Source organism: Acinetobacter sp. AOR12_HL, from assembly GCF_027855275.1.
Lineage (GTDB): Bacteria > Pseudomonadota > Gammaproteobacteria > Pseudomonadales > Moraxellaceae > Acinetobacter > Acinetobacter baumannii.
Genome location: NZ_JAKTIJ010000022.1, coordinates 173015 through 229717, shown reverse-complemented (window position 1 = coordinate 229717; position 56703 = coordinate 173015). Strand labels below are relative to the sequence as shown.

Below are 56703 nucleotides of genomic sequence, written 5' to 3'. Positions count from 1 at the left end.
GGGTAAAGAATTCCGTCAGGCAATTTTAGCGGTGGGTGGGAAAGATACTGCTCTTGAAGCATTTGTGAATTTCCGCGGTCGTGAGCCAAAAATTGATGCATTGTTACGTCATCAAGGTTGGACGAACGATAACAAAACCGCTTAAACTATGGGCCTAAATTGATCGTGTGGTTAGGGTGATAAAGATGAAGAAACGTTTCATTGCTGGGGCTAAATGTCCAAAATGTGAAGCCATAGATCGGATTGTCATGCTAACCACCGCTGAAGACGAATGGATTGAATGTATCGAATGCGGTTATAGCGAAAATCGTCCGACTCATATTGATGAGCCTGAAACGCCCGCTATACCTGATGAAATTGGGGTAATACAGTTCAAGCCTCGTCGTTCTGACTAAAGGTCTTAGACATGCCACTACAAAGAAAACAAAACTCAAAACTATTGTGGATTTTAATTGGGGGCTTAAGCATTCTCGTCGTGCTTTTTTTCGCAGCACAATGGTTTTTCAAAAAAACTGAAACATCAGCGCCAATGGTTGATCCACAACCAGCCTCGGTACCAGCTCCTGAAAAAACTGCAAAACCCTCTGAAAGCTCGGAACCCGTAGTTAAAACACAAACCGCTAACTCACAGCAACTTGTGAATGAAGATGTGCTCAAGCAACCAATCCCTGCTCAAGAATCTTTAGCTAAAGAAGAAGTGTCTAAACTCAATGACATTCATCGTCAATTGCAAGATCAGGAAGCGACTCTAAAAGCTCAACATGCTGATGCAGATCAACTTATTAAGCTAAAAGAAGAGCAAGTGAAGCTTCTTGAGGCCCAAGTTAAACAACAATAGTATTTGTTTAACTCTAGATATGATGCAAAAAGCTAGTTCACTCTGAGCTAGCTTTTTATTTACTAAAAATTTATATGTTCAAAATAACTACCACATAAAAAAACACCCTCTTAAAGAGAGTGTTTTTGCTCGGCTTATATATTTAAATTACTTATACCAACCAAATAATTTCAGTATTAGTGGTGCATAAGTTACCAATACCAATGATGAGAACAAGACAATAATTGGTAATAACCAGCGTTCATATCGGTAGTAGAAACTTGTGTACTTCTCTTTCGCTTCTGCATCGGCAGCATTCACCTCATCATCACCAACGGATAACCGCGTTAATAGATGGTTCAAGGCAACTGGCGGCGTTACATAACCAAATTCGAATGCGACCAATACAATCATCCAGAAGTGAATTGGATGAATACCATTTTCGTAAGCTACAGGAGCAATAGTTGCTGCCACTAAAATTACGGCACCAAATGGATCTGTACACATACCAATAATTGCAAGTAACAGTGCAATACATGCCAGTGATATATAGATACTGCCTAAATGAGTTGGTAATAATTCGACCACTTCAGAGCGTTCAATTAAACCACCTACACTTGCAGACAATGCCATCAAAATAATTAAGGCACCGATATGTCCCACTGTTTCTGATGTCGCAAAACGTAATGCACCACCAAAACCAAGACGGAACTGTGAACTATGCGGATCATGAGTCTGTAAGAATGGTGATTTCTTTTCATGCTCACGAACAATCGCCTCATGAATATTTAAAGCTGGCGCCTCTTTAGGCATAACCATTTTATCGTACAGAATCATCGCAATAAGCACGAGTGGCAGAATCACTGGTGCAGTAAATTCATTCATTCCTGTATCTAATGCATATTTATAAAATGCAAGGACAACTACAGTAATTAAGATATATGGAATAACTGGTACGAAAGCTCGTGCCATACCTGGTAGTGCCACTTTTGGCGAGTTCACACGGAACTTTTCTTCAGCCAATAAAAGAGATACACCCAAGAAAATAAATGCTGTTAGCCAGAAGACATAAATACCATGTCCGAATAATTCATCAGATGTAACATGACGACTATCCAACATCGCAATTAGAACGACCAAGAGACATGGACGTACAACCACCCCTAGGGAACCGGACATTGCAGATACAGCTAATGCATATTGACGGCGAGCGCCTGCGTTCCAAACTTCCTTATAAATAATCGCACCAGCCGCGATAACGAAAATCCCCGAAGCACCGGTATAAGCAGTCGGTACAGCAGCAGCAATCAGAATTAACCAAGTTAAGGTTTCTGGTGCCAAGTTCCATGGACGAAGTACATTTAAGAACAAGTCCATAACACGGGTTTGCGTGAGTAACATACCCGCCCAAATAAATAAGGCAAGATTTAAGAAGATACCCGAGAACTCAACCAATAAACCAAGGTAAATCCCTTGCCCCATTGGATAATCCATAAAGAACGTGAATACAATACCTGTAATTAGTGCCATATAGGCATATAAAGGTACAGAAAGTAAGGCTAAACCTATATTACCGCCTTCACGTTTTGGTGGAGGTGAAACAAATAGTTGATACAGACTAATTAAGGTCAGAACAACAAACAGAATCATCCATATCCAGTAAATCGTTACTGTTTCATAAGTAGGTGTTACCCCGGAATTAATGACTGAACGATACTGGCTAATGACCGAGAAGCTTAGTAGCGCATTACCAATCAACATAAATAGAGAATACACTTTGTAATCTATTTTTGTTGCTGGATTACGCAAGCCAATATGGTGATATTTCAATGATGCAGTAATCGCTGAAATCAGTACCATAAAGACCAGTAAAATGGCACGGTTCTCTGTACCGAATTTAAAAATACCAAAGAAACCTGTTTCGATCGCACGATAAGTACGTACGCCCGGGTTTGCTTCGATATATTTAATAGTTTTGTCGTAAGCCTGATATTTTTCTTCACATTGCTGCTGTGCTGCTAGTAAGGACGCACGGACATCACTTTCCGATGCAGCACCAAAGAAGCTCGCAAAATCATCAGATGCATTTGCTTTCATCTGCTCTTTTACTTGAGCATCAATATTCGGATGTCGATCACAAGTCGGCTTTTCAGGCTCAGCACGCAAGAATGAATATTGCATGCCTGTAGCAGGGTCACCATAAAGACGTTCCCCGATACGTAATAATTGACCGTGGATCATTTCCCCGGTACCAATTATGAGCGTCATCAATAGTAAAATGAGGATAATGAATGTTGAGATCCATTCATTCCAGATATAACCCAGCAGACCTAATCCAGATCTTTTTTCTTGATATTCTTGCATAAATATTCCAATTTTGTTATCTCAAATCCCTCATAACAAAGGCTTTGAGTCATGCAATTTCCTTGGTCAGGGGTATCGTCCATCCCCCTTCTACCAATCCCTTTATTCAACGATCAAATTTGCATCAAACTTTATCAATAAAGAATGACTAAAATCACTTTTTTAACAGTTTGTATTGTCAATCTTTCTATTTGAATCTTTGTATGAGCCAATAGCATCCTCCAAAGATTGCACCACCAATCGCCCCATATAGATGAGCTTCAGTTAAAACTGGACTACCAATGAGCTGGGCTGTTCCTGTTTGCCCAAATGTATTTTCCCAAATTAACTTTGCAACAATTAAACCTAAGACCAGAAATGCAAAATTCCTCTCTTTACGGTATTGCAAGTAAACCAAAGCAACTGCGGTATATAACCCATGGAGTACACCAGAAAGGCCGGCATATGCATCGATATTGGGCAAATAAAAATAGAACACCAAGCTAATAAAAGGTGGTAAAAGAAAAAGAAGACTTAAAATGTGCCACACTTTGGTATGGGGAAATATGAAAGGCAAACACGCAAATGCCATCATATTTAAAAGAAAGTGAATCCATCCGACATGTACCCAGTGCGCTGTCCATAAACGCCAGAACTCGCCGAGTAAGCTTTCACGCCAATAGATAAAATAATCCGGAAACACCTGTAAACATGCAGAAACAGAAATGCACCCTGCGACCAAAAGCACTTTTTTATTGAGTACATGATCTTTCATAGCACACTCCTTTTAAACCAGCCTCCTTACGATTACTAGAGTTAGTAACCGTAAAGAGTGAGTTCCTTCAGATCTATTTACTGTGCAGGTGCAGTTTTTGTGTCAGCTGGGGCTTCCGATGCAGCTCCACCATCAAACAACTCATCCAATTCAGCTGAGCCTTCGTTTTTCTCATCCCAGAAATGAGACATACCGTCATCACCGGTACGAACACCAGTATGCTCAGTCCAGTAACGGTCAGAAATACCGCGCACAATTAAACCAGCCATACTATCGATTAATTTAAAGTTCGGATTGACAGGTTTGTCATCTGCTTGAGATGCGGCATAAGTTTTTAATGCATCACGGATTTTGGCATCGTCACCACTCGCTTGAGCAGCTACGGCATATAATGCATGAGATAAACGAACACCTTTTTGTTCACCAATTTGCACGGACTGTTTTAAAGTTTCATATGGATCAGGCTTCCCTTCATTAGCGCCTGGTAATAAAGTCCAGATCACTGCGCGCGTTGCATTTGGTGCGCCCCAGAATTTTTGGTTATCAAGGCAGACCATACCGCGCTCTACAATAGCAGCAATATCTTTCGGAACATTGACAGAACCGCCAGAGTTAATGTCGTTGGTCACAGCTTGAAGACCACTAATCATCCCAAGTAAATATACAGTTTGGTCAATATCACTACGCATTGTCGGACAAGAGTCACCTAAATGATATTTATATTTAGATTCCCAACGATCAGCAAAGAGCTTATAGCCTGCGTATTGTCGCTCAGCAGCAATTGCAGCCCAACGCTTCTGTGCAATACGTGCATCTTGAGCTTCTGTTACCTGCCCTGCTTTTGAAGCACGCAAATAACGTAACTCCTGTTCTAATGCTTGGTTTTCCGCGCATACACCTGAAGCAGCATACATTAAAACAGCAACACGAGTAGGATCTGCACCCATACCTTTAGTCGACATGATTGCAGGAGTTAAGGCACTACCAGTATTACAAACCATTTCAGCATCTTGCATTGCCAAAATAGGTGGAACGACGTGCTTTTCCGTAAAACCTAAAGCAACATTTGCTCCGCTTTTCACGACGTATGAACAACCTGATAAAACTGAAGCTGCAAGAAAACTTACCGCCAAACCTTGGCATATTTTTTGGACTTTAGACATCTTCCTGTCCTCGATGTAATTTGTTTTTTCCTTTTCAGATGTACATTAGCAGATGCATATCTTGAATAAAAGAGTAATTACTCTAATTGTAGCGCTTATACTTTGACACACTTCACAGCAGATAAAATTGACAGTTTTTCAGGGAAACAAAAATTTTAGGCAAAAAAAAGTAGCATTGCGACGGTTCAGCACATGCTACTTATTAACTGGGATAAGCTTTTAACGGCTTATATTATTGTTGTTCTAGATAATCCTTAAGTAAAGTTCCTGCTCTTCCTACTACTACAGCCATAATTACTGCAATCAACAGAAACATCCACATTGAAATCTCCATGAGAGACCTCCTTACTACATTCGCACCCAGTTAAAAACTGGACACTTGATGAAATTAATCGATTAACCAATTAGACTATTGACTGATCGATGACCTTTGCATCCTCTGTCTCTTAACTTTGCTAAGATTAACTCGGTTAAGATGTTCCCTGAGTAAAGTTCCTGCTCTTCCTATCACCACCGCCATAATTATGGCAATGACCAAGAACGACCATGTTGGCATCTCCATTTGAGACCTCCGACACACTTTACGTTGGTGTTTGTACTTTAACCGATAGAATAGTAACCATATTGAGAAATTGTCCGACAATTAACTTTCTTGCTGTTTTTTCTGTATTTTAACTAGACAATTTCAATTTCCCAAAAAGAAATAAAGTATAAGATATTGATTAATAATATTTTTAAATAAATATACAAATGTAGAATTGTCTAACAATTAATAGAGTTTTTCTAAAGTTTTAAGCTTTTTCCACTCTGCTAATGACATTTGATCAAACCAAATGATAGAAGTTAGTGTTTTATGACCTTCAAAGTAGATCACTATGAAAATCTGATAATCAATTATTTTTAAAATTTTGACGCGAGAAATGGTGTTCTGTGAGTGATAAGCAAGCGACCATAGTTTTTTATCTAAATAGGCAATTTTTGCAAGCTGCGGACGCTTTAAAAAGAAAATAAAGCTTATAAATAGTAAGCTGATTACAACTAACCACCATAGTAACGGCATTAATTGATAAAATAGAATTGCTAAGCTTAAGCCAATAAAAAACTGAAATATAATCGAAAAACGACTATATTTCAGCTTAAAATTCAAATGGTTGATCAAAATAAATTAACCATGAACATAGTGTTTTAATTTATAGATAAAGTCACGTAATTCGGTACGTGGTGGTTCTGATACTTCCATAAACCAATCGAGTAAATCAGGGTCTTCCTGTTCTACCAACTCAGCAAACAACGCTTTTTCTGCCGGGTCTGCCTTTAAATAATAATTTTTCACATAAGGGTCAAAATAGACATCAATTTCCTTTAAACCACGACGTGCGCGATAGATTACTTTACGTTCTTCCAAGGTCATTTCTTCAGACATTTATTTCCCCATCTGCGTTGATAGTGCGCTTAGTTTACCTGATCACATGAGAAAGTTCGCTAAAAATATCAAATTGACCAAACTTATCACTTCACCGCCATAAATGAGCATTCATCACATTGTTAGGTCTAGTCGCTTCCCTTATGTTTAGCTCATAACATCAAGCCCAAACCAAGGAAGAAATACAATGCAATCTGGTGCTATTCGTCCCATTCCAAATATGTTACCTCGCCATTTATTTAATGAAGAACATGAAGCTTTTCGGGAAACGGTACGTAAATTCTATGAGAAAGAAGTTGTACCTAATATTGAAAAATATGAAAAACAACAACATGTTGACCGAGATCTTTGGAATAAAGCTGGTGCATTAGGTTTACTCTGTACCACCATGCCAGAACAATATGGTGGTTCAGGTGTCGATCGCCTATACAGCATGATTCTTATTGAAGAACAAGCCTATGCGATGGACTCAAGTACAGGTTTCTCACTGCATTCCGACATTGTAGCCAACTATATTAATAACTTCGGTAATGAAGAGCAAAAACAGAAATGGCTCCCTAAAATGGCTACTGGTGAGACGGTTACCGCAATTGCCATGACCGAGCCGGGAACAGGTTCAGACTTGCAAGCGGTTCGTACAACAGCCGTTCTTGATGGCGATGAATATGTCATTAATGGTTCAAAAATATTTATTACCAATGGCTATTTATGTGATATGGCGATTGTCGTTTGTAAAACAGGGAATAGTGATAAAGGATCTGCCAATTTATCACTCATTATTGTCGAAGCTGACCGTACTGGTTTTACTAAAGGCAAACCACTTAACAAAATTGGTATGAAAGGCCAAGATACCTGTGAACTCTTCTTTGATAACGTTCGTGTTCCTAAAGAAAATCTTTTAGGTATGGAAGGTATGGGCTTTATCATACTCATGAAAGAATTAGCGTGGGAGCGTATGCTAGTTGCTATTATCTGCCAAGCCGGGGCAGAAGCAGCATTTGCACATACTGTTCAATATACAAAAGATCGTAAAGCATTCGGCAAACCAATTGGAGCATTCCAAAATACTCGTTTTAAACTTGCTGAACTTAGAACAGAGATAGATTTCTGCCGTACCTATTTAGATCGTTGTATGGAATTACAACTCGATGAAAAATTGAGTGTTGAAGCTGCAGCGGCTGCAAAATATAAAATTTCAGATATGTTTTCAAAAGTTGTAGATGAATGTCTTCAATTACATGGCGGTTACGGCTATATGCTGGAATATCCAATTGCCCGCGCTTATATCGATCACCGAGCAAACCGTATTTATGCAGGCACCAATGAAATTATGAAAGAATTAATCTCTAGAACTCTTTAATCTTTACTATAAAAAAGGAGGCTTATAGCCTCCTTTTTATTTTCAAATATCAAGACACTAATTTTGGTTTACGTGTGGTAACTTCTGAATGCTTATGAAAACGTAGAACACCATCATCAAATTTTGCATTTTTTAATGATTTACGGTCTTCAAGATAATTATTGGTTACCTGCCATGGTGCTTGTTTACCTTGTTTAGGAATCACGTCGGCAGCACGACTAATATAACCAGATGATAAGCTACCCATGACTGTGTCCTCTTCCATCACACTCTTATCACCAGATGGAATGACTTCATCATAATTATTCTTATCCATGTAGTTTAATAAACGGCAGATATAATCTGCTGCAATATCAACTTTTAATGTCCATGAAGCATTTACATAGCCAATAATCATCGCCATGTTTGGTACATCGCTGAGCATCACGCCGTTATAAAGCATGTGTTCAGATGATTTAACTGGTTCCCCATCAATAGTTGCCTGCACACCGCCCATGATTTGAACCTGCAAACCTGTTGCAGATACGATAATATCGGCATCAAGATGCTTGCCTGATTTTAATTGAATACCAGTCTCAGTAAATTTTTCAATTTGATCAGTCTCAACACTCGCCTTACCTTCACGAAGAATTTTGAATAAATCACCATCAGGAACTACGCAAAGACGCTGATCCCACGGATTATATGAAGGTGTAAAATGTTTCATATCAACTTTACCCTTAAGTTGCATTTCAATTGCTTTTAAGAGTAAACGACGAACTGTTTTAGGATGCTTTTGAGACAATGCATAAATTGCTCGTTGCATACCAATATTACGAGCACGCGTAAATTTATAGGCTGCTTCTTCAGACATAAATCTACGAGTTTTTTCATAGATGAAATCAATAGACGGAACAGAAGCAATATAAGTTGGTGAACGTTGCAACATCGTTACATGACCTGCTCCACCTTTTGACATTGCAGGCACCAGTGTAATTGCTGTAGCTCCACTACCAATAATTACTACTTTTTTACCCTTATAATCCAAATTTTCCGGCCAATGTTGTGGATGAATGAGTTGACCTTTGAAAGCTTCTTGATTTGGGAAAGTCGGCGCGTAACCTTGGTCATAATTATAATAACCAGTACAACCTACAACGAAGTTAGCAACCCAAGTCTGCTGTTTTTTCTTATTGTCCTCGACAATAACATGCCACTTTTTCAAGGCAGAATTATAATTCGCAGAAAGGACACGATGGCCAAAATGAATTTTTTCTTTTAACTTAAACTCATCAATCACTTCCCCTAGATACCCTTTAATAGAGGCACCATCAGCGAGAACATTGGCTTTGCGCCATGGTTTAAAGTTAAAACCAAAAGTAGACATATCTGAATCAGAACGGATACCAGGATAGCGGAAAAGATCCCAAGTTCCACCAAACGATTCACGACGCTCCAAAATTTCAAACTGACGTTGTGGAGAGTTTTTAGATAAATGGGCAGCAACACCTATTCCTGATATGCCTGCACCAATGATTAATACATCAACTTGCTTTTCCATTTTATTTTTATACCCATTGTTGAGAATATAACTTTATTAAATCACAATTTTGACAATACACAATGTCAAGTTTGACCGTTTATCCGTTTTTTTATGTCACTTGGGGACAAATTTTTAATTTTATGTTTTTTGGAAAATAAAAAAGACCGGCATAAAGCCGGTCTTTTTTGAATAATATCAATTATTCAGCTGAAGTGTTCACTTCACGATCTACAAGCTCAACGTAAGCCATCGGTGCTGCATCACCAGCACGGAAGCCCGCTTTAAGAACACGTAGATAACCGCCGTTACGTTCTTTGTAACGAGGGCCGAGTACGGTAAATAATTTACCAACAGTTGCAGCATTACGAGTACGAGCAAATGCTAAACGACGATTTGCTACAGTATCGTTTTTTGCTAGAGTGATTAAAGGCTCAGCAACACGACGTAATTCTTTAGCTTTAGGCAAAGTTGTTTTGATCAACTCATGTTCAAATAAAGAATTAGCCAAGTTTTGGAACATCGCTTTACGATGGCTGCTTGTACGGCCTAATTTCACACCACTATTACGATGACGCATGGTGATAGTCCTACTTAATTAACGGCTACGATAGGCAAAACGGTCGTCCATACGAAGACTAGCTGGTGGCCAGTTCTCAAGACGCATACCGAGTTGTAAACCTTTCGATGCCAAAACATCTTTGATCTCTGTTAACGATTTTTTACCAAGGTTAGGAGTTTTTAACAACTCAACTTCAGTACGTTGAACAAGATCACCAATGTAGTAAATATTTTCTGCTTTCAAACAGTTAGCAGAACGAACAGTAAGCTCTAGATCATCTACTGGGCGAAGCAAGATTGGGTCAACTTCTTCACGAGGTTCTTGAGCAACAGGAGTTTGGTCTTTCTGAAGATCAACAAAAATTGCAATTTGTTGTTGCAAGATTGTTGCCGCTTTGCGGATTGCTTCTTCAGGATCAACCGTACCGTTGGTCTCAAGATCGATTACCAGTTTATCTAAATCGGTACGTTGTTCTACACGCGCATTTTCTACGGTGTAAGAAACACGCTTAATTGGGCTATAAGAAGCATCTAACTGTAAACGACCTACAGGACGTGTTTCGCCTTCAGGGAAACGAGAGTCAGATGTTTCATAACCACGACCTTGAGAAACTTTCAAGCGCATTTTTAATGAGCCTGTAGCACTCAAAGTACCAATTAAATGTTCTGGGTTAACCACTTCAACATTATGAGGTAAACGAAGGTCGGCAGCAGTAATGTCACCAGGACCTTGTTTTTCTAATGTTAAATAAGCTTCATTTTGATCGAACAGCTTAATAGACAATCCTTTTAGGTTCAGCAAGAGCTCGACGATGTCCTGCTGCAAGCCTTCTAAAGTACTGTACTCGTGCTCGACACCTTCTATCTCTACTTCAACCACAGCAGCGCCTGGCAAAGAAGACAATAGAATGCGACGTAAAGCATTACCTAGAGTATGGCCAAAACCACGCTCTAAAGGTTCCAGAATCACTTTTGCCGAGGTCCCGCTTACCGCTTCGACCTTGATCGCTTGCGGAGTTAGAAACTCGTTTGCAGTACGCGTCATTATTGCTACCTCAAGGATTATTTAGAATACAATTCTACAATCAAGCTTTCGTTGATTTCAGCAGGTAAATCAGAACGATCTGGTGCAGCTTTAAACGTACCTTCAAGCTTAGAGTGATCAACTTCGATCCAAGCTGGAATACCACGTTGAGCAGCCAATTCAATCGCGTTTTTAATACGCAATTGTTGCTTAGCACCTTCGTGAACCGCAATTACATCACCAGCTTTAACTTGAATAGATGCGATGTTTACACGACGACCATTCAAAGTAATGCTACGGTGACTTACTAACTGACGAGCTTCTGCACGTGTAGAACCAAAACCCATGCGATAAACAACGTTATCAAGACGGCTTTCAAGCAATTTCAACAAGTTCTCACCAGTTGCGCCTTTAACACGAGCTGCTTCTTTATAGTAGTTACTAAATTGACGCTCTAACACACCGTAAATACGACGGACTTTTTGTTTTTCACGTAATTGTAGTGAATACTCAGATTGCTTACCACCGCGAGCCTGACCATGTTGACCAGGTGCTTTGTTAGCTTTTTTAGTTTTGACGTCAAATGGTTTAACGCCAGATTTAAGTTGCAGGTCTGTCCCTTCGCGGCGAGAGAGTTTGCATTTTGGACCAATATAACGAGCCATGAATGTTTCTCCTTACACGCGACGTTTTTTAGGTGGACGGCAACCGTTGTGAGGAATTGGAGTCACATCGGTAATGCTGTTAATCTTATAACCCACTGCGCCTAATGCACGAACCGCAGACTCACGACCTGGACCAGGACCTTTTACAAGGACGTCAAGGTTTTTCAAACCGTAATCTAAAGCTGCTTTACCAGCAACTTCAGCAGCTACCTGAGCAGCAAACGGAGTTGATTTACGTGAACCACGGAAGCCTTGTCCACCTGAGGTGGCCCAAGCCAATGCATTACCTTGACGATCGGTAATCGTAACAATGGTGTTATTAAAAGACGCGTGAATGTGTGCAACACCTTCAGAGACGGTACGAGTGACCTTCTTGCGTGTGCGAGTATCTTTAGCCATCTTTTAGCTTCCAGAAATCTTACTTTTTAATCGGTTTGCGCGGACCTTTACGGGTACGTGCGTTAGTTTTGGTGCGTTGACCACGGACAGGCAAGCTGCGACGATGACGAAGGCCACGATAGCAACCTAAATCCATTAAACGTTTAATGTTCATGGAAATTTCGCGACGTAAGTCACCTTCGGTAGGAACCTTAGCAACTTCTGCACGAATCGCATCAAGCTGTGCATCGTCCAACTCACGGATCTTAGTAGTCTCAGTAATACCAACTGCAGCTAAGATGTTCTTAGCAGTGTGGCGACCGATACCAAAGATGTAAGTGAGGGAGATAACAGCATGCTTGTTATCCGGAATGTTTACACCGGCAATACGAGCCATTCACTTTTCTCCAAAAAGGCAGTAGAGATAATCAACCGCCCCACAAAAATCTTGAGGGGCGGATATTAACCCAATTCGCCTACTGAAATCAACAGGTCTTGATTAGATTAACCTTGACGCTGCTTATGACGAGGTTCTGCGCTACAAATCACGCGAATAACCCCATTACGACGGATAACTTTACAGCTACCACAAATTTTCTTTACAGAAGCTTGTACTTTCATGATGAAACCTCTAAGTGCGCTTATCCCTTAGGATGAGCAGTCGTTTTTCTCATTAATGTTTGATTGTCATATTGATGAGAAGTTAAATGCGCTTGTAGCTGAGCCATAAAGTCCATAACAACAACGACTACAATGAGTAATGAGGTACCACCCAAATAGAATGGAATACCAAAAGAACTTTGTAGAATCATTGGCATCAAACAAATGACTGTAATATAAATCGCACCAATAAACGTCAAACGATTAAGAATATGATCTAAGTAACGAGCAGTTTGCTCACCTGGGCGAATACCAGGCACATAAGCTCCGCTGCGTTTTAGATTTTCTGATACTTCCTTAGGGCTAAATACTAAAGCCGTATAAAAGTAACAGAAAAAGATAATTAACGCACCAAAGAGCACCAAATACAAAGGCTGTCCAGGCGACAATACTAAAGCTAAATCTTGTAAACTACGTTTAATTAAACCAGCATTCGGATCTGCACTTCCTACCCATTGACCCAAACTAGCTGGGAACAAGAGTAAAGAGCTCGCAAAAATCGCAGGAATCACACCAGCCATATTAATTTTCAACGGTAGATGTGTTTGCTGAGCTGTAAATATACGACGCCCTTGCTGCTTCTGTGCATAGTTTACTGGAATACGACGCTGTGCTTTTTCAATAAACACAATCGCTGCCAATACACCAAGAGACAAAAGACCAAAGATAACAAGACCAATTAAACTTGTTTGACCATTATCGACAGATGATACTGATTGCATAATTAATTTAGGCAAACCAGCAACAATACCTGCAAAAATAATCATTGAGATACCATTACCGATACCTCTTTCAGTGATCTGTTCACCTAGCCACATTAAGAACATAGTTCCTGCGACAAGTGATGTAACTGCAGGTATATAAAAAGCAAGACCACTAGATAGAGTAATACCCTGTCCAATAAGACCTGCACACATACCCACTGCCTGAACCACTGCAAGTAATAATGTACCCTGACGCGTATATTGATTAATTTTACGTTTACCTTGCTCCCCTTCCTTTTTCAAGGCTTCGAGAGAAGGAATCACTGTAGACATTAACTGCACAATAATTGATGCAGAAATATAAGGCATGATTCCCAAAGCAAGAATCGACATTCGCTCTAAAGCACCGCCAGAAAACATATTGAATAGCCCAAGAATAGTTCCTTGGTTTGCATGAAATAAATTTTCTAACGCAGCATTATTAATGCCTGGTACTGGAATATGCGCTCCTAGTCGAAAGACCAGCAATGCACCGATTAGAAAACTCATCCGGCGAATAATTTCACGATATTTCACGTGAAATGGCTGACCTTTCATCATGTTGACATGACCTGAAGAACTAGGAGACATAGACACTCGAGATTACTCCTCGACTTTGCCGCCAGCTGCTTCAATTGCAGCTTTAGCGCCTTTAGTCAATGCAACACCTTGAACAGTGAATGCACGAGTGATTTCACCAGAAAGCACGATACGAGCGCGAATTTGATCGCGACGAACAACATTCGCAGCTTTTAAAGTTTCAAGGCTAACGATGTCGCCTTCCACTTTACTTAACTCAGACAAACGTACTTCAGCAGTTTTTAAAGCGATTTGGCTAGTGAAACCGAATTTAGGTAAACGACGATAAATCGCTGTTTGACCGCCTTCGAAACCTGGACGAACGCCACCACTTTTACGTGATTTTTGACCTTTGATACCACGACCACCAGTCTTACCAACGCCAGAACCGATACCACGGCCTAAACGACGGTGTTCACGTTTTGCACCTTCTGCAGGTGCAAGCTCATTTAAACGCAGAGTCATGGCTTATTCCTCTACACTAACCATATAGTAGACTTTGTTGATCATACCACGGTTAGAAGGCGTATCTTGCACTTCTACAGTATGACCAATACGACGCAGACCTAAACCTTGTAAGCAAAGCTTGTGATTTTTCAAGCGATGTGAAGAAGATTTAGTCTGGGTAACTTTAATCGTTTTCATGATTGATTACCCTTGAATTTCTTCTACTGATTTACCACGTTTCGCAGCGACTTTCTCAGGAGAAGTCATATCACGCAAACCTTTAAAAGTTGCGTTTACTACGTTAGCAGCGTTAGTAGAACCATAACATTTAGCAAGTACGTTATGTACACCTGCAGCTTCAAGAACGGCACGCATTGCACCACCAGCGATTACGCCAGTACCTTCTGAAGCAGGTTGCATGTATACACGGCTTGCACCATGACGAGCATTCACAGGGTGTTGTAAAGTAGTACCAGCAAGGTCTACAGTGATCATGTTACGACGTGCAGCTTCAAGTGCTTTAGAAATAGCAGCTGGAACTTCACGAGCTTTACCACGACCAAAACCTACGCGACCATTACCATCGCCCACAACAGTTAATGCTGTGAAAGAGAAGATACGACCACCCTTAACAACCTTGGCTACACGATCAACGGCAACCAGCTTTTCAACGAGACCTTCGTTTTGTTCAACTTTTGCCATGATTAGAACTCCAAGCCGCCTTCACGAGCAGCATCAGCCAAGGCTTTGATACGACCATGATATTTAAAACCAGAACGGTCAAATGCAACTTTAGTAACGCCAGCTGCTTTAGCACGTTCTGCGATTAAAGCACCAACTTTCGTCGCAGCTTCAATATTACCAGTAGTACCACTACGTAAAGATGCATCTAAAGTTGAAGCTTGCGCTAAAACTTTGCCACCATCTGCTGAAATAACTTGAGCATAGATGTGACGCGGAGTGCGGTTTACACACAAACGAGTCGCACCCAATGCACGGATGTGCAAGCGTGTGCTTTTCGCACGACGCAAACGGGATTGTTTCTTTTCGTTCATAAGAACCTCGCGCCTTATTTCTTCTTAGCTTCTTTACGAAGAATGACTTCATCCGAATAACGAACACCTTTACCTTTATATGGTTCAGGAGAACGGTATGCACGGATTTCTGCCGCTACTTGACCTAACAACTGCTTGTTTGCTGATTTCAAAATGATTTCAGTAGCAGTTGGAGTTTCCGCTGTTACACCTTCTGGTAAAGCGTAGTCAATTGGGTGTGAGTAACCAAGGTTAAGGTTTACAACTGTACCTTTAACCGCAGCTTTATAACCAACACCAACTAGCTGCAACTTACGTTCGAAGCCTTCGCTAACACCTTTAACAAGGTTGTTCAATACAGCGCGAGCAGTACCAGCTTGCATCCAAGCATCTTTCGATTCTTTAGCTGGAGCAAGTTGAAGTTTACCTTCTTCCTGTTTTAGCTCGACCAGCGCATGCAGGTTGAAAGACAATGTACCTTTGCTGCCTTTCACTTCGACCTGCCGGCCGTTCTGAGTAACTGTTACACCATTTGGTACAGTTACTGGGGCTTTAGCCACACGAGACATGAGGAATCACCTATTAAGAAACAAAAGCAATAACTTCACCACCGATGCCCGCAGCACGTGCAGCGCGATCAGTCATGATGCCTTTGCTTGTAGAAACAATTGCAATACCTAAACCTTGCTTAACGCTTGGAAGTTTATCTTTGCCACGGTATTGGCGAAGGCCTGGACGGCTTACGCGCTTAACCATTTCGATAACTGGTTTGCCTTCGAAATATTTTAAAGTAATAGTCAAAGTAGATTTTGTCTCTTCTTGAGCAACTTCTACGTTTGAAATATAACCTTCTTGTTGAAGTACATTTGCAATAGCAACTTTCAACTTAGAAGACGGCATAGAAACAGTTTGTTTCTTAGCCATTTGTGCGTTACGAACACGTGTTAGCATGTCGGCAACGGTATCTTGCATACTCATTTAGTCGCTCCTTACCAGCTTGCCTTAACAACGCCTGGTACATCACCTTGCATTACTGTGTCACGTAATTTGTTACGGCTTAAACCGAACTTACGGAAGTAACCATGAGGACGACCAGTTAAACCACAACGGTTACGAAGACGTACCGGAGATGCATTACGTGGCAATGCTTGTAACTTTAACATCGCTTCGAAACGTTCTTCGTCGCTCGCATTTACATTTGCAATAGTAGCTTTTAATTCAGCACGTTTTGCAGCGTATTTAGCAACAGTTTTTTCGCGTTTCAATTCGCGATTAATCATACCTTTCTTAGCCATATCGACCTCTTATTTGAACGGGAAGCCGAATGCACGCATAAGCGCACGGCCTTCGTCATCGGTGCGAGCAGTCGTAGTAATAGTAATATCCATACCACGAATACGATCAATCTTGTCGAAATCGATTTCAGGGAAAACGATTTGCTCTTTCAAACCCATTGAGTAGTTACCACGACCGTCGAAAGATTTCGCTGAGAAACCACGGAAGTCACGGATACGAGGGATTGCGATAGAGATCAAACGGTCCAAGAATTCGTACATTTGGTCGCCACGTAAAGTAACTTTACAACCAATTGGCCAACCATCACGGATTTTGAAACCAGCGATAGATTTACGTGCAAGAGTAACTACTGGTTTTTGACCAGCAATTAATTGCATGTCAGCTACAGCGCCGTCTAATAATTTCTTATCAGTAGCTGCTGCGCCTACACCCATGTTAAGAGTGATTTTTGTGATGCGAGGAATTTCCATCACATTCTTAATGCTAAGTTCTTCTTGTAACTTCGCTTTAAGTTCGTCGTTGTAACGTGCTTTAAGTCTGGCCATTGCCTTTTCAACCTATTACTTCGCTACCGCCACTGATTCACCAGTTGATTTGTAAACGCGAGTTTTCACGCCATCAATCACTTGGTAACCAACACGGTCAGCCTTCTGGGTTGTAGCATTTAAAATTGCCACGTTTGAGATATGAAGCGAAGCTTCTTGAGTAACGATACCGCCTTCAGCGCCAGTTACACGATTCGGCTTTTGATGCTTCTTCACTAAGTTAAGGCCTTCAACCTTAACGCGGTCTTCAGAAACAGACAAAACAGTACCCTGTTTGCCTTTTTCTTTACCTGCGATCACGATAACCTGATCGCCTTTTTTAATCTTAGCCATGATTGCCTCTTATAGAACTTCAGGAGCCAATGAAATGATTTTCATGAACTGTTCAGTACGAAGTTCACGAGTCACTGGTCCGAAGATACGAGTCGCAATCGGAGCTTTGTTGTTGTTCAAAATAACTGCAGCGTTATCATCAAAACGGATCACAGAACCATCTGGACGACGAATGCCGAACTTAGTACGAACTACAACTGCATTCATCACGTCACCTTTTTTAACACGTGCGCGTGGAATAGCTTCTTTTACAGTAACTTTAATAATGTCGCCAACAGAAGCATAACGACGATGTGAACCACCAAGTACTTTAATACATTGTACGCGGCGAGCACCACTGTTGTCTGCTACGTCGAGCATAGTTTCGGTTTGAATCATTGCCCTACTCCAAAACCGAGCATCACCGGTCACAATTTCGAAAGGCTCAAAGAGTACTCGAAATTGACCGATGATGCAACAAGAACGTCGAATTACTCAGCAGCTGCTTCAACTACTTCCACTAAAGTCCAAGCTTTAGTTTTAGAAATTGGGCGGCTTTCTTTAATGGTTACAACATCGCCAATTTTAGCAACGTTGTTCTCATCATGAGCGTGTAACTTAGTTGAACGGCGAATTGATTTGCCATACAACGGGTGTTGAACGCGGCGTTCGATAAGGACAACAATAGATTTGTCCATTTTGTCGCTTACTACTTTGCCGGTTAACGTGCGGACTGTTTTTTCACTCATTGTCCGTTCCCCTGTTTTTCGGTAAGGAGTGTCTTAATACGAGCAATTGTCTTACGAGCAACTTGCACTTCGTGCGATTTACCCAACTGACCAGTTGCTTTCGCCATACGAAGACGGAATTGGTTAAGCTGTTGCTCATCAAGCAAAGCTTTCAACTCTTCTACCGATTTTTCACGTAGATCTTTAGTTTTCATTACATTACCGTCCGAGTCACGATAGTGGTTTTAAACGGAAGTTTAGCAGCAGCTAAAGCAAAAGCTTCACGTGCCAAGTCTTCGTTCACACCTTCAATTTCGTACAGGATCTTACCTGGTTTGATCTCACAAACCCAATATTCCACGTTACCTTTACCGTTACCCATACGAACTTCTAATGGTTTTTCGGTAATTGGTTTGTCCGGGAATACGCGAATGAAGATTTTACCACCACGTTTAATACGACGGCTAATGGTACGACGTGCAGCTTCAATCTGACGTGCAGTCATACGACCACGCTCAGTTGCTTTAATTGCAATCGAACCAAATGATACTGTACTACCACGATGTGCTAGACCAGTGTTACGGCCTTTGTGCACTTTACGGAATTTGGTACGTTTAGGTTGCAACATGGATTATTCTCCCTTGTCAGCAGCACGGTCACCGCGACGACCACGACGCTCTTGACCTTCACCACGACCACGACCGCGTTTAGCTGGACGTTCTTCAGCAGGAGCAGGGTTCATGACTTGTTTCATGCCACCTAAAATCTCACCACGGAAAATCCAAACTTTAACACCAATCGTACCGTAAGTAGTTTCAGCACGCATAGTTGCATAGTCGATGTCCGCACGAAGAGTGTGCAAAGGTACACGACCTTCACGATACCATTCTGTACGAGCGATCTCTGCACCACCTAAACGGCCAGAAACTTCAACTTTGATACCTTTAGCACCAGCACGCATAGTGTTTTGAACCGCACGCTTCATAGCACGACGGAACATTACACGTTTTTCTAATTGAGAAGCGATTGCTTCAGCAACTAAACGCGCGTCCAAGTCTGGGCGATCAATTTCGTTGATGCTTACTTGCGCTGGAACACCCATGATGTTGGTAAGTTCGCGCTGTAATTTTTCAATGTCTTCGCCTTTTTTACCGATTACGATACCAGGACGAGCTGTGCTAATTGTTACTTTAGCAGCACCTGATGGACGTTCGATAAGAATATTGCTAACCATCGCATTCTTAAGTTTTTTAGTTAAAAACTCACGAACTTGAAGATCTTTAAGCAAGTATTCAGCGTATTGTTTCGGATTCGCATACCAGTTAGCGTTATGACGTTTCACAACACCTAGGCGGATACCGATTGGATGAACCTTCTGACCCATATCAAACCCCTACCTTAACGGTGATGTGACAAGTACGCTTAGTAATACGATCTGCACGGCCTTTAGCACGTGGCATAATACGTTTAAGGCTCATGCCTTCGTCAACGTAAATCGTAGAAACTTTAAGGTCGTCAACATCTAAACTGTTATTGTGTTCAGCGTTTGCAATTGCAGATTCCAATGCTTTTTTAACTAAAACTGCAGCTTTTTTGTTGCTGAAGTTCAAGATGTTTAAAGCATGTGCAACAGACTTGCCACGGATTAAGTCCGCAACCAAACGTGCTTTTTGTGCCGAGATAGCGGCACCGCGTAATTTAGCAGTTACTTCCATCATGACACCTATTAACGTTTAGACTTCTTGTCAACACCGTGACCACGATAGGTACGAGTTGGCGCGAATTCACCGAGTTTATGACCAACCATATGCTCAGTAACAATTACTGGAACGTGGTTACGGCCATTGTGAACAGAAATTGTTAAACCAACAAAGTCTGGAAGGATCATCGAACGACGAGACCAAGTTTTGATCGGCTTGCGAGAGTTACTAGCAACAGCCGCTTCAACCTTAGCGAACAAGTGCGCATCGACGAATGGGCCTTTTTTCAGAGAACGAGGCATTAGTCAGATTCCTTTACTTGACGCGACGGTCGCGAATAATCATCTTAGTCGTACGCTTGTTGGTACGTGTCTTGTACCCTTTAGCTTTTTGACCCCATGGGCTTACAGGTTGAATACCTTTGTTACGCCCTTCACCACCACCGTGTGGGTGATCAATCGGGTTCATCGCCATACCACGTACGGTAGGACGAACACCACGCCAGCGTGCAGCACCAGCTTTACCTAATGAGCGAAGGTTGTTTTCTTGGTTAGAAACTTCACCAATTACAGCGCGGCATTCAACGTGTACTTTACGCATTTCGCCTGAACGAAGACGAATGATTGCGTAAGAACCATCACGACCCAACAATTGAACAGAAGCACCAGCAGAACGTGCTAATTGAGCACCTTTACCGATTTTAAGTTCAACGTTATGAAGTGTAGAACCGATTGGCATGTTACGAAGTGGTAAACAGTTACCTGGACGAATTGGAGCATCGTTACCAGATTGTACTTTATCACCAGCACGTAAGCCTTTAGGCGCAATGATATAACGACGCTCACCGTCAGCATATTTCAATAATGCAATATGCGCTGTACGGTTTGGATCGTATTCAATACGTTCTACAACAGCAGGTACGCCATCTTTGTTACGTTTGAAGTCAACGATACGGTAATGTTGCTTATGACCACCACCAACGTGACGAGTAGTAATGTGACCGTTGTTATTACGACCACCAGTACGTTTTTTTGCTTCTACCAACGGTGCATAAGGCGCGCCTTTGTGAAGATGGTCATGAACCACTTTCTCTACAAAGCGACGTCCTGGAGACGTTGGCTTACATTTTTGAATCGGCATAATTTTCGTCCTTATTCCGCTGCGCTTTCAGCGGTATCGCCCAAGTCAGCCATTTCAACATCTTGGCCGGCTTTCAGGGTGACGTATGCTTTTTTAACATCAGAACGACGTCCTAATGTACGACCAAAGCGCTTAGTCTTACCTTTAGTAATAGTTGTGTTAACTTTAACAACTTCTACACCAAAAAGTTTTTCAACTGCTTTTTTGATTTCAAGTTTAGTAGCGTTGATATCTACTTTAAATACTTGAACACCAGCAGTATCACCTAAAACTTGTGCCTTTTCTGAGAAGACTGGTCCTTTTAGGACTTGATAGATACGTTCGTTGTTCATCCGAGTTCTACCTCAATTTTCTTAGCAGCAGCCACAGACATCACAACTTTATCAAACGCGATCAAGCTTACAGGATCGATTGCAGTTGCATCTACCACATCAACGTGTGGAAGGTTGCGCGCTGCAAGATATAAGTTCTCATCTACAGCATCTGTAACGATCAAAGCACGAGCTGCATTTAAATCGTTAAGTTTTGCAAGCAATTCTTTAGTTTTTGGAGCGGCAACAGCGAACTCTTCAACTAAAACAAGGCGATCTTGGCGAACAAGTTCAGCTAAGATACATTGCATTGCACCGCGATACATTTTACGGTTTACTTTTTGAGACCAATCTTGTGGACGAGCAGCAAAAGTTTTACCACCACCAACCCAGATTGGGCTACGAATAGAACCCGCACGAGCGCGACCAGTACCTTTTTGACGGAATGGTTTTTTACCACCGCCAGAAACGTCTGCACGTGATTTGTGAGCACGAGTACCTTGACGACCACCTGCTAAGTAAGCAGTAACAACTTGGTGTACAAGAGCTTCGTTAAATTCACGTCCGAAAGCTACTTCAGACAATTCAACAGCAGAGCCGGAAACAGTTTTTAAATTCACGGTATTTCCCCTCAGGCCTTGATGGTAGGACGTACGATAACGTCACCGCCAGTTGCACCAGGAATTGCACCCTTAACAACCAAAACTGAACGTTCAGTGTCAACAGATACGATTTCAAGACCTTGTACTGTTACGCGTTCATCACCTAAGTGACCAGCCATTTTTTTGCCTTTGAACACGCGTCCAGGAGTTTGGTTTTGACCTGTAGAACCTAAAACACGGTGAGAAACAGAGTTACCGTGAGTAGCATCTTGGGTACGGAAATTCCAACGTTTAACACCACCTTGGAAACCTTTACCTTTTGATTGACCAGTTACGTCAACAATTTGACCAACTGTGAACAAATCAACGCCAATAGTACCGCCAACTTCACGGCCTTCAAGCTCAGCTTCAGTAACACGAAACTCTTTAACTAAACGACCAGCAGCAACACCCGCTTTAGCGAAGTGACCTTTTTGAGCGTTAGTTACGCGAGACTCGCGACGTTCACCAGTAGTTACTTGAACAGCTTGATAACCATCAGTTTCAAGTGTTTTGATTTGCGTAATGCGGTTTGGATCGACTTCGATGACTGTAACAGGTACAGAAACACCAGCATCTGTAAAGATGCGAGTCATACCACATTTGCGACCGACTAAACCAATAGCCATGTGCATAAACCTCTAAAAAAGCGGCCTAATTAACTAATCGTTAATTAACCGAAAGCCTTAACCCAAAGCGATCTGAACATCAACACCAGCTGCAAGATCTAACTTCATCAATGCATCAACAGTTTTATCTGTAGGTTGAACGATGTCGATCAAACGTTTGTAGGTGCGGATTTCGTACTGGTCACGCGCATCTTTGTTAACGTGCGGTGAAGTAAGAACGTTGAAGCGTTCGATGCGAGTAGGCATCGGAATTGGACCACACACTTGTGCGCCGGTACGCTTAGCGGTTTCTACGATCTCTTGAGCAGATTGATCAATCAGACGATGATCAAAAGACTTAAGACGGATACGAATTCTCTGGTTAGACATACCAGTAAACTCCAAGCCAAATATATAAAGAATCACCTTTGACGCATCTCACCTATCTGGTAAGTGTCAAAGGCAGTGATAATCACCAAGGTCGTGATCGATGCCACGACTGTAATGCACATTTACTACTTTCTTCGCAGTAAATGCCCTCTTCTTGAGGGTCGCTCATTATAACGATTGTTTAAGTCTTATGCAATTCTCTTTTTCTATTTTCTGCTCAATTCATCCTTTTTCTCATCAACTCTATATTTTTATTGATTGACCACGAACTCTATTGCCCTGTTTAAAAGTTGATTGCCTTGTTCAAACTTTTGGATGTCGCAATGATGTAGTTCATCTAAAGATTGAACATACTCACCTTTAAAAATAGAAAGCTCTTGTTCGTTCTCTAAAAGAAGATTTAATACCTTGGGTGTCATTTCTGGATGAAATTGAAAACCAAGAACATTTGAACCAATTTGGTACATCTGGTTACGACAAACTGAGTTCTCTGCTAAATGAATCGCACCTTTAGGAATCTCAAAAGTTTCACTATGCCACTGCATTACATTTATTTTTTCTGGTAATAAAAAGCTTTCTTTAGGTAAATTCGGCACCCTTTGTACGGTCGACCATCCCAATTCTTGATAACGGTTTCTACTAACGGCGGCTCCTAATGCATTGGCAATAAGTTGGCCTCCGAGACAAAGTCCTATCGCAGGCTTTCCCGCCGCCAAATAACGACGTATCCATCTTTTTTCTATTTTTAACCATGGATAATTTGCCTCATCATTTACACTCATGGTTCCCCCCATAATAAGTAGCAAATCCACATCTTCAATGTGTGGCAATGCTTCTATTTCCAAAGGGAGATCAACTGGAAGTGCAAAAAACTCTGTAGCTGTTATCGTTGCATGGTGTGCTTTTAAGAATGAATAGCAGCTTCCAAAACCTTCGCCAGCAATATGTTGAAAATAGTGAACACGTAAATGCGACTTCATGCGCTTAAACCTATTGTTGTTAGAATGTTGGTTTGATCTTTGCAAAAATAAAGCCAAGTTTTAGTGAATGTTACACTAGTAACGAAACATCTTAGAAATAATCAAAAATCTAGCAGTTAAGTAAGTTTTCTCTTAATCTAATCTCATTATGTAAAGTATAGCGCCCCATGAAAAAGCATAACAATTTCCAAACCCAACTCATTCATGCACCACGAAAAGCACCTCAATTTATTGAAACCGTGCAACCTCCCTTATTTCGTGCATCAACTATTATTTTTAAATCGACTTCGCACCTTTTTGATCGTCACTGGACCGATCCTTATGACTATAGTTATGGCACCCATGGGACGCCTACGACATTTACACTAGGCGACAATATTGCTCAAATTGAGGGTGGTTTATACTGCCTACTTGCTCCAAGCGGGTTATCTGCGATTAATCTCGTAAATTCTGCTGTGTTAGCAACAGGTGATGAAGTTTGGGTGCCAGACAACATATATGGTCCGAATCTGGAACACCTAAACTACTTAAAAGATCAATATGGAATTAATGTTCAAGTTTATAACCCGATCGATGTCTCAAGTTTCCAGCCTTCTGATAAAACCAAGTTGCTATGGTTAGAAGCAGCAGGTTCTGTCACTCTTGAATTTCCAGATCTCAAAGCGCTAGTAAAAAAAGCAAAAGCACATGGTGTTTTAACTGCACTAGATAATACTTGGGGAGCTGGCCTCGCCTTTAATGCTTTTGATTTTTCCGATGAGCATTTATCAGTGGATTTAACCATTCATGCGCTTACCAAATATCCAAGTGGTGGTGGCGATATTTTAATGGGAAGTGTGGTAACTCGTGATGAGAAGTTACATCACCGTTTGTTCCGAATGCATGCCATTTTAGGGATTTCGGTATCTGGTGATGATACCGCCCAAATTCAACGTAGTCTTGCGCATATGTCATTAAGGTATGAGCAACAATCGAATAATGCTAAAACCCTACTGACATGGTTAAAAAAACAATCTCAGTTTGCACAAGTTCTACATCCAAGCGATAAAGCTTCACCTGGTCATCAATACTGGCAAGAAATTTGCTCAACAGGTAGAAGTGCAGGCTTAGTGAGTGTTGTGTTCAAATCTGATTATGATATTTCAGCAGTACGCCGTTTTTGTGATGCTCTTAAACTATTCAAACTTGGTTTTAGTTGGGGAGGACCGGTGAGTCTCGTCATGCTTTATGATTTAAAAATGATGAGAAAACTTGAAAATACACATTTACAACAAGGTTTGTTGGTTCGCTTCTGTATAGGGCTAGAAGATCCACAAGATTTAATTCAAGATATCGAAAATGCTCTGAAACAAATGTAAAACGACAACATCAATAGTGGCTCACACTAAGGGATAAATATATGGGTACACCGATTGTTATTGCAAAAAATATTAACGACACATCAAAAGAAATTGTTTTACTTTCCCAATTTGCCAACCGGCACGGCCTGATTGCAGGTGCGACCGGTACAGGTAAAACAGTTACCCTAAAGGTGCTCGCAGAGAGTTTTTCTCGAATCGGCGTTCCCGTCTTTCTTGCCGACGCAAAAGGTGATGTTTCAAGTCTCGCAAAAGCTGGTGAAGCTTCGGATAAATTTAATGAACGCTTAAAGCTTTTACAGATCGACAGTGTTCCATTTGCAGCCAATCCAGTTGTTTTCTGGGATTTATTTGGCCAGCAAGGCCACCCTATTCGAACCACTATTTCTGAAATTGGACCAATTTTATTAGCACGTATACTCAACTTAAATGACACCCAAGAAGGTGTTTTATCTGCCGTATTCCGTATTGCAGACGACCAAGGGTTACTTCTGGTCGACTTTAAAGATTTAAAAGCCATGATCACTTTTGTAAGTGAACATGCAGCTGAGTTTAAAGCCGAATATGGCAACTTATCTCCAGCCAGCTTAGGCGCTATTCAACGTAATCTCCTTGCTCTTGCCGACCAAGGTGGAGAACAGTTTTTCGGAGAGCCAGCTTTAAATATTCTGGACTTTATACAAACCGATGCAAATGGGCATGGTTATATCAATATTCTTGCGGCTGACAAGCTCATGAATACACCTAAGCTATATGCTACTTTCCTGTTATGGATGCTTTCAGAATTATTTGAACAGCTTCCAGAAGTTGGTGATATGGATAAACCTAAACTCGTGTTTTTCTTTGATGAAGCTCACCTGTTATTCGACAACGCCAGTCAAGCTTTACAAGAAAAAATTGAACAAGTTGTACGTTTAATTCGTTCTAAAGGTGTGGGAATTTATTTTATTACCCAAAACCCGCTCGACTTACCAGAAAGTGTTTTAGGGCAACTCGGCAACCGTGTACAACATGCTTTACGTGCCTTTACTCCTAAAGATCAAAAAGCAGTAAAAACAGCAGCAGACACATTCCGCTCTAATCCCGATTTTAAAGTAGATGAAGCAATTACCGAGCTCGGTGTAGGTGAAGCACTGATTAGTTGTCTAGATGAACAAGGTACACCTCAAATTGTAGAACGTGGTTGGGTTATGCCTCCTTACTCTTCATTTACGCCTATCACTCCAGAAGAGCGTCAGACCTTAATTTCGCAAAGTATTATTGCCGGGGTTTATGAACAAGCTGTAGATCGTGATAGTGCCTATGAAATGCTCCAAAACAAAGTGGCTGAACGGGAACAGCAAAAACAAGATGCAGAACTCGCAAAACAGCAAGCGAAAGAACAGGAAACCTTAGCGAAACAACAAGCCAAAGAACAAGAGCGTCTAGCACGTGAACAGCAAAAAGAAGAGGAACGTGCGGCGCGTGAAAGAGCTAAACTTACTCAAGATATTGTCGGAACTTTTGCAAAAAGTGCTGCTCGCAGCTTAGGTGGTAGTACTGGCCAAAAATTAGTACGGGGGCTACTCGGCTCATTATTTGGAAAATAAAATTTATTTTTAAATCAGTATATTAATTTAGGGGATTTTATATCCCTTAAATTTTTTAAGGTTTTTATTAAAAAGCTATTGCTACAATTATTTTAAAGATGTATTTTAAATACATCTTATATAGCCAGATAATTAAGGTCTAGCCATGACTCCACAACAAATTGAACTCGTTAAATCTACTGTACCTGTATTGCGTGAACATGGTGTTACTCTAACTACATACTTCTATAAGCGTATGTTGAATAACAACCCAGAATTAAAAAATGTTTTTAATCTTGATGATCAGACCAGCCTGCGCCAACCTCGTGCTCTTGCAGCAGCTGTACTCGCGTATGCTGAAAATATTGAGAATCCTACGGTGCTTGCCAAAGCGGTTGAACGTATTACCACTAAACACGTGAGCTTAGATATTCAACCAGATCAATATGCAATTGTGGGCGACAACTTGCTTCATTCAATTAGTGAAGTTTTAAATGTTCCATTTGAATCAGAACTCATTGAAGCGTGGAAACAAGCTTATTTACAGTTGGCAGATATCTTAATTGGTGTTGAAAAACAAAAATATGAACAACTTGAAAGCTTGAAAGGTGGATGGGCTGGCTGGCGTTCATTTGAAATTACGCAAATTGACCCACTTGAGTCTGGCAAACGCTTTACTTTAAAGGCAACTGATCATGAAGATGTACTCACCAGCCCAGCAAATGCTTTTATTTCTGTAAAGGTTCAAGTACCTAACCAACAGCTTGAACAACCAAAAGCGTTTAAGTTCACAGAGGCTCAAGAGGACAATACTTATCATTTTGATGTTCAACCAGAAGAAGACCATACAGAGTTCTCTGTTTCAAACATTTTGCTTGAGCATTATAGAGTTGGTGATCAAGTACAAGTTTCAGCTCCTTTAACGCTGTAACTTAAAAAGCTCTGGCCTGAAAGTTTTATTCTTTAGACTTTCAGGCTAAGATGATCAACCTCTTAACCTTTAGTTTTTGGTGATCATGCAACTTAATAAATTTACCGATTATGCTTTGCGAATATTAATGTATGTCGCTCGTCCAAGTGATGCGCCGTACACGATTGCAGAAATCGCTCAAGATTTATATGTTTCGCAAAATCATCTTGTGAAGGTTGTCCATTTTATGGGTAAACAAGAGTGGATTATTACCATTCGCGGCAAAGGTGGTGGAATTCGATTAAATCCAAAAGCTTTAGATTTAAAACTTGGAACAATTGTCCGAATTTTACAAGGTGACCACCAAATTGTTGAATGCAATACACCACCTTGTGTTTTACGCTCCCATTGCGGTTTGAAAGGTATTCTTGATCAAGCTTTGGAAAGCTTTTATCAAAGTTTAGATCAATATACGTTAGGTGAAGTTTTACAACAGCCAAAATCCGCTTCAGATCACTCCCCTATCGCCTTTTTGCAAATCTAGTACCCGTTATTCTATTTATCTTTTTAAGCAAGCTTACTGAAAATTAGCAAGAATAACCAAGCTCCTTTATACTAGGCGCGAGCCCTCTCATTTAAAAAGTTATTTTTTATGCGTCGTAGTGAAAAATCGAAAGACACCAAAGCCAGACTCGCACCCAAGCAAAAGATCAGTTATGAAAAGAAACCGGATCCAGCGATTACAGCCTATGCTGTGCAATCTCTAAACTGGTTATGCCAAGCTGAATTTTTAATGAGTGCTCCTAAATTGGCACTATGTGTTGAAGATAGCGGCTACGAGATTGCGTTTGCCGGACGTTCAAATGCAGGAAAATCTAGCGCAATTAATGCTTTAACAAACCAGAAACAGCTTGCACGTGCCTCCAAAAAACCTGGGCGCACGCAAATGATTAACTTTTTCAGCCTAGGTAATCCAGATCAACGCTTAGTTGACCTTCCTGGTTATGGTTATGCAGCCGTACCAGAAGAAATGAAACGTGTATGGCAAAAAGAATTAGAAAACTATCTAATTCATCGTAAAAGCTTACAAGGTTTGGTTTTACTTATGGATATTCGCCACCCTTTACAGCACTTTGACATGATGATGCTAGAGTGGGCTTATTCACGCCATTTATTTGTTCATATTCTTTTAACCAAAGCAGACAAACTGAACCGCGGCCCAGCGAACAAAGTATTGCTTGAAGTTAAACAACAACTGAAAAAAATGAAGCTTGATTTCTCGATTCAGCTTTTTTCTTCATTAAACAAACTAGGTTTAGAAGAGCTAGCAAGTGTGATGGCTGGACGTCTACATTTTACGCTTGAACAACAGCCAGAATTTGACGTTGATGCGATCCCAGAAGCAAGCAATGAGGATGCAGAAGAGTAAATCGTCAAAACAGATACAATTTCTTCATTAAATTTATATTCAATTGGCCCCTATTGCTAAACACAAATGTAGGGGCTTTTTTTATACTCATCATAACTTCATCGAGTTAAAAATCAGGACTAAATGATGAAATTGCTATCTTTTTTGAAGAATAAGGCTTTAGGTTCTTCTATTGATTATAAAATTCTTCCACGCAAGGTAAAATTTGACTGGAAAGATACCCCTGTAGACTGGATTCCAAACCAACCGTTTGCAAGTTATTTTATTAATGAAATTAACAATATCTTGCCTGCTGGAGAGTTCTGGTTTTGCCGGCTCTATAACAAGGTTTTACCTCGTATTACTGATGAAAAACTTAAACAGGATGTACAAGCATTTATTCGCCAAGAAGCAATGCATGCAAACGCACATACTTCTGCCAATAAAGAATATTTAAGTGCACGCAATATTGATATCCAGAGAAATCTGGACATTATGAATTATCTATTTACCACTGCTTTGGCAGATAAGCCTTTTGACAAAGAAGTTCCGCAATTCTTGCAAAAGCAATGGGATTTATTCCGTTTAGGTGTTATCGCGACAGTTGAACACATGACATGTGTCCTAGGTAAATATGCGCTTTATAACAAACGTTGGGAAGAGTTAGGCGCAGATCCAGAAATGGTAGACTTGGTAAAATGGCATGGTTCAGAAGAAATTGAACACCGCACGGTTGCTTTCGATTTATATCGCCATTTAGGAGGCGGTTATATCCCGCGCTATTATTTAAGTCTTGCAGTGATTGTGCTTGTGTTAGGACTATGGGTAGACGGCGCTGCACATATTATGAAGCAAGATCCACGTTTTGCTGATGCTGCCAAATCAAGATTTTTCCCAGCTTGGGTTGCTCTAGAATGGTATAAAATTAGCCGAAAAGATAATCAGGTTTTACCAAACCCAATCTGGCTTATTGCTCAGCAAATTGACTATCTCATGCCGTGGTATGATCCAGTTAAAGAAGGTAGCACTGAAGATGCGGTAAGTTATTTATCGCAGTCGCCAGCAGCCAAAAGAGCTGAATTACAAGCAGCTTAAAATAAAAAAGCAGGATATAAATCCTGCTTTTTTATTTAGAGATTAGATACTAATATCTTTATCTTTGGTATATCGATCTACTACCACACTAATCATCATATCTCCCTGCACATTTACAACCGTTCTTACCGTATCGAGTAAACGATCGATTGGAAGTAAAATCGCAATTGCTTCGGCAGGTAAACCCACAGACTGTAATACCATAATCATGGTAACCATACCCGCACTTGGAATTCCTGGTGCTCCAAGTGATGCGATCATTGCGGTTAGGCACACTACAATTTGTTGTGTCAGGTTTAAGTCTAGTCCAACTAGATTTGCCACAAAGAGCGCGGCAGCAGCTTCATATAAAGCTGTACCATCCATGTTGAGCTGTGTACCCAATGGAATCACAAAACCCGCAGTTTGAGGACGGACACCCAAGTTTTCCTGTGCGCATTTCATACTCAGCGGCATAGTGGCAGAGCTAGAGCTCGTTGCGAATGCGGTAATTAAAGCTGTACGTGTGCCTTTGAAGAAAGTCCAAGGACTCATACGACCAAAAATCCAAAGCAGTAGCGGTAAAACAACAGCGCCATGAAAAATAGTAGTACCTGTTACCACTGCAGCAAACTCCGCCAATCGGCTTAATACTGAAATGTCTTCGGTAGCCATTAATTTAGCGAGTAAGGCAAAAATACCTAACGGCGCCAATTTCATTACCCAACCTACTAACATCATCATCATTTCAAAAAACTGATGACTCAATACCCGAATACTTTTAAAACGTTCGCCACCATGAACTAAAGCAACACCCACAAATAGAGCAAACACGACGACAGCTAAAACATTCCCGTCACTAAAAGCTTTAAATGGGTTAATTAAAGTATTTTGAATAAAATTAGTGAAGAAAGTTGCCGGGTTTAAACTATCTGGTGTTTGATAGCTTTGCATAGATGCCTGAAAAATTGAAATATCTACACCTCGCCCGACCTCAAACAAATGAGCACAGCTAATACCTAAAATTAAGGCCAAAGTGGTGGTGGTGATACAACACAAGAATGTGATTTTCCAAACTGGGCCTAATTGTCCACCTGCCTGCAAATTTGAAACTCCAACCACAATGGAGCTAAAAATTAATGGCACCAACAACATTTTAAGTAGCCCAATAAAAACACTACTTAATATGCCTAATCCATATAAACTGTGCTTTACAAAAGCAGTGTCCGGATACATGGTAAGTAGGAAGCCAAAGGCTAAACCTAAAATGGCAGCAATCAGAATTTGTGTATTTAAGTTCATATCAACATTATTTTTTTCAGTAGGCAATCCTTTTGTAAATATGACATGAGCTTGCTTTTCATTCGAGCAATTTTTTGTCACATCGTTTCAATTAAAAATAAAAAAGCCATCTTTTCAGATGGCTCATTGTTATTTATTGAGTTTCAATTTCCCGTAAACGCATCAAACCCTCTTGCACCGTACTACATACGAGTTGGCCATTTTGCCACATACGGCCAAAGTTTAAACCGCGAGAAGCCGCACTAACTGTAGCTTCCATGTCATAGAGCATCCATTCATCAGCACGAAGTGGGCGATGGAAATAAATCGCATGATCAATACTGGCACATTGCAAACTTGGAGAAATATAACTTAAGCCATGTGGTCTTAAAGCTGTTGTCATCAAAGTAAAGTCTGAGTAAAACGCTACAATTGCTTGATGCAATGAAATGTCATCCAGCTGTTTTGGAATACGGTCATGGGTACGGATATAGTGCGCATTAAAAGGCGCTTCCGGTTGTGGTTGAAATGGATTGACTGGATCAATCGGACGGATTTCAACATGACGCTCACGCATAAAACTTGCACGAACATTTTCCGGTACAAAATTCAGGATACCTTCTTTCAACTCACTTTCCGATTTTAGCGCTTCAGGAGCTGGGTAATCTGGTTCTGGATGCTGATAGTTCAAGCCTTCTTCAGGGTTAGCAAAAGACACCATTGCCGAGAAAATAACTCGTCCATGCTGAATTGCCCGAACTTGACGGCTGACAAAGCTTTTGCCATCACGCAAACGGTCTACTTCATAGATGATTGGAGCATTAATATCACCACCATATAAAAAGTAGGCATGCAGAGAATGCGCAGGACGATCAGCTGTGTAAGAAGCAGCACGTAATGCTTGACCGAGAACCTGACCTCCAAAAACACGTTTACCGACCAAATTACGGCTAATTCCACGGTAAATATTTTCTTCAAGCTTTTCTAAAGTGAGCAGCTCAACCAGTTCTTGGGTTAACGCATTCATGAGAGATACCTTCATATTGCAGGTAAAATTGGTATTAAAGGACAGATGTGTAGAATCTATTGTGCCATAAAAAACTATTTGTACATGGAACAATCAGTCAACTTCTGACAAACATTGCCTTTAAAACAGCTAAAAATACGATTTTTAACGATAAAAAATGCCAAAAGAATTATAATTTATCAGAAAATAGCATATTGTTTTTTTTAATAAATACCGCAAAATATTTACCCTCTGCCTTTGGTGCCGGGATTTGTCTTTAAGAAGTAGGAGTTCTTATGTCCAAGAGTGGGTTTGGTCAAATGTATCGTCGGCTTTCGAGTAAACTACTTGACCTCGTGGTAACACCACATGTTCTTGGGGAAGTTCCTACTGAACCAGTATCAGCAACAACAGAAACAGAAGCGAAGACCGAGCGCCAAAAAGTAGTGTGCTATGTCTTGCAAAATCATTCTCGCAGTAATGCTTTAGTGGTGGATGGAGAAACTCGTCGCTTAAATTTAAAACCAGCGCTAGATCCATTAGTCATCGGTACTCATCAGGAAAAAGCTTCAGTTTTATTTTTACAACACAATGATGAAAATAACCTACTGAATCCCCCTCCTCATGCTTTTCCGCCACGTTTAATTAAACTGATCGAAGTTTTACAAGCAAATCCTGAACTCGACATAGAACTGGTTCCGGTAACCGTTTTATGGGGCCGTTCTCCAGATAAAGAAGACTCTTGGTTTAAGTTGTTATTCTCAGATACATGGGCAACACCAAGTACAGTTAAACAGCTTGTAAATATTGGTTTGCATGGTCGCCAATCTTATTTGGAATTCCATGAACCACAGTCTTTACGTGACCTCGTTGAATATGCTCAGAAGCATTATCCAAACCTTTCGCCAGCAACTTATATTGTTAGCACTTTAAATGACTACCTTGATCGCCAACGTGAAGTTGTTTTAGGTCCAGACTTATCAGACCGCCGCAATGTCATGCAGTCGGTATTAAAGTCTCGTGATGTTCAAGAAGCCATTCGACGCGAAAGTATTCGCGGTAAAATCAGCATGCTTGAAGCAGAGCGTCGTGCGATTGGTTATGTGAATGAAATCGTATCTGATTATTCTCACTCAGCAGTACGTTTTGCAGATTTGGCGTTAACACGTCTATGGACTCAGCTTTATGACGGCGTAGAAGTTCATAACTTCAGTACTGTCCGAGAGCTTGCAAAAGACTATGAAATTGTTTACACACCATGTCACCGTAGCCACATTGACTACTTACTACTGTCTTATGTGATTTATAAACGTGGCTTGATGGTTCCGTATATTGCTGCGGGCGACAACCTAAACTTACCTTTCGTTGGTCAGCTTTTACGTGGTGGCGGTGCCTTCTTTATTCGCCGCTCTTTCCGTGGTAATGGTCTCTATACTTCTGTATTTAAAGAATATTTATATAGTATTCTTTCTCGCAACACACCACTTGAATACTTTATTGAAGGTGGACGTTCGCGCACAGGCCGCTTATTACCACCGAAAACCGGCATGCTCGCAATGACAGTCCATAGTCATTTACGTGGCCGTGCCAAGCCGATTGTATTTGTGCCAACTTACATTGGTTATGAGCGTCTTATGGAAGGTTCAACCTATGTAGGCGAAATGCAAGGTAAGCCAAAAGAAGCCGAGTCTATTTTTGGTATTTTAAAAACACTCCGAAAAATTGAACGTATTTTCGGTAAAGTACACGTTAACTTTGGTGAACCTGTTTTTCTAGATGACTTGCTTAAACAGCATAATGCTGAGAACGTTTATATTGAAAAGAACGATGACCCAGTGCCACCTGCTGTTTCAGAGGCAGTAAACAGTTCTGCAAATGCGATTTTAGAAAATATTAACCGTGCGGTAGTGATTAATCCGGTTTCTTTACTCTCAATTATTTTGCTTGCAACACCAAAGCATACGCTTGATGAAGAAATCTGTATTAAGCAGCTTGAAGCTTACCGCAATTTAGCATCAAATTTCCCTTACGATCAGCGCACAGAAGTGACGCCGCTATCTGGTAAGGAAATTATTGCTTATGGCTTAAAGCTTAAATTGATTAAGCGCGTACAGCATGCCCTTGGTGACATTATTGCGATTGAAGATAACCAAGCGGTTCTCCTCACCTATTTCCGCAATAACATTTTGCATGCATTCGTTTTACCTTCATTGATTGCATCTCTTGTTGAACATAACGGGAAAATTAGCCGTGCTGATTTAAGCAATGTTATCTATACACTTTATCCATTCTTAAAAGCCGAACTATTCCTTAAATGGAGAAGTAGCGAACTTAAAGAACAGATTGAGCAATATGCAGATGCATTGGTTCAATCAAATCTTATTCAACAAGATGACGAAGGTAATTTAATTAGCTCTGCACCAAATACTGAAGAGCATAATCAGCTTGTTGTATTAGCAACACCTGTTAAACAAAGCCTTGAACGTTATTACATGACTTTAGCTTTAATCACTCAGCGTGGTTCAGGCAATATTTCAGCAAAACAAGTTGAAGAATTAAGTCATTTATTAGGACAACGTTTATCAGTCCTTTATGAATTTAACTCTCCTGAATTCTTTGACAAAGCATTGTTCCAAAGCTTTATCAAAGTTTTAACTCAACAAAACTACATTCGAACGAATGACCAAGGCCAAATCGAGTTTGATGATAATTTCCGTCAAATGGCAGCAGGCGCACAGTTGGTGCTTGATGAAGTGACATTACAAATGTTGCAACACATCACGACCTTTACTGATGAAGAGTTAAAAGAAGCTCTTGAAGCAATGGCTTCTCAGCAAGCTAAACGCCGTTTAAAACGTAAAAAAGCTTAGAATCTTCATGCAAAATAAAAGGCAACTTAAGTTGCCTTTTATTTTATCTACTCATTGGACATTCAAAGTAACGCGGATCATCAATACAACGTAAGCGTTTCATTAGCTCCACAAAATAGGCATCGTAATAACCGGAGCGAACATATTGATTGCGTATTTTTGCCACCATAATGTCATAGCTCTGCTTTTCGTAAAAAGAAACATCAACCCAATAATAGGCTGGTAAATGATTTTCCCATTGTATAGCTCGATTCGTTAATAATTGGCTATTTTGGACAAACCAAGCCCGAATTTTTCGCCCAAAATTGGCTGGATAAGCTTGTGGTTTAATAATTATATTTACCCCGAAATACGCCAAAGGAAAATTAATCACCTGAGTATCTGGCCCAAAATCTTTCTGTAGGTTATAAGGCAAAAGACCATAAACAGGCGCTGGCATAATATCGATTTTATTTTGTCGAAACTGCGCAATCGCATTCGATAAATCAACATATACTGGCTGCGCACCTACACTTCTCACCAAAGCTTGTTGTGGCGGATTATTGGCCAGAACTCCAATTCGTTGACCTCTAAGCTGTGCCACTTTTGATATTTTTTTGGTTTTCATGACCATATTTGCAGTTCCAACCGGAATCATACCGACTGCTTCATAGTCTTTATTAATTAATCTTTTCTCAATTGTAGGATGATTTAAAAGCTGCAATAGATTTCGTGCAGTCCGGTTATTGGGTATAAGACCAATACCTGAGGTACTACCCATAAAATGATTATACTGATAAGTATTAAAGTTACTGGCTGCTAAGCATGAGCATTTACCCTCATCAAAGGCTTGAATGGCTTGCTGCTCTTTTTGATAACTAACGACTTTAAATTTGACTTGATATTGCTGAGCATATAGACGAATGTCATTTAGTCGGCGCGTAATATCCCCTTGGGTACCCGCTGGATCATATGCACACCACACCTGATCCCCAGCCCAACTCGTAACTGACGTTACACTCAAAAAGAGAGCTAAACAAAATTTTTTCACTTTTAACCTTTTTATCTTTATCGGCAATTTAACTGCCTCATCAGGTATTTCTGTTGTTATTTAAAGTTTAGTCTAAATTTTAATTTGTACCATGAGCATTTAAACATAATAAATAGTCATTAAAGCAAATTGGATGCTCAAGTTGAAAACCCGTCTCAAACAAATGTTTCGCATAAATTTTTTTGCCTGACACATGAGCTGAATCTAAGGTAAGTAGCGGTAAATCTAACTGACTTTGAAACCACAGTAAGACTTCATGCAAAGGTACAGGTGCATTATTAGCAACAAGATAACTTTTATGGGGTTTTTCAAAATCAGCTAAAAATGCCAAAAACCTTGCCAAATCATCAATATGAATACGGTTACTATAGTGAATATTTGGATAGGTTTGCGTGTGCTCAGCCATTCGTTTTAGGCGATCAATAGAAGCCCCATAAATCCCTGTAGGACGCACAATCACGCACTGTGACGGAAAATACTTTTGCCATAGCAATTCCATATTGTGCAAGATATGCCCTTGGGCATCGTTTGGGTGAATCTCACTATGGTCATCAATTGTTTCACCAGAATTTTCACCATATACCCGCGTAGATGACACCACAATTAATCTTTTAACCGGATGCGATTTTAAAGCCTGACGAATAGGCTCAATACTATCCACATAAGTATGCTGATAACCTTCAACAGTACTATCGTCTGGTGAAAGTAAAATATACACTACATCTACAGGTGCAATTTCGCTTAAATCGAGCGTAAAAATATCCTGTACGAGATGTGTCCCATAAGGGTCTGTCTTTTCACTACGGCTAATTGTGGTAATTTGATGTCCTTTCTCAAATAGTTGTTTAGCAACACGCTGAGATGTTTTACCATAACCGATAAATAATATATGCATAGAGAACTCGTTGAGGGGACATGACTTCAGTCCATCAGTTACAAGGCGTTGGATCGGCTTCAGCAGCCCTACTCGAAAAACTAAATATTTTTACCACAGATGATTTGCTGTTTCATCTGCCCCGTGATTATGAAGATCGCAGTACCATTATTCCTATGAATCAATTGGTAGTTGGTCGTAGTTATTTACTCGAGGGTGAAGTCAAATCTGTTGATTTCCCTCCAGGTAAACGTAAATCTATGGCCGCATTAATACAAGATGAATTTGGTAAGGTGACTTTACGCTTTTATCATATTTATAAAAATTTAACCGACAAAATAAAACCTGGTAACCGTTTACGTATTTTTGGTGAAGTTCGCGTAGGTGCACGAGGGCTTGAGCTTTATCATCCAGAAATTCAACTTATTAATGAACATACACCACTACCAAAAACGCAGCTCACTGCAATTTATCCAAGTACCGATGGCCTAACACAAGCTAAATTACGCGAATATGTTAAACAAGCGTTGAAGCATCATAGTGATGCCTTACCCGAGTTACTCCCTAAACAATATACAAATGGGTATGCACTCAAAGAAGCTTTACATTACATTCACGAGCCGCCAGTTGATGCCAATATGATCCAACTGGCTCAAGGCTCTCATCCTGCGCAGCAACGTCTTATTTTTGAAGAGCTGGTCGCACATCAAATTAGTCTTCTCACTCGACGTGCTTATATTCGTCAAATTGCTTCACCTGCTTTTCCGAGTAGTAAAGTGCTTGCAAAAAAGCTGCTAGAAGCTTTACCTTTTCAAATGACCAACGCACAAAAACGTGTATCAAAAGAAATTTTAAACGACTTAAAACAACATCAACCTATGCTGCGTTTGGTACAAGGTGATGTAGGGGCTGGAAAAACTTTAGTTGCAGCGGTTGCAGCATGTCACGCATTGGAAGCAGATTGGCAAGTTGCTTTAATGGCACCTACCGAAATTTTAGCAGAGCAGCATTATTTAAATTTTAAACGCTGGTTTGAACCTTTAGGTATTACGGTAGCTTGGTTGTCGGGTAAACAAAAAGGGAAAGCGCGGGCACACGCTGAGCAACAAATTAAAGAAGGCCATGCTGAACTGATCGTGGGCACCCATGCCTTATTTCAAGATAACGTTGAGTTTGCAAAACTAGGACTGGTGATTATTGATGAACAGCACCGATTCGGGGTCGATCAGCGATTAGCCTTACGCAATAAAGGCGCCGAACAGCTCACCCCACATCAACTGGTCATGACTGCAACGCCAATTCCTAGAACACTGGCAATGAGTGCTTATGGCGATTTAGATACATCGATTATTGATGAATTACCCCCAGGCCGAACTCCAATTCAGACCGTCACGATTCCGCTAGATCGTCGTAAAGAAGTACTGCATCGAATTGCTTCAAACTGCCGAGAAGGCAAACAGGCCTACTGGGTATGTACTCTGGTCGAACAGTCCGAAACTTTAGATGCTCAAGCCGCCGAAGCCACCTATCAAGAAATGAAAGAGCGCTTTCCTGAACTTAATATTGGTTTGGTTCATGGCAAAATGAAAGCCGATGAAAAACAGGCTGTCATGCAAGCATTTAAAAACAATGAACTACAACTGCTAATTGCCACAACTGTTATTGAGGTTGGAGTAGACGTACCCAATGCGTCAATTATGGTCATTGAGAATGCTGAACGATTAGGGCTTTCACAGCTACACCAATTACGAGGGCGTGTAGGACGAGGTGCAAAAGCCAGTTTTTGCGTTCTTCTCTATAAACCACCACTTTCACAAAATGGGCAAGAAAGACTTTCAATTTTAAGAGAAAGTAATGATGGCTTTGTTATTGCTGAAAAAGATCTTGAGCTAAGAGGCCCGGGTGAATTATTAGGAACAAAACAAACAGGTGATATGGGTTTCCGTGTCGCACGTTTAGAGCGAGATGATCATTTATTGAGTCAAGCACACTACGTTGCACAACAAGTTCTAAAAGATTACCCTGAGCAAGCTGATGCCTTATTGAAGCGCTGGCTTCCCGAAGCTCCTCGATACGCATATGTTTAAGTTTTTAAACCCCCAGTATCTTTTTCATTTGCTGTCCCCTTGCCTACTTTGCGAAATAGGAACACGGGAAAAATATTCTCTTTGTAAAGAATGCTGGGAACAGCTACCGTGGCTTAAGCAAACCATTCAGCGCAATGATCAGTCTGTTCTTGTGGCCTGCCACTACGCCTATCCAATTAACCGGATCATTCAGCAGTTTAAATATGAACAAAAATTACATTACCAAATCTTACTCGCTGAAGTTTTACAGCAATTAAAATTTCCTAAGGTACAAGCGATTGTACCCATGCCTATTTCCAAACAACGTTTAACTGAACGTGGTTTTAATCAATCCTTATTACTCGCCAATCTTTTGAGTAAGCAATTAAAAATACCAGTTTGGCAGCCTGTACAACGCTTAAATGAGCATTCTCAAAAGGGATTATCTCGACTCGAAAGATTTGAAAATATTGAACAGCAATTTGTTGCGCTCACTCAAGAAAAACGGCGTTATCGTCGTGTACTGATTATTGATGATGTAATCACAACAGGAAGTTCAATTCACGCTTTATGTCAGGCGCTAAAACAGCTAGGGTGTACATCTATTCATGCCAGTTGCCTAGCTGCTGCTTCATCTACATCATATTAAAATTATAGAGTTATAGATAAGTTCTGCTCACACCACGGAATTACAATTTCTTTGGTTAATGGTGCGAGTTTTGTCTCGGAATCATTAAATTTCACCCACTTCATTTCAGCAATTTCAGCTGCAATTTGTGGGGATTGTTTTAATCGAACCAAATATAAATGGCTAATAAGCTTGTGATCCGGTTCATTGGCAGCTGCTGTCTCAAAACGCCCTATAAACTGTTCTATTACACACGGGCTGCCTATTTCTTCCAAGATTTCACGCTGTATAGCACTTTCCGGAGCCTCATTCGGCTCCAGTTTACCGCCTACCTGCATAAAAGCTTGTGTATTACGCTTTCTGACAAGCAATAATTCATTTTGTTCATTTAAGATCACCGCAGCGGCAACCGTAATTGTTTTCACCTATTTAACCTCATTTATGGTTGAACGTCGGCATTTGTCCATTTCGGAGCAGGAGCCTGATATTGCTCAAATTGTTGAAGAATATCTTCAATTTTGTCTGAGGCAATCAATTTATCAACAAACCGCGCTTGGCTAAATCCGTTATCTACAGTTCCCTGAATCATTTTAAGCAAATCTTCATAAAAGCCAGCTACATTTAGAAAAGCACACGGCTTTTGATGAATACCTAATTGTGCCCATGTCCATTGTTCAAAGATTTCTTCCAATGTACCTGCCCCACCTGGTAAAGCAATAAAACCGTCCGACAGATCTGCCATTTTGGTTTTACGCTCATGCATATTTTCGACGACATATAATTTTGTCAGTCCAGGATGAGCTAACTCGCGATCAACTAAAGCACGAGGAATTACCCCAATGACCTGCCCGCCGGCTTGCAAAGCACTATCAGCAACAACACCCATTAAACCAGAACGGCCACCGCCATAAACGAGTGTTTTACCTTGTTTAGCAATAGCTTCACCGGTTAATTGAGCAATTTGTTGAAAGATTGGGTTTGAACCAAGAGATGAACCACAGAAAATACAAATTGAATTCATAGTATAAAAACCGTTTTATTGAACTGTCATGCTGACAAACTAGACTATCGACAGAGTTTTTTTTTGCAAAATAGCGTATTGGCAAGTGTTTTTCGGCAAATCCTTGTCTAAAATACACCCATCAATTTCCATCAGACTGCGTAAGGAAAAAAGACACATGCTTGAAGCCTTTTATGCCACAGAACGCGGAAGTCTGGAAGATGCCACCATCAATGGTGGATTTGATCTACATCCCGAATTAGTATGGCTTGATCTTATTGCACCCTCTCAAGAAGAACAACAATGGGTCTTAGATGCTTACAATCAGAACTTACCTACACTAAAGTCGTTAGAAGACATTTCATCTTCTGCTCGATTCTACCGTGATGATGACGGTATTTTGCATATCAGCACCTATTTTTTAACGAAAAATAAAAATTATCAGGTTGATGGGGATGCCGAAGATTCTTCCCATATGCTTGCCATGGTGCAGACTGTTGCATTCATCTTACATAAAGACCGCTTATTTACTTTACGTGGTGAAAAGTTAGTTGCCTTTCGTGCTTTTCGTGCTCGAGCTCGTCGTAATGACTACGAAATGGATTATAAAGATCCAACATGGATTTTATTGGGCTTACTTGAAGCAAAGCTAGATGAGCTTGCGGATATCTTGGAAGATATCCACAAGGATCTAGAAAAATACTCAACCGAGGTTCTCAATAACCATCAACGTGAACAGATTTTAGATCTTGATGACATGATTACCCGCTTGGCACAACAAGAAGACATGCTTGGAAAAGCACAGCTCTGTTTAATTGATTTGCGCCGTGTTTTAACGTTTTTGTCTCGTCCACGTGCTTTAGGCAGTCATATCTACGATGCAGATATTCGAGAACTTAGTGAGGATGTTCGCTCGCTTGTCGAACATGACGCTTTCTTATTTCAAAAAGTACGATTCTTGCTTGATACAACGTCAGGATTTATTAACACTGAACAAAACGATACGATCCGTCGATTCTCGATTTTACCAAGTATGTTGGCACCACCTATGTTAATCGCCAGTATCTATGGTATGAACACTGATGTACTTCCTTTCGCACACGGTACAACCAGCTTTATTATCGTTTTACTAATTATTATTGGTTTCTTTATTGGGCCTATCATTTATTTCCGCTGGAAAAAATGGATTTAAAGAGATTACCCAGCAAATTTTGTATATAAAAAAGCACCTAAATTTAGGTGCTTTTTTATCTTTGCTCATCAAACCAAATGTAGGTCTTCTTGCAAATGGCAGGCTTGAATGATTTTCAGCATCTTCTCCGGTACATTTTTAAAATGTAATCCAGACTTTTGTGGAGTTTGACGTAGCCATTGCACTAAAACAGCCAAGGCTAACGTATTACCATGCTCAAGCTGCTTTAAATCAACAATTAAAGGAAAGCTTGTTTGCTTTTTAATAATTGCCAATCCAGCTTGGTATTGTTGTTCAGCATTTTCAAAATCAATTTTGCCTGAAACAACTAACTCTTGGTTAAGATACTGAACCACTCTTCACCTACTTATTTTTGTTTATTCTGATTAACAGCAGCATCTGCATCAGGTTGGAACGTAGCAATTGCTTTATTCAAATCACCGCCATTACGTTTCACAGTTGCAGCAAACTGGTTACGGAACTGCAATCCTAAATCAATACCAGAAACATTGATGTTACGGATTTTCCATTGCGAACCTTTGTCTGCCAACTGGAACGACACAGGAATTTTTTCACCATTGTGATTAAAATCTAAAGTCACAACAGGGTTTTTACCAGCTGTCGCCTTGTATGGACGCATCGTGTAAGTTTGGTTTGTATACTTAGCAAATGCACTACCGTAATTCTCAATTAATGTATTACGGAAGTTCGTTTCAAACTGAGCACGCTGTGCAGCAGTACTATATTGGTTTGTTGCATAAGTACCCATCACAATACGAGTAAACGCTTGTGAATCAACATACGGGTCTAAGTTTTGGCGTACAATTGTTTTTACTAATGCTGGGTTATTTTGCAATTTAGCATGATCGGCTTTTAAACGAGAAATCAAGCCATCAGCAACACGCTTAATAAAGTCAGGTGGTGCTTCTGAAGGTGCAGCAAAAGCTGTACCAGCAATCATAGTAGACAAAATACTTGCTGTAAGGGTTTGTTTAAACAACGTATTCACCTGGAACCACTCCTTCAAATAATCTCTTACTCAACAAATGACGGCTGTGCACTGCTGTCAGTACTTGCAGGAGCTTTTTCTTCTGCTGAGGATGAACCAGCGGCAACCTTACCTGCGCCACCACCAGTAATAAATTTACTAATAAGATCTTCTAGATCCATCGTTCCTTGGGTATTAGAAATAGTATCGCCACGTTTAAGGTAGTTTAGACCACCACCCGGTACGATTTTTAAATATTTCTCACCCAATAAACCATTGGTTGCAACCATTATATAAGCATCTTCATCAATACTTGTGATGGAGTTCATGTTACTGATCAGTTGCTGTTCCATTGTTTTTTGTTGCGCTGGAGTCGCTTGCGTATAATCAGAACTATAACGTAATTCGTCTAAAGCATTTTTTTGAACTTCTTTTAACTGTTCAGCATTAAAGCTTGTCAGTTTTCCATCAAGATCAAAAGTAACCGTAGCCAAACGTGTAACCGGATCAAGCGTGATTGAATCAACGCGGCCAATTGTTACACCGCTCATCGTCACTTTAGCACGAGGCTTTAAACCATTAACGTTATCAAACTGAGCTTTCATGGTGTAGCCATCGCTCAAGTTCGTGCCCACTAAACCACTCACTTTCATTGCTAAAAAGAATAAAGCGATACCGAAGATAATGACAAAGATACCTACGGCCAGCTCACTAGTACGTGATTTCATTAAATCCCTCCGAACATGACCGCAGTCAACACGAAATCAAAACCTAAAACACATAATGAAGAATATACAACCGTGCGGGTCATTGCCGTTGCAATGCCTTCAGGTGTCGGATCACATGCATACCCTTGGAAAACAGCAATCCATGTACACAGCAAAGCAAATACAATGCTCTTAATAATGCCATTTACGACATCGTGGCCAAATTGAACATTATTTTGCATACCACTCCAAAAGGAGCCTTCATCAACGCCAAGAAAGTCAACTCCAACCAATTTACCGCCAACAATACCAATCGCAGCAAAAATAACGGTTAACATTGGCAAACTGACTATACCAGCCCAAAGACGTGGTGATACGATTTGCTTTAAAGGATCAACACCAATCATTTCCATACTGGCAAGCTGTTCACTTTGTTTCATCGAACCAATTTCAGCAGTCAATGCAGAACCTGCTCGTCCAGCGAAGAGCAAAGCTGCAACAACCGGTGCAAGCTCACGCAGTAAAGTTAAAGACACCATTGTGCCTAGCATTGATTCACTACCAACATTGACTAATATTGAGTAGCCTTGCAATCCGAGTACCAGACCAATAAATAAGCCTGATACCGTGATAATAAGTAAAGACATTACCCCTACACGATGCATTTGATAGACGAAACGTCCAAAACCGCCCGCTGAAGGTAATGAAAAAATAATCTGTAAGAGCATCAGTGCCGCAACACCAATCCCTCGAATCCGCTCAATAACGAGTCTACCTAACCAGGCAATCGTATTCATGGACGAACCTCGTTATCTAAATAAGCTTGGTGGCTAAACTGGTATTCAACCGGACCTTCTGCCGAGCCGGTTAAGAACTGTTTTACAAATGGAGAAGCATAAGCTTGTAATTCTTCTGGTGTTCCTTCCCCTTGAATCTTCCCTTCCGCTACAACATAAATGTAGTCAGCAATAGATAGGGTTTCAGGAACATCATGCGAAACAATAATTGTAGTTAGATCTAAAGCTTCTCGCAATGAACGAATGAGACGTGTTAAAACACCCTTCACAATCGGGTCTTGCCCCGCAAAAGGTTCATCATACATAATTAAATCGGGATCAAGCGCAATTGCACGAGCTAAAGCGACCCGTCGATTCATACCGCCTGACAACTCAGTAGGCATAAGCTGTTCAGTTCCACGCAAGCCCACCGATTCAAGTTTTAAAGCGACCAGTTCTGCAATGAGATTTTCAGAAAGCTTAGTATGCGCACGAATTGGAAAAGCGACATTTTCATAAACCGACATATCGGTAAATAAAGCTCCACTCTGGAACAGCATTCCCATACGCGCACGTGCTGCAAATAATTCCTGACGTGACATTTGAGCAATATCTTTGCCATCAAGCAAAACTTCGCCCTGATCGGGAACAAGCTGCCCACCAATCAAGCGTAATAAAGTCGTTTTACCTGTACCAGATGGTCCCATAATGGCCGTGATCTGGCCTCGACGTATATTTAAACTAATATTGTCATAAATGACGCGTTCCCCTCGGTTAAAACTCAAGTTTTTCACTTCAATCAGTGATTGAGTCGAGAGAGGAGTTTTATTATTCATAATGGCAATCATTCCTGCACTTTTATGCCCGCATACTATAACACTGAATTTTGGGAATCTTGTTGTAATTTTGACAAAAGCAAAACAAGCTACTATAGGAATATGAGCTAGATTTTGAAAAGAAATTTATTGATCGAGAACTTGAAACTGGTCTACGAAATGGCCAGTTAATAAAGCATAGGCAAAGTAAATTCCATTGCACAAAGCAAGTGCAATAAAAAGATATGGCAAACCACGTTGAAATAAGAATTTACTCAACCATGCCAAAGGCGACTCTTTTCGCTTACTTTTACGCATTATTACAATAAAAATTGAACTGTTTCACACTTTGTTATTTTATAACAAAACTAAAAAATAAAAAAGGCCAGTATGTAAACTGGCCTTTTTTTTAAATCTCTTAAAGATTAACGGTCGAATTTACGACGGCGCTCACCACGAGATTCTTGATTAAAGTGTTCTTCGCGAACTGCGCGACGTGGACGGTCTTCACCACCGAAGCTACGTTTTGGACGATCACCAAAACCACCTTCACGACGTGGACGATCTTCACCACCAAAGCTACGTTGTGGGCGGTCACCGAAACCGTTTTCACGACGTGGTTTATAGTCTACGCGGTTACCACGATTGTCATCATTTGAATCAAAACGAGGCTTATCGTTAAAACCACCTTCACGGCGTGGACGATCTGAGTTGAATTCGCGACGCGGACGATCTTCACCACCGAAGCTACGTTTTGGACGGTCTTCAAAACCACCTTCACGACGTGGACGGTCTGAGTTGAACTCGCGACGTGGACGATCTTCACCACCGAAGCTACGTTTTGGACGGTCTTCAAAACCACCTTCACGACGTGGACGATCTGAGTTGAACTCGCGACGTGGACGATCTTCGCCACCGAAAGCAGGACGCTCACCACGAGGCTTATCATCGAAGCTACGACGTGGACGATCATCACGACCACCTTCACGACGTTTGAAGTTACCTTCACCCTCGAAACGACGACCACCGCCGAAACCACCACCACGACGACCATCACGGCCACCGTTACCACCACGACCGCCTTCACGACGTGGACGAGCTGGAGGTGGAGATGGTTCTAAGCCTTCAATTTCAGAAACATTTAAACGAGCCTCTAAGTAATCTTCAAGCGCACGGATTTTACCGCGTTCACGATAAGTCGCTAAAGTAATCGCTTGACCTGTACGACCAGCACGACCTGTACGACCAATACGGTGTACATAATCTTCATGCTTCATTGGTAAGCCGAAGTTAATAACGTGTGAAATTGTTGGAACATCAAGACCACGTGCAGCAACGTCAGTAGCAACTAAGATTTTCGCACGGCCTTCACGGATACTACGTAAACGACGGTTACGAACTGTTTGCGGCATTGCACCGTGAAGTGCAACAACTGAATGACCGGCTTCTGCAAGTTCTTCAGCCAACATATCTGTATCTTCTTGTGTGCTCGCGAATACAACAGCTTGGTCAAGCGTTTCATCAGCCAACCAGTGAGTCAGAAGTTTCTTCTTGTGTTCGAAACCATCTGTCCAGTGTAAAGTTTGGGTGATGTCAGTATTGGTGCTGTGACCAGTTTCAATTGCAATACGCTCAGGTTCATTCATCATGCGCTCAGCAAGACGAATAATACGGTCAGCAAAAGTTGCAGAGAACATTAACGTTTGACCACGATTCGCAGCCAAGTCACTGATCGCTTCTAAGTCTTCAGAGAAACCAAGGTCTAACATACGGTCAGCTTCGTCCACGATTAAAGCATCAACTTTGTCTAGCTTTAATTGACGACGGTTAACTAAGTCTAATAAACGACCTGGAGTCGCAACTACAACTTGAGCACCTTTAAGCTGTTGAATTTGTTTACCAAAAGGCATACCACCCATAATTGCAGCAATACGAACACCTTTCATGTGACGTACAAAAGCAATTGCGTCTTGGCTAACTTGTTGAGCCAATTCACGTGTTGGGCATAAAACTAAAATGCTAGGCTGAGTCACTGCTTTCATACGTTCTTTGAACGGAACGAAAGTATCTTGACCTGCCAAATTATGTAATGTCGGTAATAAAAATGCAGCAGTTTTACCAGAACCAGTCTGGCTAGAAACAAGAAGGTCTTTACCTTCTAAAGCAGCAGGAATAGATTGTTCTTGCACAGGAGTTGGGTTAGTAAAACCTAAACCTTCAAGAGCTTGTTGTAAGGTTTCGTGCAAAGAAAATTCGGCAAAAGTTTTGCTCATAGAGAGTTCCACCCCAAAGGGTGCTCCATTTTTAATAAATACAAATAGACATCGGCAAAAGCGGCAAAGCAAATATTAGCTGAATCTTATTATTCAGCAGCAATCCGAGTAACGACGATGTGGACTAAACGCACGCTTGATTACGGCCGCAACCTGAAGAATCGCTGAGCGATTGGGGCGCAAGAAATGGTCCTCTCTATGGACAGCGTGCGCTTACAATGAATAGAACAGAATGTTCAGGTAATGAACGGAAATTTAAGTGCGTGGGCGGATTATAGCAGAAAGAATTTAAAAGTCATGTGTTTTAATCAACTTTCTCGGTATTTCTACTGTTATTTGTATTTTACCGACCATTAAAAAGTAAAACCCTCTATAAAAAGAGGGTCTTACTCAGAAATAATTTTTTTAAATTATTTTGCAGCTTTGTCCCAAGCAGGAACTACAGTTTGCATTAATGGCTTTAACATTTTCAGTGAGCATGCAATCACTTGACCATTTTCAAGTGAATCATTACCACCACGTGCGTCAACCACAACACCACCAGCTTCCTTGATAATAAGCTCACCAGCAGCGATATCCCATGGTTTTAAACCAAGTTCAAAGAAACCATCGAAACGACCAGCAGCAACATACGCTAAGTCTAAAGCAGCTGAACCACCACGACGGATTTGAGCACCCGCTTGAGTCACAGCTAATAATGAAGCAAAGTGCTGCTCTGCATAAGACACAATTTCACCAGCACGTTTAGCACGGTAAGGGTGACCTACTGCCAAGAATGTATTTTCTAGGCTATCTTTTACATTTACGCGAATACGACGCTGATTCATCACCGCACCACGACCACGACTTGCAGAGAACAATTCGTCACGTACCGGATCGTAAATTACGCCGTGCTGAGTAACACCTTTGTGCTGAACAGCAATAGAAATACAGAAATGAGGGAAACCATTAATAAAGTTTTGCGTGCCATCAAGAGGGTCGATCACCCAGCACCAGTCTGCATCGTGGCCTTTGCCTTCTTGCAAACCGAACTCTTCACCTAAGAAGCTATGGTTTTTATAACTTTTACGTAATGTATCAATCGTCAATTGTTCTAAATAACGATCTACACGTGTTACAGGACCATCAATGCCTTTCTCTTCAACTTGCAAATCGAGCTTATGACGATTTTGATGCGCTTTTAAAAGCTCTTGACCAACTGTTTGAGCCGCACGCGCAGCCATCACCACCATAGGTTCCATTGAACACCCACTACAATACAAATTTGAAGATTTTGACAAAGAATAATGCATAAAAGCGTATCCATTTTAGCAAATGAATACGCTTTTTGGGAAAAAATGTTTCGAAAAATTTTATTGAGGTATTAAACCACCTGATTTACCTTAAGCCATGCTCGCTCAATCGAGTTCAAAATACCCTTAGCATCTAAACCACAATCTTGTAGCATTTGATTATGTGTCGCCTGATGCAAGAACGAGTCAGGTAGACCTAAATTAATGATAGGTTTAACAATTTGTTCTTGAGCCATAAACTCATTCACTGCACTACCCGCACCACCCATAATCGCGTGTTCTTCAACTGTCACGAATAAATGAGTATGCTCAGCCAAGTCTCGAATCATTTGTTCATCAAGCGGTTTTACGAAGCGCATATTTACAACACACACACTGACTTCATGTTTTTGCGCAAATTGCTCAGCTGCTTCCAGAGCAACCATGACACGACTACCAAATGCTAAAACCGTAATCTGCTCATCACTATTTGCTTTAATTTCTGCAACAATTTCAGCTTTACCCAATTCAAGAACAGTCATCTCTTTTTGGATTTCGACGCCCACACCTGCACCACGCGGATAGCGTACCGCAGCCGGGCCATTATAGGCATAAGCCGTATGAAGCATTTGACGGCATTCATTTTCATCTTTCGGTGCCATGATCACCATATTAGGCACAGTACGCATATAAGCATAGTCATATGCACCTGCATGCGTTGGACCATCTTCACCAACCAAGCCTGCACGGTCAATACCAAAAGTCACGTCAAGATTTTGCAATGCGACATCATGAATAAGCTGATCGTAACCACGCTGCAGGAATGTTGAATAAATGGCGACAACAGGTTTTAGCCCTTCGCATGCCATTCCTGCCGCAAGTGTTACAGCATGCTGCTCTGCAATCGCGACATCGAAGAAACGCTGCGGAAATTGCTTCGCAAATTTGACCATGCCCGAGCCTTCACACATTGCAGGCGTGATTGCAAGCAAGCGCTCATCTTGTGCAGCTTCATCACACAACCACTCACCAAACACATCAGAGTATTTTGGTGGTGTTTTCCCGCCCGAAGCAGCATTAATTTTGCCAATCGCATGGTAAGTAATCGGGTCTGCTTCAGCAGGAGCAAAGCCTTTACCTTTCTTGGTATAAACGTGAACTAAACGTGGACCTTTGCGTTTTTTGAGCGCGTTGAACACCTGAACCAACTGAGTGACATCGTGTCCATCAAAAGGCCCGAAATAATCAAAACCAATTGCTTTAAATAAATTATCTGCCGCGTCGGTTGCCGATTGGTGTAATCGAGAGTTATATGTCCATTTTGGGTGTGGCTGGATATAAGCTTCACCATGTTCATTGACATTAACTAAATGACCTTTTTCCCAAATTGCAGCTAAATGTTTGGCAAAGCCACCTGTACTGCAAGAAATCGACATATCGTTGTCATTGAGTACAACAATTAAATCTGCATCATGAGCAACAGCATCATTCATTGCTTCAAATGCCATGCCCGCAGTCATTGCACCATCACCCACAATACAAACGACTTCACATGGGTCTTTCTGATAGCGACGTGCCAAAGACATACCCAAACCAGCTGAAATAGCAGTTGAAGAATGCCCTACCCCAAAGGTATCAAAAACAGACTCTTCTCTGGCAGGGAAAGCAGCCAATCCATTTTTAGCGCGAATGGTCGTAATTTGTTCACGGCGTCCAGTCAGGATTTTATGTGGGTATGCTTGGTGTCCCACATCCCAAACTAAACGGTCATTTGGTGTATTAAAGCAATAATGCAGCGCTACCGTCAGCTCAACCACGCCGAGGTTAGCACCGAAATGGCCACCACTCTGGCCTGCTGCATATAAAATATATTGACGCAACTCATCAGCCACTTGTAGTAATTGGCTATGCTCGAGCTGACGTAATTGTTGAGGATGATCAATCGCATCTAACAATGGCGTAACAGGGCGTTGAGTTGGAATTTCGGTATACAACATATGTGGCAAAGCCTTTATAAGCCTGGCAAATCCTAAGCTGGGTCAAAATGGGTCGATCATACAATCGAATGAAGTCACCTTCAATCAGCCACATTTGCGAACGAGATCATGCAAAGCAGTCTCTCATACAGTATGGGTATGGTTGGCAGATTATCCTGAATAATCTGACTATTTATCAACTATTATCGTCTTCTTTATACAAAAAAGAAAACCTTAGTGTGCAAAATGATTATGACAATTCGACCAATCTCCCAGCATTACGCTATACTTTAAACCGTTTTCGGTTAAAAGATGAGTTAATCTGTGCCTATAGAGTTCATTGCAACATCAAAACTCCCAACCGCTTTTGGTGAATTCAATATTTCTGTGTTTCAAGATCCCGTAACAGGTGAAGAACATGTGGCACTTTCCAAAGGGTTAGAAAATCCGCCAACGGGTCCTGTTTTAGTCCGCGTACATTCTGAATGCTTAACGGGTGATGCATTTGCATCATTGAAATGTGACTGTGGCCCACAACTACAAGCCACTCAGAAACTCATCAATGAAGCAGGACAAGGTGTAATTTTATACTTACGCCAAGAAGGACGCGGTATTGGTTTAACCAATAAAATTCGTGCTTATGCCCTGCAAGATCAGGGGCACGATACAGTAGATGCCAATTTACTACTGAATTTACCCGCCGATGCACGTCGTTACGATATGTGCAGTATTATGCTCGACCACTTAAAAGTGAAAGAAGTTAAATTAATTACCAATAATCCTTTGAAAATTCAGGCACTCAAAGATCAAGGTATTAATGTCGTAGACCGTGTACCTTTAACTGTCGGCCGTAACCCTTTTAATGAACAATATTTAAAAACCAAACGTGAAAGAATGGATCACCTTTACCAAAAAGATGATTTTTGATTTCGAGTCCAAAATTTAAAAATTATATTTAAGGGATTTTTTCAGGAATTAGAAAAAATCCCTTACTTTTTTTATGGATTTATGTTTTGATGTATCTAATCTATTTCGATCATCTTTGAGGGTCATTATGCAACATCCGACTTCAACAGATATTCAACGTGTCCGCGAATTTCTCCTCGATTTACAAGCCCGTATTTGTGCCGGTTTAGAACAACAAGAAAAAGCTGGTGGTGGGACAGCAGAATTTATCATTGATGATTGGGAGCGCCCTGAAGGCGGTGGTGGCCGTTCACGTGTACTGCAAAATGGTACAGTGATTGAAAAAGGCGGCGTGATGTTTTCACATATTAACATTAGTAAACTGCCTGCTTCTGCAACAGAACGTCACCCTCAAATTGCAGGGGCAAAAGCTCAAGCGCTAGGTGTGTCTTTAGTCATTCACCCTAAAAACCCGAATATTCCAACCTCGCATGCGAATGTCCGCTTATTCGTTGCAGAGCGTGAAGGTCAAGATCCGATTTGGTGGTTTGGTGGAGGTTTTGACTTAACGCCATTTTATCCAGATGATCAAGATGTTTTAAATTGGCACCAAGCCGCTTATGACCTGTGTAAGCCTTTTGGTGACAATGTTTATGCTGAACATAAAAAATGGTGCGATGACTATTTCTATTTAAAGCATCGCGATGAACAACGTGGTGTGGGCGGTTTATTCTTTGATGATTTAAATTGCTGGGATTTCGAAACCTGCTTTAAATATATTCAAGCCGTAGGTAATGGCTATTTAAATGCGATCTTGCCAATTTTCGAAAAACACCGCGAACAGCCTTATACCGAAGCTCAACGCGAATTTCAGCTTTATCGCCGTGGCAGATATGTCGAATATAACTTGGTGTATGACCGCGGTACGTTGTTTGGATTACAAACAGGTGGCCGTATTGAGTCGATTTTAGTTAGCTTACCTAATCTAGCTGCATGGTCTTATCGCCCTGAATGGGATGAAGACTCTCCAGAGAAGCGTTTAACTGACTACTATTTAAAACCTCGTGATTGGTTAGGTTTAGAAGAAAAAGTCGCCTAATTTTTTGTTTTGGGGATTCTTTGGCTTCCACCCTAAAGAATCTCCTTTTTTGATTTCCATTTGCCTTCATTCAAATATTTTTTCTTGTGCTATTTTGACTTATAGTGAGGCCTGCTAAATATTCAGTGCAGGCCCTATCTGCTTCATGCCATTTTAAAATTTTGGATACAACAATGACCAAACAGTTTGCAGTAATTGGCAATCCGATCGAACAATCACGCTCTCCTGAATTGCATCATGCTTTCGCTGAAAAAACAGGTGTTGATCTAAACTATCAAAAACGGCTTGCTCCTCTTGACGGTTTTGAATCGAGCATGCGAAGTTTCTTTGCAGAAGACGGCAGTGGTATGAACGTTACTGTTCCTTTTAAAGAGCAAGCTTTTGCTTTATGTGATGTGTTAACCGAGCGTGCTCAAATTGCTAAAGCTGTAAATACGTTATGGATGGAAAATGGCAAATTGCATGGTGACAATACCGACGGCCAAGGCTTAGTTGCCGCAATTCAAGCTTTAGAATGGAATCTTGAAAATACAACTATTTTAATTTTAGGAGCTGGCGGCGCAACGCGTGGTGTTATTTATCCCCTTGTACAGGCTGGTGCTAAAAAAATCGTCATTGCAAACCGAACTTTAGCTCGTGCAGAACAACTTGTAGATGACTTAAAAACAGCAGTTCCACAAGCCCAATTACAAGCAATTTCCCTAAATGATTTAGAAGGCGATTTTGATATTGTGATTAATGCAACTTCGGCAAGTCTTTCAGGCGATGCTTTACAACTACCTGAAAAATTAAAATTTAAATATGCCTATGAAATGGCTTATGGCAAACCTTCTAGTTTCCTTGATCAAGCGAAACAGCGTAATGTGCCTTATGCGGAAGGTTTTGGCATGTTAGTAGGCCAAGCTATAGAAGCCTTCTCTATCTGGAATAATGTACGACCACAATTAAAAGATTTTCTATAAACCAAAAAAAGAACCTACATATGTAGGTTCTTTTTTATCTTACTTATTATTTTCTAGCGGCAACCATTTGCTTATAAACCTCACGGAAAATTTCATAATCGATAAATTCATTATGTTCAGGTTTTAAGTTCTGAATTGTTTTTTCCGAAAGCTGTTTTTTACGAGCAGCCACATAAACATTCCCTAAAATATCAGCCGTTTCTGATAACAGATGCTTTTCTTCAGCAGAAACACTATTTTGTTTTTCAAACTCTAACTGATACTGTTTTGAGAAAAGTTGGGCTGGCTGTTTATATTGCTTCTGTAGCTTTTGCCAAGCTTCACGCCCTGTTTTACCTTGTATAGTCGTTAATACAATATGATCTACAGCACGTCCTAACTCGTGGTCAAACTGATCATCTTGTTCAAGATGATGTTTTTTCTGTAAAGCGGTAATACGCTCTAAGGCTTTTCCTTGAGGATTATATGTATCTTCATCAGAGAACCAGTAAGCATAAACCTCAGCAATTTCTTGGAGTTGTTGAACTGAGTAATACTTAATATATGACGGTTTTTCGGCAGTCAATTTGGCAATAAATACTGCTTTATAAGTTTTGTCATAAGCATGCGTTGCATCATAGGTTTTATCTGCAAGTACAGCCAGATTTGCATCTAAATCTTGTACATCACTATGTGTGCCCACAGGGTGCTCTGAAACATCACTTTGCCCAAGCTTTTCACTAAAACCTTTAATAAAGTTTTCCAGCATAGAACCTTTACTTGCTTCAGCCACAGATTTAGCTTGTTTAAGCTGCTGCTGATCAATTGAAGTCGCTTTCCCATAATTCAGAATTTGCATATCTGCTTTAATATTGAAGCGGTGCTTAAACTCAGCTGGCGTATAATCAACATCGTAATCCATATTGACTGCACGGCCTTCGTCATCTAAAGCCACATCAATTGTGATTGGGTTTCTTTGCTTCGGTAAAGCTTGTTCAATTTCATCCTTATGTTTTAACCAAAGAGCCTTGAAGGCTTCATCATTAATAAACTGGTTTTGGTTATAAGCTTCAAAAGTTTGCTTTAAAGCGTCCTGACGAGACTTGATTTGCGCTTTTTGAATACTTGTATCGCTCTGATCCAGGACATCAATACCGTAGATTTGGCAATAATTAATATCCCCTAAAGCGACCGGGTTTTTAAGTGATTTTAATTCAATACATTGATCTTCCGTCAGTGCAACTACTTCTTCATTTTCTGAAGTTTGTTCAGTCTCTGCTACAGCTACATCACTCGCCTCTTCACTAGAAGCAGACTCTATTTCCTCATCTTCAGAAGTAGTGGTATTGCCTAAATGAGCATTAACAAGTGAGTACAACTGTTGGCTAACAGCAGCGGCGTCATCAGAAGAAATCTTTTGTTCTTCTTTACCTGCAGTGCCTTTTTTCGCATCAGAAGCAGCAATCTCTGCGGCAAGCGTTTCAGCAAGTTTTTCCTCATCAAGACCTAAAACACTTTTTTGAAGATATTTTTCATTAACTTGCCCAAACAAATCTACTTCTAAAAGTAGTTGCTCAACCGTCGTCTTTAAACGAATTCTTTCAACCGCCCCTGCTTTACGATCAGCCTCAGTCAACGATACACGTTGTAAGTTTTGCGGTTCAGCTAATCGATATGAAACAGCACTTGAAGCTTTAAGGTATTCAATAAATTTCTTCTTATCGACATTTTTAAAGAAGGCTTTATATTTTGAGAAATCAACATAAGCTAAATTATTTTGGTTATCTTTATTGACCAAATATGGCATCAAACCAAAATAATTTATGTAAAACTTATAATTCTCAAGATCAAGCACCATTGGCAATTTTGCCTGAACTAAAAGTGTCGGTTTTTCATATCTAGCAGTTAAATTAAATGAACCCATTTTTTGACGATAATGTATCGAGCCGTCATAACTAAACTGAAGATCATTTAACAAATTAAATAATACGGTATTAATTTTTTCAGAAGGTGCTGAGGAAGTCAGTCCCAAATCACCTTGTTCGTTTGCAATCGCCGCATATAAGGTTTGTTTCTGTGCTTTACTTAAGGCAACTTTTTGTTCACGTAAATATTGATCAATTTTCTTTTGTAATTCAGCATCTAGCTTAGCAGTATTCTCAGCTTTTACATTTTGCTTTATTTGTGAAGGATCAACGGTAATTTTAAAGTTTCCGCGATAATCATAACTTGGGTATTCATACATCGCATTAACACTTTGAATGGCTTTTTGCTCTAAACTCGCAGATGCCACCTGTGGACGCACGCCGTGTTGTGCACATGCCGTCAAGCCCAAACTAAATAAACATAAACTGAGATATTTTAAATGCATAACCTTTTTTAAAACCTTATCGCTTTATCTTTTTAACAAAACTTGCTAAAAATAAAAAAATTAGTTGTTTTTTCACATAAAAGTATAAGTCCCGACTTTAGCAGAAATTATAATTTCAGGTGTATTTATTTTCGACAAAATTCGCTTTTCTGACATTCCTTTCGGGTGCGATT

The 56703-nt window shown here is 40.6% G+C and carries 67 protein-coding genes and 2 pseudogenes (1 of these 69 running past the window's edge); 18 read left to right on the top strand and 51 right to left on the bottom strand.

Annotation, left to right across the window (positions count from 1 at the left end):
* The 3 genes in view from MKL36_RS11855 to MKL36_RS11845 are tightly spaced (at most 40 nt apart) and all read left to right on the top strand, a layout consistent with a single transcriptional unit that may run on beyond the window.
* Nucleotides 1–145, top strand: the 3' portion of a protein-coding gene (locus MKL36_RS11855; protein ID WP_021510972.1) for a M3 family metallopeptidase. 1910 nt of this gene lie to the left of the window's left edge; only the last 145 of its 2055 coding nucleotides appear in the window; its start codon lies beyond the left edge, outside the window; its stop codon occupies nt 143–145.
* A 40-nt stretch (nt 146–185) separates the two neighbouring features.
* Nucleotides 186–395 carry a YheV family putative zinc ribbon protein gene (locus MKL36_RS11850; RefSeq protein ID WP_000745518.1) on the top strand — a complete coding sequence of 70 codons (210 nt, stop codon included), beginning with the start codon at nt 186–188 and terminating at the stop codon, nt 393–395.
* An 11-nt stretch (nt 396–406) separates the two neighbouring features.
* A complete protein-coding gene (locus MKL36_RS11845) occupies nt 407–838 on the top strand; it encodes a hypothetical protein (RefSeq protein ID WP_270908990.1) in 432 nt (143 codons plus the stop codon).
* A gap of 147 nt (nt 839–985) precedes the next feature.
* Here the strand turns inward: MKL36_RS11845 and MKL36_RS11840 are convergent, their stop codons facing one another.
* The 5 genes from MKL36_RS11840 to MKL36_RS11820 form a co-directional block, all read right to left on the bottom strand.
* Nucleotides 986–3181, bottom strand: coding sequence for a TRAP transporter large permease subunit (locus MKL36_RS11840; RefSeq protein ID WP_001158905.1), 2196 nt, complete (start codon nt 3179–3181; stop codon nt 986–988).
* 187 nt (nt 3182–3368) lie between these two features.
* Nucleotides 3369–3935: a rhombosortase gene (gene rrtA, locus MKL36_RS11835; protein WP_000651536.1), complete on the bottom strand. Its 567-nt coding sequence runs from the start codon at nt 3933–3935 to the stop codon at nt 3369–3371.
* Between the two features lie 77 nt (nt 3936–4012).
* On the bottom strand, nt 4013–5098 hold the full coding sequence (locus MKL36_RS11830; RefSeq protein ID WP_000049106.1) for a hypothetical protein: 1086 nt from the start codon (nt 5096–5098) through the stop codon (nt 4013–4015).
* 769 nt (nt 5099–5867) lie between these two features.
* Entirely contained in the window at nt 5868–6257 is a 390-nt protein-coding gene (locus MKL36_RS11825) for a membrane protein (protein ID WP_000607071.1), read from the bottom strand.
* Between the two features lie 6 nt (nt 6258–6263).
* Entirely contained in the window at nt 6264–6521 is a 258-nt protein-coding gene (locus MKL36_RS11820; RefSeq protein WP_001288210.1) for an FAD assembly factor SdhE, read from the bottom strand.
* Nucleotides 6522–6708: 187 nt separating this feature from the next.
* Between MKL36_RS11820 and MKL36_RS11815 the strand changes: the two genes are divergently transcribed.
* Complete coding sequence (locus MKL36_RS11815; RefSeq protein ID WP_021510118.1) at nt 6709–7881, top strand: acyl-CoA dehydrogenase family protein; 1173 nt, start codon at nt 6709–6711, stop codon at nt 7879–7881.
* A gap of 49 nt (nt 7882–7930) precedes the next feature.
* Here the strand turns inward: MKL36_RS11815 and MKL36_RS11810 are convergent, their stop codons facing one another.
* From MKL36_RS11810 to MKL36_RS11665, 30 genes and pseudogenes are all read right to left on the bottom strand, one after another.
* On the bottom strand, nt 7931–9421 hold the full coding sequence (locus MKL36_RS11810) for a flavin-containing monooxygenase (RefSeq protein ID WP_000415137.1): 1491 nt from the start codon (nt 9419–9421) through the stop codon (nt 7931–7933).
* A 181-nt stretch (nt 9422–9602) separates the two neighbouring features.
* The gene (rplQ, locus tag MKL36_RS11805; protein WP_001216380.1) at nt 9603–9980 is read right to left on the bottom strand and encodes a 50S ribosomal protein L17; all 378 of its coding nucleotides are present in this window, start codon (nt 9978–9980) and stop codon (nt 9603–9605) included.
* A gap of 18 nt (nt 9981–9998) precedes the next feature.
* On the bottom strand, nt 9999–11006 hold the full coding sequence (locus MKL36_RS11800; protein ID WP_000198631.1) for a DNA-directed RNA polymerase subunit alpha: 1008 nt from the start codon (nt 11004–11006) through the stop codon (nt 9999–10001).
* Between the two features lie 17 nt (nt 11007–11023).
* The gene (gene rpsD / locus MKL36_RS11795; protein ID WP_000135204.1) at nt 11024–11650 is read right to left on the bottom strand and encodes a 30S ribosomal protein S4; all 627 of its coding nucleotides are present in this window, start codon (nt 11648–11650) and stop codon (nt 11024–11026) included.
* 12 nt (nt 11651–11662) lie between these two features.
* Entirely contained in the window at nt 11663–12049 is a 387-nt protein-coding gene (gene rpsK / locus MKL36_RS11790; protein WP_001040166.1) for a 30S ribosomal protein S11, read from the bottom strand.
* Between the two features lie 19 nt (nt 12050–12068).
* On the bottom strand, nt 12069–12425 hold the full coding sequence (rpsM, locus tag MKL36_RS11785; RefSeq protein WP_000090815.1) for a 30S ribosomal protein S13: 357 nt from the start codon (nt 12423–12425) through the stop codon (nt 12069–12071).
* Between the two features lie 107 nt (nt 12426–12532).
* On the bottom strand, nt 12533–12649 hold the full coding sequence (gene rpmJ / locus MKL36_RS11780; RefSeq protein WP_000867907.1) for a 50S ribosomal protein L36: 117 nt from the start codon (nt 12647–12649) through the stop codon (nt 12533–12535).
* A 20-nt stretch (nt 12650–12669) separates the two neighbouring features.
* On the bottom strand, nt 12670–13989 hold the full coding sequence (gene secY / locus MKL36_RS11775) for a preprotein translocase subunit SecY (RefSeq protein ID WP_002000592.1): 1320 nt from the start codon (nt 13987–13989) through the stop codon (nt 12670–12672).
* A 45-nt stretch (nt 13990–14034) separates the two neighbouring features.
* The gene (gene rplO / locus MKL36_RS11770) at nt 14035–14475 is read right to left on the bottom strand and encodes a 50S ribosomal protein L15 (protein WP_000175340.1); all 441 of its coding nucleotides are present in this window, start codon (nt 14473–14475) and stop codon (nt 14035–14037) included.
* 3 nt (nt 14476–14478) lie between these two features.
* Complete coding sequence (gene rpmD / locus MKL36_RS11765; protein ID WP_000849088.1) at nt 14479–14655, bottom strand: 50S ribosomal protein L30; 177 nt, start codon at nt 14653–14655, stop codon at nt 14479–14481.
* A gap of 6 nt (nt 14656–14661) precedes the next feature.
* Nucleotides 14662–15159, bottom strand: coding sequence for a 30S ribosomal protein S5 (rpsE, locus tag MKL36_RS11760; RefSeq protein ID WP_001141025.1), 498 nt, complete (start codon nt 15157–15159; stop codon nt 14662–14664).
* A 2-nt stretch (nt 15160–15161) separates the two neighbouring features.
* On the bottom strand, nt 15162–15512 hold the full coding sequence (gene rplR, locus MKL36_RS11755) for a 50S ribosomal protein L18 (protein ID WP_001003194.1): 351 nt from the start codon (nt 15510–15512) through the stop codon (nt 15162–15164).
* A 14-nt stretch (nt 15513–15526) separates the two neighbouring features.
* On the bottom strand, nt 15527–16060 hold the full coding sequence (gene rplF, locus MKL36_RS11750) for a 50S ribosomal protein L6 (RefSeq protein ID WP_000091932.1): 534 nt from the start codon (nt 16058–16060) through the stop codon (nt 15527–15529).
* Between the two features lie 13 nt (nt 16061–16073).
* Nucleotides 16074–16469 (bottom strand): 30S ribosomal protein S8, encoded by a 396-nt coding sequence (rpsH, locus tag MKL36_RS11745; RefSeq protein WP_000062616.1) that lies wholly within the window; start codon nt 16467–16469, stop codon nt 16074–16076.
* Nucleotides 16470–16480: 11 nt separating this feature from the next.
* Complete coding sequence (gene rpsN / locus MKL36_RS11740; protein ID WP_001074624.1) at nt 16481–16786, bottom strand: 30S ribosomal protein S14; 306 nt, start codon at nt 16784–16786, stop codon at nt 16481–16483.
* A 9-nt stretch (nt 16787–16795) separates the two neighbouring features.
* Nucleotides 16796–17332: a 50S ribosomal protein L5 gene (gene rplE / locus MKL36_RS11735; protein ID WP_000113197.1), complete on the bottom strand. Its 537-nt coding sequence runs from the start codon at nt 17330–17332 to the stop codon at nt 16796–16798.
* Nucleotides 17333–17347: 15 nt separating this feature from the next.
* Nucleotides 17348–17665, bottom strand: coding sequence for a 50S ribosomal protein L24 (rplX, locus tag MKL36_RS11730; RefSeq protein WP_001062685.1), 318 nt, complete (start codon nt 17663–17665; stop codon nt 17348–17350).
* Between the two features lie 9 nt (nt 17666–17674).
* On the bottom strand, nt 17675–18043 hold the full coding sequence (gene rplN / locus MKL36_RS11725) for a 50S ribosomal protein L14 (RefSeq protein WP_001982634.1): 369 nt from the start codon (nt 18041–18043) through the stop codon (nt 17675–17677).
* A gap of 92 nt (nt 18044–18135) precedes the next feature.
* Nucleotides 18136–18393: a 30S ribosomal protein S17 gene (gene rpsQ / locus MKL36_RS11720; protein ID WP_001291845.1), complete on the bottom strand. Its 258-nt coding sequence runs from the start codon at nt 18391–18393 to the stop codon at nt 18136–18138.
* Entirely contained in the window at nt 18390–18587 is a 198-nt protein-coding gene (rpmC, locus tag MKL36_RS11715) for a 50S ribosomal protein L29 (RefSeq protein WP_000849928.1), read from the bottom strand. The genes rpsQ and rpmC overlap by 4 nt, the downstream gene beginning before the upstream one ends.
* Entirely contained in the window at nt 18587–19000 is a 414-nt protein-coding gene (gene rplP, locus MKL36_RS11710; protein ID WP_000941215.1) for a 50S ribosomal protein L16, read from the bottom strand. The genes rpmC and rplP overlap by 1 nt, the downstream gene beginning before the upstream one ends.
* Nucleotides 18940–19756: pseudogene (gene rpsC / locus MKL36_RS11705) on the bottom strand (30S ribosomal protein S3). Before rpsC ends, rplP begins: the two are co-directional and overlap by 61 nt.
* Before the next feature lies 1 nt (nt 19757).
* A complete protein-coding gene (rplV, locus tag MKL36_RS11700) occupies nt 19758–20087 on the bottom strand; it encodes a 50S ribosomal protein L22 (RefSeq protein WP_001982638.1) in 330 nt (109 codons plus the stop codon).
* A gap of 11 nt (nt 20088–20098) precedes the next feature.
* Entirely contained in the window at nt 20099–20374 is a 276-nt protein-coding gene (rpsS, locus tag MKL36_RS11695) for a 30S ribosomal protein S19 (protein ID WP_001138119.1), read from the bottom strand.
* Between the two features lie 13 nt (nt 20375–20387).
* A complete protein-coding gene (gene rplB / locus MKL36_RS11690) occupies nt 20388–21212 on the bottom strand; it encodes a 50S ribosomal protein L2 (protein WP_001122317.1) in 825 nt (274 codons plus the stop codon).
* A gap of 11 nt (nt 21213–21223) precedes the next feature.
* Nucleotides 21224–21544 carry a 50S ribosomal protein L23 gene (gene rplW, locus MKL36_RS11685; RefSeq protein ID WP_001058538.1) on the bottom strand — a complete coding sequence of 107 codons (321 nt, stop codon included), beginning with the start codon at nt 21542–21544 and terminating at the stop codon, nt 21224–21226.
* Nucleotides 21541–22143 (bottom strand): 50S ribosomal protein L4, encoded by a 603-nt coding sequence (gene rplD / locus MKL36_RS11680; protein ID WP_001050255.1) that lies wholly within the window; start codon nt 22141–22143, stop codon nt 21541–21543. The genes rplW and rplD overlap by 4 nt, the downstream gene beginning before the upstream one ends.
* Before the next feature lie 11 nt (nt 22144–22154).
* Nucleotides 22155–22793: a 50S ribosomal protein L3 gene (gene rplC / locus MKL36_RS11675; RefSeq protein ID WP_001982642.1), complete on the bottom strand. Its 639-nt coding sequence runs from the start codon at nt 22791–22793 to the stop codon at nt 22155–22157.
* A gap of 57 nt (nt 22794–22850) precedes the next feature.
* Nucleotides 22851–23162: a 30S ribosomal protein S10 gene (gene rpsJ, locus MKL36_RS11670; RefSeq protein WP_000070912.1), complete on the bottom strand. Its 312-nt coding sequence runs from the start codon at nt 23160–23162 to the stop codon at nt 22851–22853.
* Nucleotides 23163–23413: 251 nt separating this feature from the next.
* Nucleotides 23414–24142 carry a type 1 glutamine amidotransferase gene (locus tag MKL36_RS11665; RefSeq protein ID WP_000835293.1) on the bottom strand — a complete coding sequence of 243 codons (729 nt, stop codon included), beginning with the start codon at nt 24140–24142 and terminating at the stop codon, nt 23414–23416.
* Between the two features lie 167 nt (nt 24143–24309).
* Between MKL36_RS11665 and MKL36_RS11660 the strand changes: the two genes are divergently transcribed.
* The 7 genes and pseudogenes from MKL36_RS11660 (at nt 24310) to MKL36_RS11630 (ending at nt 30481) form a co-directional block, all read left to right on the top strand.
* Nucleotides 24310–25500, top strand: coding sequence for a PLP-dependent transferase (locus tag MKL36_RS11660; protein WP_021510119.1), 1191 nt, complete (start codon nt 24310–24312; stop codon nt 25498–25500).
* A gap of 41 nt (nt 25501–25541) precedes the next feature.
* The gene (locus tag MKL36_RS11655) at nt 25542–27089 is read left to right on the top strand and encodes a helicase HerA-like domain-containing protein (protein ID WP_000537113.1); all 1548 of its coding nucleotides are present in this window, start codon (nt 25542–25544) and stop codon (nt 27087–27089) included.
* Nucleotides 27090–27110: 21 nt separating this feature from the next.
* A pseudogene (locus MKL36_RS11650) lies at nt 27111–27232 on the top strand (hypothetical protein).
* A 2-nt stretch (nt 27233–27234) separates the two neighbouring features.
* A complete protein-coding gene (locus tag MKL36_RS11645) occupies nt 27235–27999 on the top strand; it encodes a globin domain-containing protein (protein WP_000188888.1) in 765 nt (254 codons plus the stop codon).
* Nucleotides 28000–28084: 85 nt separating this feature from the next.
* Entirely contained in the window at nt 28085–28522 is a 438-nt protein-coding gene (locus MKL36_RS11640) for an RrF2 family transcriptional regulator (protein WP_001176605.1), read from the top strand.
* A 108-nt stretch (nt 28523–28630) separates the two neighbouring features.
* The gene (gene yihA, locus MKL36_RS11635) at nt 28631–29407 is read left to right on the top strand and encodes a ribosome biogenesis GTP-binding protein YihA/YsxC (RefSeq protein ID WP_021510120.1); all 777 of its coding nucleotides are present in this window, start codon (nt 28631–28633) and stop codon (nt 29405–29407) included.
* A 123-nt stretch (nt 29408–29530) separates the two neighbouring features.
* On the top strand, nt 29531–30481 hold the full coding sequence (locus tag MKL36_RS11630) for a metal-dependent hydrolase (RefSeq protein ID WP_085943436.1): 951 nt from the start codon (nt 29531–29533) through the stop codon (nt 30479–30481).
* A 42-nt stretch (nt 30482–30523) separates the two neighbouring features.
* Here MKL36_RS11630 and MKL36_RS11625 read toward each other — a convergent pair whose 3' ends face one another.
* Together MKL36_RS11625 and MKL36_RS11620 are read right to left on the bottom strand one after the other, a co-directional pair.
* Nucleotides 30524–31789, bottom strand: coding sequence for a dicarboxylate/amino acid:cation symporter (locus tag MKL36_RS11625; RefSeq protein ID WP_002000599.1), 1266 nt, complete (start codon nt 31787–31789; stop codon nt 30524–30526).
* A 106-nt stretch (nt 31790–31895) separates the two neighbouring features.
* Nucleotides 31896–32768, bottom strand: a complete 873-nt coding sequence (locus tag MKL36_RS11620) for an acyl-CoA thioesterase (protein ID WP_021510121.1) — start codon at nt 32766–32768, stop codon at nt 31896–31898.
* A 275-nt stretch (nt 32769–33043) separates the two neighbouring features.
* Here MKL36_RS11620 and plsB point away from each other — a divergent pair, with 275 nt between their 5' ends.
* Nucleotides 33044–35617, top strand: a complete 2574-nt coding sequence (gene plsB / locus MKL36_RS11615; protein WP_002068823.1) for a glycerol-3-phosphate 1-O-acyltransferase PlsB — start codon at nt 33044–33046, stop codon at nt 35615–35617.
* Nucleotides 35618–35660: 43 nt separating this feature from the next.
* On the opposite strand, the gene adeT2 is transcribed toward plsB, so the two are convergent.
* On the bottom strand, nt 35661–36647 hold the full coding sequence (gene adeT2, locus MKL36_RS11610; RefSeq protein ID WP_021510122.1) for a putative multidrug efflux protein AdeT2: 987 nt from the start codon (nt 36645–36647) through the stop codon (nt 35661–35663).
* A 79-nt stretch (nt 36648–36726) separates the two neighbouring features.
* Nucleotides 36727–37542, bottom strand: a complete 816-nt coding sequence (locus tag MKL36_RS11605) for an NAD-dependent epimerase/dehydratase family protein (protein ID WP_000547774.1) — start codon at nt 37540–37542, stop codon at nt 36727–36729.
* 20 nt (nt 37543–37562) lie between these two features.
* Between MKL36_RS11605 and recG the strand changes: the two genes are divergently transcribed.
* On the top strand, nt 37563–39608 hold the full coding sequence (gene recG, locus MKL36_RS11600; protein WP_021510123.1) for an ATP-dependent DNA helicase RecG: 2046 nt from the start codon (nt 37563–37565) through the stop codon (nt 39606–39608).
* Entirely contained in the window at nt 39601–40236 is a 636-nt protein-coding gene (locus MKL36_RS11595) for a ComF family protein (protein ID WP_000472266.1), read from the top strand. The genes recG and MKL36_RS11595 overlap by 8 nt, the downstream gene beginning before the upstream one ends.
* A 2-nt stretch (nt 40237–40238) precedes the next feature.
* Here the strand turns inward: MKL36_RS11595 and MKL36_RS11590 are convergent, their stop codons facing one another.
* Complete coding sequence (locus MKL36_RS11590) at nt 40239–40640, bottom strand: NUDIX hydrolase (protein ID WP_000849701.1); 402 nt, start codon at nt 40638–40640, stop codon at nt 40239–40241.
* A 14-nt stretch (nt 40641–40654) separates the two neighbouring features.
* Nucleotides 40655–41236 carry a TIGR00730 family Rossman fold protein gene (locus tag MKL36_RS11585; protein WP_001084310.1) on the bottom strand — a complete coding sequence of 194 codons (582 nt, stop codon included), beginning with the start codon at nt 41234–41236 and terminating at the stop codon, nt 40655–40657.
* Nucleotides 41237–41393: 157 nt separating this feature from the next.
* Here MKL36_RS11585 and MKL36_RS11580 point away from each other — a divergent pair, with 157 nt between their 5' ends.
* Nucleotides 41394–42407 carry a CorA family divalent cation transporter gene (locus MKL36_RS11580; RefSeq protein WP_000888321.1) on the top strand — a complete coding sequence of 338 codons (1014 nt, stop codon included), beginning with the start codon at nt 41394–41396 and terminating at the stop codon, nt 42405–42407.
* 68 nt (nt 42408–42475) lie between these two features.
* On the opposite strand, the gene MKL36_RS11575 is transcribed toward MKL36_RS11580, so the two are convergent.
* From MKL36_RS11575 to dxs, 9 genes are all read right to left on the bottom strand, one after another.
* Nucleotides 42476–42763 (bottom strand): STAS domain-containing protein, encoded by a 288-nt coding sequence (locus MKL36_RS11575; RefSeq protein ID WP_000250997.1) that lies wholly within the window; start codon nt 42761–42763, stop codon nt 42476–42478.
* 11 nt (nt 42764–42774) lie between these two features.
* Complete coding sequence (locus tag MKL36_RS11570; RefSeq protein ID WP_001093907.1) at nt 42775–43416, bottom strand: MlaC/ttg2D family ABC transporter substrate-binding protein; 642 nt, start codon at nt 43414–43416, stop codon at nt 42775–42777.
* A gap of 26 nt (nt 43417–43442) precedes the next feature.
* Entirely contained in the window at nt 43443–44123 is a 681-nt protein-coding gene (gene mlaD, locus MKL36_RS11565; RefSeq protein ID WP_000842362.1) for an outer membrane lipid asymmetry maintenance protein MlaD, read from the bottom strand.
* Nucleotides 44123–44899, bottom strand: a complete 777-nt coding sequence (mlaE, locus tag MKL36_RS11560) for a lipid asymmetry maintenance ABC transporter permease subunit MlaE (protein ID WP_001091949.1) — start codon at nt 44897–44899, stop codon at nt 44123–44125. The genes mlaD and mlaE overlap by 1 nt, the downstream gene beginning before the upstream one ends.
* Complete coding sequence (locus MKL36_RS11555; RefSeq protein ID WP_002019647.1) at nt 44896–45714, bottom strand: ABC transporter ATP-binding protein; 819 nt, start codon at nt 45712–45714, stop codon at nt 44896–44898. Before MKL36_RS11555 ends, mlaE begins: the two co-directional genes overlap by 4 nt.
* A gap of 126 nt (nt 45715–45840) precedes the next feature.
* On the bottom strand, nt 45841–46011 hold the full coding sequence (locus MKL36_RS11550; RefSeq protein WP_001232173.1) for a hypothetical protein: 171 nt from the start codon (nt 46009–46011) through the stop codon (nt 45841–45843).
* Between the two features lie 107 nt (nt 46012–46118).
* Complete coding sequence (locus MKL36_RS11545) at nt 46119–47966, bottom strand: DEAD/DEAH box helicase (RefSeq protein ID WP_000047395.1); 1848 nt, start codon at nt 47964–47966, stop codon at nt 46119–46121.
* A 410-nt stretch (nt 47967–48376) separates the two neighbouring features.
* Nucleotides 48377–49207 (bottom strand): inositol monophosphatase family protein, encoded by an 831-nt coding sequence (locus tag MKL36_RS11540; protein ID WP_000433617.1) that lies wholly within the window; start codon nt 49205–49207, stop codon nt 48377–48379.
* 122 nt (nt 49208–49329) lie between these two features.
* A complete protein-coding gene (dxs, locus tag MKL36_RS11535) occupies nt 49330–51234 on the bottom strand; it encodes a 1-deoxy-D-xylulose-5-phosphate synthase (RefSeq protein ID WP_000967377.1) in 1905 nt (634 codons plus the stop codon).
* A gap of 303 nt (nt 51235–51537) precedes the next feature.
* On the opposite strand from dxs, the gene ribA reads away from it, so the two are divergent.
* The 3 genes from ribA to aroE all read left to right on the top strand — a co-directional run bounded on the left by ribA (nt 51538) and on the right by aroE (nt 54180).
* Nucleotides 51538–52140 carry a GTP cyclohydrolase II gene (ribA, locus tag MKL36_RS11530; RefSeq protein WP_001121174.1) on the top strand — a complete coding sequence of 201 codons (603 nt, stop codon included), beginning with the start codon at nt 51538–51540 and terminating at the stop codon, nt 52138–52140.
* Nucleotides 52141–52267: 127 nt separating this feature from the next.
* Nucleotides 52268–53218, top strand: a complete 951-nt coding sequence (gene hemF, locus MKL36_RS11525; RefSeq protein ID WP_001164616.1) for an oxygen-dependent coproporphyrinogen oxidase — start codon at nt 52268–52270, stop codon at nt 53216–53218.
* Between the two features lie 173 nt (nt 53219–53391).
* Nucleotides 53392–54180 (top strand): shikimate dehydrogenase, encoded by a 789-nt coding sequence (gene aroE / locus MKL36_RS11520; protein WP_021510124.1) that lies wholly within the window; start codon nt 53392–53394, stop codon nt 54178–54180.
* Between the two features lie 46 nt (nt 54181–54226).
* Here aroE and MKL36_RS11515 read toward each other — a convergent pair whose 3' ends face one another.
* On the bottom strand, nt 54227–56530 hold the full coding sequence (locus MKL36_RS11515) for a hypothetical protein (RefSeq protein WP_021510125.1): 2304 nt from the start codon (nt 56528–56530) through the stop codon (nt 54227–54229).
* Nucleotides 56531–56703 lie beyond the last annotated feature (173 nt).

Excerpts from the sequence above, each read along its gene's own strand:
- MKL36_RS11850 (WP_000745518.1), top strand. The coding sequence starts at position 186 with ATGAAGAAACGTTTCATTGCTGGGGCTAAATGTCCAAAATGTGAAGCC.
- MKL36_RS11845 (WP_270908990.1), top strand. The coding sequence starts at position 407 with ATGCCACTACAAAGAAAACAAAACTCAAAACTATTGTGGATTTTAATT.
- MKL36_RS11840 (WP_001158905.1), bottom strand. The coding sequence starts at position 3,181 with ATGCAAGAATATCAAGAAAAAAGATCTGGATTAGGTCTGCTGGGTTAT.
- rrtA (WP_000651536.1), bottom strand. The coding sequence starts at position 3,935 with ATGAAAGATCATGTACTCAATAAAAAAGTGCTTTTGGTCGCAGGGTGC.
- MKL36_RS11830 (WP_000049106.1), bottom strand. The coding sequence starts at position 5,098 with ATGTCTAAAGTCCAAAAAATATGCCAAGGTTTGGCGGTAAGTTTTCTT.
- MKL36_RS11820 (WP_001288210.1), bottom strand. The coding sequence starts at position 6,521 with ATGTCTGAAGAAATGACCTTGGAAGAACGTAAAGTAATCTATCGCGCA.
- MKL36_RS11815 (WP_021510118.1), top strand. The coding sequence starts at position 6,709 with ATGCAATCTGGTGCTATTCGTCCCATTCCAAATATGTTACCTCGCCAT.
- MKL36_RS11810 (WP_000415137.1), bottom strand. The coding sequence starts at position 9,421 with ATGGAAAAGCAAGTTGATGTATTAATCATTGGTGCAGGCATATCAGGA.
- rplQ (WP_001216380.1), bottom strand. The coding sequence starts at position 9,980 with ATGCGTCATCGTAATAGTGGTGTGAAATTAGGCCGTACAAGCAGCCAT.
- MKL36_RS11800 (WP_000198631.1), bottom strand. The coding sequence starts at position 11,006 with ATGACGCGTACTGCAAACGAGTTTCTAACTCCGCAAGCGATCAAGGTC.
- rpsD (WP_000135204.1), bottom strand. The coding sequence starts at position 11,650 with ATGGCTCGTTATATTGGTCCAAAATGCAAACTCTCTCGCCGCGAAGGG.
- rpsK (WP_001040166.1), bottom strand. The coding sequence starts at position 12,049 with ATGGCTAAAGATACTCGCACACGCAAGAAGGTCACTCGTACCGTCTCT.
- rpsM (WP_000090815.1), bottom strand. The coding sequence starts at position 12,425 with ATGGCTCGTATTGCCGGTGTAAACATTCCGGATAACAAGCATGCTGTT.
- rpmJ (WP_000867907.1), bottom strand. The coding sequence starts at position 12,649 with ATGAAAGTACAAGCTTCTGTAAAGAAAATTTGTGGTAGCTGTAAAGTT.
- secY (WP_002000592.1), bottom strand. The coding sequence starts at position 13,989 with ATGAAAGGTCAGCCATTTCACGTGAAATATCGTGAAATTATTCGCCGG.
- rplO (WP_000175340.1), bottom strand. The coding sequence starts at position 14,475 with ATGACTCTGCGTTTAAATGAGCTTGCACCTGCAGAAGGTGCAAAACGT.
- rpmD (WP_000849088.1), bottom strand. The coding sequence starts at position 14,655 with ATGAAAACGATTAAAGTTACCCAGACTAAATCTTCTTCACATCGCTTG.
- rpsE (WP_001141025.1), bottom strand. The coding sequence starts at position 15,159 with ATGGCAAAAGTTGAACAAAACGAAGGTCTCGTTGAAAAGCTGGTTGCC.
- rplR (WP_001003194.1), bottom strand. The coding sequence starts at position 15,512 with ATGAACGAAAAGAAACAATCCCGTTTGCGTCGTGCGAAAAGCACACGC.
- rplF (WP_000091932.1), bottom strand. The coding sequence starts at position 16,060 with ATGTCTCGTGTGGCTAAAGCCCCAGTAACTGTACCAAATGGTGTAACA.
- rpsH (WP_000062616.1), bottom strand. The coding sequence starts at position 16,469 with ATGAGTATGCAAGATACCGTTGCCGACATGCTAACACGTGTTCGTAAC.
- rpsN (WP_001074624.1), bottom strand. The coding sequence starts at position 16,786 with ATGGCTAAGAAAGGTATGATTAATCGCGAATTGAAACGCGAAAAAACT.
- rplE (WP_000113197.1), bottom strand. The coding sequence starts at position 17,332 with ATGGCCAGACTTAAAGCACGTTACAACGACGAACTTAAAGCGAAGTTA.
- rplX (WP_001062685.1), bottom strand. The coding sequence starts at position 17,665 with ATGGCTAAGATTAAAAAAGGCGATCAGGTTATCGTGATCGCAGGTAAA.
- rplN (WP_001982634.1), bottom strand. The coding sequence starts at position 18,043 with ATGATTCAAACCGAAACTATGCTCGACGTAGCAGACAACAGTGGTGCT.
- rpsQ (WP_001291845.1), bottom strand. The coding sequence starts at position 18,393 with ATGAGTGAAAAAACAGTCCGCACGTTAACCGGCAAAGTAGTAAGCGAC.
- rpmC (WP_000849928.1), bottom strand. The coding sequence starts at position 18,587 with ATGAAAACTAAAGATCTACGTGAAAAATCGGTAGAAGAGTTGAAAGCT.
- rplP (WP_000941215.1), bottom strand. The coding sequence starts at position 19,000 with ATGTTGCAACCTAAACGTACCAAATTCCGTAAAGTGCACAAAGGCCGT.
- rplV (WP_001982638.1), bottom strand. The coding sequence starts at position 20,087 with ATGGAAGTAACTGCTAAATTACGCGGTGCCGCTATCTCGGCACAAAAA.
- rpsS (WP_001138119.1), bottom strand. The coding sequence starts at position 20,374 with ATGCCTCGTTCTCTGAAAAAAGGCCCATTCGTCGATGCGCACTTGTTC.
- rplB (WP_001122317.1), bottom strand. The coding sequence starts at position 21,212 with ATGCCGATTCAAAAATGTAAGCCAACGTCTCCAGGACGTCGCTTTGTA.
- rplW (WP_001058538.1), bottom strand. The coding sequence starts at position 21,544 with ATGAACAACGAACGTATCTATCAAGTCCTAAAAGGACCAGTCTTCTCA.
- rplC (WP_001982642.1), bottom strand. The coding sequence starts at position 22,793 with ATGGCTATTGGTTTAGTCGGTCGCAAATGTGGTATGACTCGCATCTTT.
- rpsJ (WP_000070912.1), bottom strand. The coding sequence starts at position 23,162 with ATGTCTAACCAGAGAATTCGTATCCGTCTTAAGTCTTTTGATCATCGT.
- MKL36_RS11665 (WP_000835293.1), bottom strand. The coding sequence starts at position 24,142 with ATGAAGTCGCATTTACGTGTTCACTATTTTCAACATATTGCTGGCGAA.
- MKL36_RS11660 (WP_021510119.1), top strand. The coding sequence starts at position 24,310 with ATGAAAAAGCATAACAATTTCCAAACCCAACTCATTCATGCACCACGA.
- MKL36_RS11655 (WP_000537113.1), top strand. The coding sequence starts at position 25,542 with ATGGGTACACCGATTGTTATTGCAAAAAATATTAACGACACATCAAAA.
- MKL36_RS11645 (WP_000188888.1), top strand. The coding sequence starts at position 27,235 with ATGACTCCACAACAAATTGAACTCGTTAAATCTACTGTACCTGTATTG.
- MKL36_RS11640 (WP_001176605.1), top strand. The coding sequence starts at position 28,085 with ATGCAACTTAATAAATTTACCGATTATGCTTTGCGAATATTAATGTAT.
- yihA (WP_021510120.1), top strand. The coding sequence starts at position 28,631 with ATGCGTCGTAGTGAAAAATCGAAAGACACCAAAGCCAGACTCGCACCC.
- MKL36_RS11630 (WP_085943436.1), top strand. The coding sequence starts at position 29,531 with ATGATGAAATTGCTATCTTTTTTGAAGAATAAGGCTTTAGGTTCTTCT.
- MKL36_RS11620 (WP_021510121.1), bottom strand. The coding sequence starts at position 32,768 with ATGAATGCGTTAACCCAAGAACTGGTTGAGCTGCTCACTTTAGAAAAG.
- plsB (WP_002068823.1), top strand. The coding sequence starts at position 33,044 with ATGTCCAAGAGTGGGTTTGGTCAAATGTATCGTCGGCTTTCGAGTAAA.
- MKL36_RS11605 (WP_000547774.1), bottom strand. The coding sequence starts at position 37,542 with ATGCATATATTATTTATCGGTTATGGTAAAACATCTCAGCGTGTTGCT.
- recG (WP_021510123.1), top strand. The coding sequence starts at position 37,563 with ATGACTTCAGTCCATCAGTTACAAGGCGTTGGATCGGCTTCAGCAGCC.
- MKL36_RS11595 (WP_000472266.1), top strand. The coding sequence starts at position 39,601 with ATGTTTAAGTTTTTAAACCCCCAGTATCTTTTTCATTTGCTGTCCCCT.
- MKL36_RS11585 (WP_001084310.1), bottom strand. The coding sequence starts at position 41,236 with ATGAATTCAATTTGTATTTTCTGTGGTTCATCTCTTGGTTCAAACCCA.
- MKL36_RS11580 (WP_000888321.1), top strand. The coding sequence starts at position 41,394 with ATGCTTGAAGCCTTTTATGCCACAGAACGCGGAAGTCTGGAAGATGCC.
- mlaD (WP_000842362.1), bottom strand. The coding sequence starts at position 44,123 with ATGAAATCACGTACTAGTGAGCTGGCCGTAGGTATCTTTGTCATTATC.
- mlaE (WP_001091949.1), bottom strand. The coding sequence starts at position 44,899 with ATGAATACGATTGCCTGGTTAGGTAGACTCGTTATTGAGCGGATTCGA.
- MKL36_RS11555 (WP_002019647.1), bottom strand. The coding sequence starts at position 45,714 with ATGAATAATAAAACTCCTCTCTCGACTCAATCACTGATTGAAGTGAAA.
- MKL36_RS11550 (WP_001232173.1), bottom strand. The coding sequence starts at position 46,011 with ATGCGTAAAAGTAAGCGAAAAGAGTCGCCTTTGGCATGGTTGAGTAAA.
- MKL36_RS11545 (WP_000047395.1), bottom strand. The coding sequence starts at position 47,966 with ATGAGCAAAACTTTTGCCGAATTTTCTTTGCACGAAACCTTACAACAA.
- MKL36_RS11540 (WP_000433617.1), bottom strand. The coding sequence starts at position 49,207 with ATGGAACCTATGGTGGTGATGGCTGCGCGTGCGGCTCAAACAGTTGGT.
- dxs (WP_000967377.1), bottom strand. The coding sequence starts at position 51,234 with ATGTTGTATACCGAAATTCCAACTCAACGCCCTGTTACGCCATTGTTA.
- hemF (WP_001164616.1), top strand. The coding sequence starts at position 52,268 with ATGCAACATCCGACTTCAACAGATATTCAACGTGTCCGCGAATTTCTC.
- aroE (WP_021510124.1), top strand. The coding sequence starts at position 53,392 with ATGACCAAACAGTTTGCAGTAATTGGCAATCCGATCGAACAATCACGC.
- MKL36_RS11515 (WP_021510125.1), bottom strand. The coding sequence starts at position 56,530 with ATGCATTTAAAATATCTCAGTTTATGTTTATTTAGTTTGGGCTTGACG.